The organism is Sphingobacterium zeae (genome assembly GCF_030818895.1).
GTDB classification, from domain to species: domain Bacteria; phylum Bacteroidota; class Bacteroidia; order Sphingobacteriales; family Sphingobacteriaceae; genus Sphingobacterium; species Sphingobacterium zeae.
In genome coordinates, this window is record NZ_JAUTBA010000001.1 from 865,074 (window position 1) to 922,744 (window position 57,671).

Genomic DNA, 57,671 nt, shown 5'->3' on the forward strand with positions numbered 1-57,671 from the left:
TGATTTTACAGCTAAACATCTTCTGTTCGCCAATGAAACCTTCCAATAAATCGCCGATGGCTACAGATCCGACACCAACTGGAGTTCCGGTGTAAATGAGGTCACCTTTGCGTAGGGTAATAAATTTGGAGGTGTAGACAATCAGATCTTCGTAGGAAAATATCATATCCTTGGTATTTCCCTGCTGAACTGTTTGCCCATTTTGCTGCAGGGAGAAATCAATCGAATTTACTTCCGCAAATTCTTCTTTAGGAATCAAGTTGCTGATGACTGCCGAATGGTCAAATGCTTTTGCCAATTCCCAGGGAAGGCTTTTTGCTTTTAATTCTTGCTGTACATCCCTGGCGGTAAAGTCAATCCCCAGGCCGACAGCATCGAAATAAGTTGATGCAAATTTTGGTGTCACATGTTTTCCTTCCTTACATATCCGAAGGACGACTTCGGTTTCAAACTGGATATTTTTTGAAAATTCAGGATAATAGAAATCTTTGTTATCCTTTAACACCGCAGTATCAGGTTTTAAAAATATAATGGGAGTTTCAGGGACTGGATTATTGAGTTCTTTAGCGTGGTCGATGTAATTGCGACCGATAGCAATTATTTTCATGATATAAATTTTTAAGGCGATGAAGCTTTTAGATTTCTTAGCGAGCACTTAAGCTCGACGTCCATCGCATATCTCTGTTAAGCGGTATTCCTTCTGTATAGCTCACTTCAACAAACTTAGTAAATGTCCAAACCTTATCCAAAAATGATGATAAACAACCTGTATTATCCACTAGGTCAAATGGCCTATTTGCATAGGGTTTAGTTAGGGTTAGCTTAGGGTTTAGTTAGGGTTTGTTTAGGTATAACCTAATTAAAACCTAACTTAAACCTATCTAAATTCTAATTTATTACTAAACTAAATCAAACATTGATGACTATTATTTGTTAGGCTGTAAAATAGATTATAGCATTACAATAAAAAGGTTTAAAAATGGCAATATTAGAAGATGGTCCGAATGGTGGTTTTCGTGGTAAAGTGGGCTCAGTCTATGGGTATAACCTCAATGGCAAATGGGTGATACGCGGTTCGCGTAGAAAAAGTTCCAAACCTCCAACTCACGCGCAATTGACACATCGTGAAAAAATGAAATTGGCCGGTAAGTTTTGTGGCTGGATAAAGCCTATTGTTAATTTTGGGTATCAATTTGAAGAATCTAAAAAATCGGGGCTTGGGAAATTTCAGCTTGCACAACAGCAGATTCTCAAAAACGCGATTGATTTGGATGTCGAAAATAGACCTGTTATTAATATGGAAAAAGTGCAGGTATTTGTCGGGGAGCTCATGTCACCCGAAGGTGTTGAGGCTCGATGGGAGGATGATCTGCTGAAATTACACTGGATACCAAATCCGAAATACAGGGATAGCACTTTTAAATTAAATTTGGCCTTGGTGAGTTTGGATAGGGAGGGGGATCTCAAAATGGCTATCGCGGATGCACGGCAGGGTGAATGTACGGTTGAGATCCCGAGATTTAAAATGGACAAATTTGATTATCATGTCTACATCGGTTTTTGGGATACCTATCGAGGTGTACTCTCCAATTCGACCTATTGCGGTGTCATTTAATAGGATTTTTCAGCCTACTTGTGTATCTTTAACACTATGGATAAAATTAAGGCAGTGTTATTTGACCTAGACGGAACGTTGATTGATTCGGAATATTTCTATTTCAAAAATTGGGCGCCGATATTAAAGGATGAATTTAATTTAGTGATCAGCTACGAAGATTGGATTCGTGATTTTGCAGGGCATACTTTAGCACATAATGTCAAACGATTGGTCGATGACTACGGCTACGATACGACGGAAGAATATATGTGGAAGCGTACACGTGCAGCTTATGCCGATTCCAACATGAGCGACATTGAATTGATGCCGGATGCCCGGGAAATCTTAACGTTTTTGAAAGAGAGCGGCATTCATATCGGACTTGTCACCTCCAGTTTCCGCAGTACGGTAGATACGGTTTTGGGTAAACATGGGCTTTTGGATTATTTTGAATTTTTCGTTACCCGTGAGTGCGTCGAATTTCCCAAGCCTAATCCTGAGCCTTACCGTTTGGCATTGACGAACTTAAACTTAGCAGCGGATAGTTGTGTGGCTATTGAGGATACGATAACTGGAAGTAAATCGGCTTTGGGCGCGGGTATGCGGTTGATTGCGGTGACCAAACAGGAGGTAGAACGTGCTAGACTAACAGCTGTGGATAACATTGTGGAAAACTTGTCTGAAGCAAAAGCGCTGTTATCACAATGGATTTAAGGATTTTCGGATAATTTAATCGTTTTAGCATTTGTATTTTTATTTGGATATACGTAATATTACCGAATTGTAAATGGAATTCTGATTATGAACCGAAGAACCGCGATAAAGCAATTTTTCATTGTAGCAGGTGGACTGACAATTTTGTCGTCCTGTCTGAATGATGGTGGTGCATCCATTGTATTGAATAAGCTGAAGATTTCGGCGGAGGATGAGCAGTTTTTGGGCAATCTCGCCGACGTATTGATTCCCAAATCGGATACACCGGGAGGAAAGGATCTGAATCTGCATCTTTTTGTCATCAAAATGGTGGACGATTGTGAGTCGCCAGAAAATCAGGCTAAATTTGTTGCAGGTTTCAACGCATTGAAGAAGCGGTTAAATTTAGCAAATGGTCCAGAGACTGCGGCCACATTGATGGCGTTAAAAGACCAAACCGACGAGAAGGCTTTTTTTGAAACTTTCAAATCACGTGCAATTCAGGGGTATATGAACTCAGAATATGTGATGAAGAATAAGGTGATCTATAAACTTATTCCGGGTCCGTATAATGGTGAGGTAAAAGTTAAGGCGTAAATAGCACATGGCAAATTTAAATATTGACAGTGAAAAAAACAGGACCTACGATGCTATTGTAATCGGTTCTGGAATTAGCGGGGGATGGTCTGCGAAAGAGTTGTGCGAGAAGGGGTTAAAAACATTGGTGTTGGAACGTGGACGTGATGTTCAGCATATTAAAGATTACCCAACCACCAATATGATGCCCTGGGAGTTTGAGCATCGGAACGAAATGCCTTTCAAAGTAAAGGAAGAAAATCCAGTCGTCAGCAAATGTTATGCATTTCATGAAGATTCAGCACATTTTTTTGTGAAGGACAAAGAGCACCCGTATATTCAGGAGAAACCTTTCGACTGGATCAGGGGATACCAGGTGGGCGGTAAATCGCTATTATGGGCGAGACAGACACAACGTTGGTCTGACTTTGATTTCGAAGGCCCTGCCAGAGATGGTTTTGCTGTAGATTGGCCGATACGTTACGCCGATTTAGCACCTTGGTACAGTTACGTCGAAAAATTTGCCGGTATTGCTGGAAACCACGATGGACTTCCAGAATTGCCAGATGGTGAGTTTCTGCCCGGGTACCCCTTAAATATTGTTGAAAAGTATTTTAAAGAAAGCGTTCAAAAGAGATTTCCGGAACGCAAGGTGATTTCAGCACGCTGTGCACATCTCTCTAAACCCAATCCCATTCACATCGAGCAGGGACGCGTACAGTGTCAAAATCGGGTACTTTGCCAGCGCGGATGCCCTTTTGGTGGATATTTCAGTTCGAATGCCACGACAATTCCTTGGGCCGCAAAGACCGGAAATATGACCTTACGACCATTTTCTGTAGTTCACTCCATCCTGTATGATGAACAAAAAGGAAAAGCCGTGGGCGTACGTGTGATTGATACCAATACAAAAGAAGAGATTGATTTTTATGCTAAGCTGATTTTTGTCAATGCGGCGGCAATCAATACAAATTTGATCTTATTGAATTCTAAGTCCAACCGCTTTCCAAATGGTTTGGGTAACGATAGTGGCGTTTTAGGCAAATACGTCGCCTTTCATAATTATAGTGCGCGTATCTATGCAGAATATGAAGGACTGTTGGATTTTAAAACCGAAGGGCGGAATCCCGCGGGTGGGGGATATATTCCACGTTTCAGGAACTTGCACAAACAGGAGACCGACTTTTTAAGGGGGTATGCTGCCGGATTCGGTGCATCGCGTGGTAAACAGTCCGATCGTTCAGGTTTAGGACTTGATCTGAAAAATAATTTGTTAAATCCCAAATTAGGTGTGTGGCAGGTGGGATCTCACATGATGGGTGAAACCATACCAAAAGAATCAGGGATGGTTTCATTAGACAGCAGTAAAAAAGATGACTGGGGTATTCCGCTATTAAAAATTGCTGTCGATTATGATGAGAACGATGAAAAAATGAAAAAAGACTACATCGCTGTCATGACGGAAATGTTTACAGATGCTGGCTTCACAAATATTCGTCCGGATACACACTGGCAGGCTCCAGGTTTGGATATTCATGAAATGGGCGGTGCACGTATGGGACACGATCCGAAGACTTCGGTATTGAACAAATGGAATCAAATGCATGCTGTGAAAAATGTATTTGTCACTGATGGTGCCAGTATGACGTCTACATCAACACAAAATCCTTCATTGACGTATATGGCATTTTCGGCACGGGCTGTCGATTATGCGATCAGCGAAATGAAAAAAGGAAATATCTAAAAGTGCGGTATTGGAGGAAGATTTTTTTTAAAAAATCTTCCTCCAATAAAAATAAAATGTTATCTTTCCAACTGGATAACATGTTACAACCAAGAAACAATAACCAAAAGAAAGACAAAAATTTATAGACAATTAAAAAACCAAAATTGGGTAACCAAAAAATTTTTAAAACAAAAGCAAAAGCGATTTAGCTTATTTATTGCGAATTCTGTGAGACAATAATTCCATAGACATTTAGACCTGATGCTATTTATTTTATCGTAAATGAACGCAAAAGGAATCTAATAGGCAATTTTTTAAGCAGCAGATTGCAAAAAAACATCAATTAAGGGAAACTAAATTAAACTAGACGTTCTAAGCTTCATTTTGCTAAAACGTTTTTATAAACCAAATCACTATTAATATGAGCAAAGTTGACGTAAAATCACTTGCGCAGCTTGGGAAAAAATCAAAACTATTTTTCTCATTAGCTGTCATTGCTGGTACTTTCCAACAAGCCAATGCCGCAGTCGCAACTTCATTCAAGTACGAGGGCAAATCCGTCGTGAAAGAGATGAGCCATTTGCAGCAACAAGTTAAAGGGAAAGTATTGGATGCTACCGGAAAGCCAATTTCGGGAGTGAACATCGCCGTTAAAGGTACTTCAAAGGGTACGCAATCCGATGCCTTGGGTAATTTTACACTAGATGCTAAATCGGGGGATGTACTGGTAGTTTCTTCCGTTGGTTACAAAGCCAAAGAAGTCACTGTTTCCGGTACAACAGTTTCCGTGCAATTGGACGATGATCAAAGTCAATTGGACGAAGTTGTCGTTGTAGGGTACGGTACCATGCGTAAATCGGATGTAACGGGGTCTATTGCGATGGTTAAAGGAGCCGACCTGATTAAAGATCAAAGTTTCAGTGCTTTAGATGCCTTGAGAGGCAAAGCTTCGGGGGTAAATATCTTTTCGAATTCAAGCCAACCTGGTGCTAATGCAAATAGAGTTGTTATTCGTGGTGTAGCAACGATCAATTCTTCTTCCAACCCATTATATGTAGTTGATGGAGTCGTGATGGAAGATTTCAATTTGTTGAATCCGAATGATATCGAAAACATAGAGGTTTTAAAAGATGCTTCTTCTGCGGCAATCTATGGTGCGCGTGGAGCAAATGGTGTTATCTTGGTAACCACAAAACGTGGAAACAAAGATGGATCTCGAACGATTAGTTACCAAGGATCAGCGGGTGTTAGCTCAGCTCAGCGCTACATGGATTTGCTCAATGCACAGGAGTGGGTGGATGCCTTTATGATTGGATTGGAAAATGAAAATAAATACCAAAGTGAAGTACTGAAGAGCAAGAATGATAAATGGACGCCCTGGTCTTTAAATAAAAAAGATTGGTTCAATGACCCAGATTACTTTGACTCAAACGGCAATCCATTGTATGATACCGATTGGCAACGTGAGGCAACCCGTACGGCTATTTCACATAATCACCAATTGAATGTACAACAAGGCGATGAAAAATCATCTGTTGGTGCATTTTTGAATTATACGGATCAGCAGGGAATCATGAACAATACCTGGAATAAGCGGATTAATGCAAAAATGGCTTATGATGCAAAACCGACAACATGGCTCTCTACAGCAATTAATTTAACCGTCAATCATACCTGGGGACGTTATACGCCGGAAGACGGCGGTGGACAGGAAGCGCGTCGTACCATGATCGAGATGATCCCTTGGTATCCTGTTTATGATAAAAATGGACTCTATACAAATTCTGCATCGTCTACGGTAGCCGAAAAATTAAGTTTTGAAGGAATGGCCAATCCGGTTTCCATTTTGGATTTGCAAAAACGCCTACGCTATAATACACAGATTTTTGGAAATGCGGCATTAACCTTTCATCTGGCCGATGGATTGGATTTGAAAACGCAATTGGGGATTGATCACCATAGAAAAGACTATAAAGGATACTCTTCAAAATTATTAAACAATATTTCCAGACCAAATGGTTGGGCGGAACGTTCGCATACCAATACGCTGTATTGGCAGGAAGAAACCTATCTGACCTATAATAAGCAATTTGATAAACATCGCATCAATGCAATGGCAGGTCTGTCGTGGCAAAAGAAGACCTATGACTACGATAAAATGCGGACGGAAGGATTCCCAGATGATTTCTATGAGTATAATCGAATGAACCTAGGTGTAACGCCAGCTACGCCTGAATCATTCTACAATGATTGGGCGATGAATTCGTATTTCTTGCGTGCAGCATACTCTTATGATAATCGCTACTCTGCAACAGTTACAAGTCGTTATGATGGTTCATCCAAATTTGGCAAGAACAATAAATACGCATTTTTTCCTTCATTAGGTTTGGCTTGGAATGTGTCCAATGAGGAATTTTTAAAGGATAATCAGACCATTAGCAACTTGAAGCTGCATACAAGTTACGGTTTAACAGGGAACTCTGAAATTGATCCTTATCGATCGTTATCAATCGTAGATGCTGGTACAATTTTATTAAATAATACACGGGCGCCTTGGTCTTATGTCAGCACGATTTCAAATGAAGATTTAAAGTGGGAGAAAACTGCACAGTTTGATGTTGGGGTGGAATTGGGTTTACTTCAAAATCGTCTAAATTTTGATGTTTCTTATTACCGTCGAAAAACAACAGACCTACTGTTGGAGACACCGATACCAAGAGCGACCGGTTTTAAATCCGTTATGAAGAATATTGGCTCTGTTCAAAATCAGGGGCTGGATATGATGATTACTGGTACGATTGTGACCAATGAGAATTTTGATTGGAAAGCATCGTTGAACGCCAACTACAACAAGAATAAGGTATTGAAATTGGGCGAAAACAATGCTGATATTTTAAAGAACGATTGGGTTGGTGGTGCAAATAGTGTGATCCGCGTTGGCGAAAACTTAAATAGTTTTTACGGTTACAGAAGATTGGGGGTATATACTCAAGCTGATGTGGATGCCGGAAATGCTACGCTAAATCAAATCGGGCGTGCAAAACGCACAACCGAGAAAGAAATTATCGGTAAAGGTCTGCCAGATTGGACCGGTAGCTTAATCAACAACTTGCGTTATAAAAGCTTCGACTTTACGTTAGACCTCCAATTTGTGAAGGGAGTGGACGTCATGCAACAATTTTTCCATTCAACATATGACCGTTTTGGTATTACGAACGGTCTGAAGGAAATTCTGACGGATGCCTATAACGGTTCCAATCCGGATACCAAACAACAGGCGATCTACCTGACTAATGGAGGGCATGCGGGACAGGACACCAATGTGGACGATGCTTGGGTTGCGGATGGTTCTTATGTGCGTGTAAATTTGATACAATTTGGCTATACGTTTAATTCGGACGTACTAAAGCGCATAGGCTTATCGAGACTGCGTATCTACGCGAATGCGAATAATCCATTCTTATTCACGTCAAAAGATTTTAAAGGTTACGACCCGGAAAGTACTTCTCAGTATGATCCAGAAATGACTTCTCAATTTACTGCACAAGGGAATGGAAAATTTGGACAAAACATGACCTTTTTCTCCTATCCTAGAGCGAAAACATTCTCTTTGGGTGTTAATGTTACATTTTAATGCATAGAATTTAAAAAGATGAAGACAAAATTAATCATGTTGTTATTGGCCGGACTGGCTCTTACAACATCCTGTAATAAATTTTTGGAAGAAAATCCTAGCTCTAACCTGTCATTAATTAGCTATTATGAAAATGAAGGACAGGCCGAAGCAACTGTAAACGCACTTTACCGTCGGGGTTCACCATTACGTTATTCTACAACAGGTTCCTATCTAGGTTCTACGGCTTCCATTAATACCATTTTAACCGGGTATTTTACGAATAGTTATGAAGGGCAAGAGCGTGTCACCTTGTTTGCGCGTGAGTTGACGCGACAACAAAATACGAGCGTAATATCACCCACGATGAATACCATTTGGGATGGAGCTTACGAAGCCATTAACATCGCTAATGCAGGTGTAAAGTATATCCCGCAGATAAACATGGTCAATGAGACCAAGAAAAATACCTTATTGGCGGAAGCCAAATTTTTTAGAGCCTATAACTACTTTTATCTTGTTAAAACATTTGGAGCAGTGCCCTTTTATACACTCCCGAATGAGACGTTGAACGATCCACTTTATCTAGAACGTACCGAGGCGACGAAGATCTATGAATTGATAGAGGCAGACCTGAAAAGTGCTGTGGAAGTGCTACCAGCTAAAAAATTTGCAGAGGGCCATCGCATTACAAAATATGCAGCCGCAATGCTTTTGGCCGATGTTTATTTACAACAAGGTAAATTTGCAGATGCGGCGACTATGGCTAAAATTGTGGTCAATTCGCCGCATAAGATGACCCAAAATACAGATTTTGCAGAAAATAGTGCCTACAACTTATTGCGTAAGACGGATGACCTAGATGAGGTGATTTATGCACAGGAATTTGATGACCTTGTTGCTAATAGCGGAGCAAGGACTGCAACAGCTTTTAGCTCGTCTGCAGTTTCGGTATTTACTACTTATTCGATATTTGAGCGTGTTTTTGGTCCTACGAAGCAGTTTTTGAATGTTTACGATAAAGATGATTTACGGATCAAACCTAACCAGTTCTTTCACTGGTCTTATACCAATCCGATTAATGGTAAAAAATGGACTTCGGAAGATGCTGGTATATGGTATTATGTCGATGAGCAAGCTCTGTTAACGACAGGAAGAGGGACAAAGGATTGGAATTTTTACCGTTATGCCGAAGCTCTATTAACTGCGGCCGAAAGTATTGCTAAATCAACAGGTGTAAGTGCTGAAGCAGCCGGATATTTAGCACAGGTCAAAGCACGTGCGAACACAGCTGGAAAATCCGTTGCTGCTTTCACGGCCGAGCTACAAGGATTGTCAGCAGAAAATTTTGTCAAAGAATGCTGGAAAGAACGTCTACGCGAATTACCGTTGGAATACAAAATGTGGGATGATATTGTACGTACAAAGATGTTCCCTGTAATCTCCACAACAGAAGCCGGAAAAGTAGATTTTGTTCCGCTAATCGGTGCGAAAAACGCATCTGGTGCGACATTTAAAGAATCCGATCTCTTATGGCCTATTTCACCTGATGAGATTCAACGCAACAATAAATTGACTCAAAATCCAGGGTATCAATAGATCTTTCAATAGTAGTCATGGCTATCAAAATGGATAGCCATGATTATCTAAACTGATTTATAGGTGAAAAATCCCGAATCAGCAAAGTTATTTTAGAAGCAGCGCTTTGTCTAATGCTGCTTCAAGCAAAAAACTCAGTGACTGTTCAGAGTTGGTCGGGTACCGGAGTCACATAAAAAAAAGCCGTTAAGAATTGATCTTAACGGCTTTTTTTTAAGCTATCGCCAATATTATATATCTACGACCACATCCATTTTAAAGTCATCATCTTTTAGATGAACAATCTCAGTTGCTTTTTCGTAGTTCGTTGATTTCTTGGAGAAGAAATCATGTTGTGTTGTCTCGGTATTCAATCCATTCAATACGATTGGATTAACCTGTTTTACTTCGAAGATCGGATCAAATCCAAGATTCATTAACGCTTTGTTGGCATTATAGCGAACATATTCTTTCACCTCGGCAGTTAAACCTACTTCGGTATAGATCTCTTCGGTATATTTCAATTCATTTTCATATAAATTGTAAAGAAGTGCCAAAAAACGTGCTTTGACCTGATCTTGATTTTTTAGTTTTTTGAATTGATCTTGAGCGATCAATCCTACGAATACACCATGTATGGATTCGTCAGCGATGATTTTTTTAATGATATCAGCTGATGCGACCATCTCCCCTTGTCCACATAACCATAACGGTAGGAAGAACCCGGAATAGAACAGGAAGGACTCCAATAATACAGAAGAAGCCATCGCCATATAGATTTCTTCTTCTGAAGCATCTTCTTTATCGATCGCACGATAATAACCATCGATTGTTTGCGCTTTGTATTGTAAGTATTTATTTTGCTGAACCCATTCGAAAATATCGTTGATTTCAGCGGTTGTAGAAACTGTTGTGAAAATAGTAGAATACGATTTTGCATGGATAGCTTCCATCATACACATATAGGACAATACCGCTTTATTCTGTAATGTGTCGATGTGATCGATGATCTTAGGCATACCCGTATGACTCTGAAGGGTATCCAATAAGGTTAAGCCACCCAATGCTTTTTTATACGCATCTTTCATTTCTGGACTGATGCGTTTCCAACTATCAATATCTTTCGATGGAATGTATTCAGTGTCGATCCAGAATTGACGGATATTTTGTTCCCAGAACATTAATACATAATCGTTCTCGGGGGTATTCCAGTTGACGGCTTTATATGTTTTACTCATTTTTAGTTTAAAGTATTAGGCGTTTAGTTTACCAAATCGCAAAATTAAGCTGAACAAGAGACACATTCGTCAATCGTTGATTTTCTTGTCCGTGTGTAATAAAGGGATTTTAACCCTAGTTTATGTGCATAGATATAATATCTCGATAAATCTCTCGTCGAATCTTTTGAATTGGTATGCAAAATAGTGGATACACCCTGATCGATATGACGTTGAATGACTGAAATCAGCTTTAATACCTTGAATTGATCCATATCATATGCCGATTTAAAATAGAAATAATTATCATTTGTCAAATATGGCATTGGATAGTAAGTTGTGCTGTCGCCATATTCACGTACTTCAATGATATCTACAATAGGCATAACCGATGCAGTAGCATTCATGATATAGGAAGTCGACTGATTTGGAGCAATAGCCAAGCGATAAGCATGGTAGATGCCATGTTCTTTGATTTGTGCTTTTAACGCCAACCAATCTTCCACCGTTGGAATATGTATTCCTTCGAATAACTCCGTTACCTTCGCTGTTTTTGGCATATAATCGCGGTTGACATAGTTGTTGAAATAGGTTCCATCAGCATAGGCTGATTTTTCAAATCCAACAAATGTTTTACCACGTTCCTTGGCAATTTCCATGGATGCTTCCAATGAATAATAGTTCATCATCATAAAGAACGTATTGGCAAAATCCAATGCTTCGTTAGATTCGTACATGATGAAGCTTTTCGCAAGATAACCGTGTAAGTTCATCGCACCTAGCCCTACGGAATGCAACTCGCGATTTGCTTTTGCAATCGAAGGGACCATATCAATATTGGTTACATCGGTAACGACAGTTAAAGCACGCATAGCCGTTTTTACGGTTTCTTTGATACGTTTGTTGTCCATTACAGTTGCAATATTCAATGAACCAAGATTACAGGAGATGCCATAACGGATGGTATCTTGTTTTCCATAGATCTCAATGTCGGATACTTGAGATACCTGCATGATCTCCGTACATAGGTTAGAGAATTTTACCTGACCGATTTCATTTAACGCATGGACACGGTTGGTATTCTCTTTAAAAAATATATACGGGTAACCGGATTCTTTTTGTGTCTGTGCAATCTTAACCAAGAGGTGACGGGCATTGATCTTTTTCTTTTTCACGTTTGGATTCGTGATCAATTCGTCATACATTTTGTCCATATCCATCTCGTCTAAGAATTGTCCATACTCTTGCATGACGGTATGTGGATAGATCAAATAGCAAGGCTCATCTTTTTCTGCCAATTCCATGAATTTATCAGGCACGATAATACCGATAGACAAAGATTTGATGCGTACCTTTTCATCGACATTGATCTTTTTACAATCCAAAAATTCTTCAATATCGGAGTGGAAAATATTAAGATATACGGCACCTGCACCCGGACGCTGTCCCAATTGATTGGCATAGGAGAACGTATCTTCCATGATTTTCATAATAGGAAGTACACCACCCGCACGACCTTCAACACCTTTAATTGCCTCGCCACGAGCACGAATTTTGGAGATATTGAACGATACGCCACCACCGATAGAAGATAACTTCATAGCAGAATCAACCGCGTAACCAATACCGTTTAAGTTGTCACCGATTTCATCCAAGAAACAAGATACCAACTCGCCCGAGCGTTTCTTTCCTGCATTTAAGAAGGTAGGCGTCGCTGGTTGGTATTCTTGATTGATCATGATTTCGGCGTATTCAATTGCTTTTTTTACACCTTCTTCTCTTGCCAAGAATAGGGAAACAGCAACAACACGGTCTTCATAGCGTTCTAGGAACTTCTCACCAGAATCGTCACGCAAAGCGTAGCTCTGGAAGAATTTGAAGGCCGCCATAAAAGATTCAAAACGGAATTTTTTAGCGTATACATAGTTGAATACTTCTTCCATTTCTTCAAATGTAAACCATTGGTAAAAGTCAATGTAATAGTTGTTCTCTACCAAATAGTCTATTTTTTCTTTCAATGTATAAAAGAACACCGTGTTCTTATTTACATATTCTAAGAAATAGGCACGAACTGCTTCCTTATCTTTATGTAAGCTGAATTCGTCATCATGCTTAATCATGATTTCATTATTAAGCAATATCCAGTTTTTTGCTACTTCGTTTGCTACCATCGCAAAAGTTCTTTAAGATGTCAATAAATTGATTAATGTCTTCCATTGTTCCGGACAGTTCAAATTTGAACGCCAGTGGAATGTCGAAATCTTGTGAAATGCGATCAGCTGCCAAGCCATAATTCGGCCCCCAATTGCGATTACCGCTGGAAGTAACAGAATAGATGTTTTTAGCTTCGCGTTTCATGAATTCTACTGTATTTTCGGGTACTTGCCCAAAATTTGTGGTGAAAGTGACCAAATGGCCAGCATCTTTTACCGCCAAATCGGGGGTTATTTTATGGATTTGCCAGCCTGTTATTTGAGCGACCTTGTCCATAAAACGCTGTACGTTGCCCGTTTTGGAATCATAATAAATGTGTATCATGTTGTTGTTTGTTTTAAATGATACGCTGAATTTATTAAAGTGCAATGGCAGCCAATTCTTCTGGTTTAAAGCCAATGATACGGTGTTGAATCTCTTCATTTTCCAACACAATTACAGTAGGTACTGTGCGGATTTTGAATCGTGCGGCCAAGTCTGGTTCATCAAAAGGATTAACCGTTTCATATTGGATACCTTTTTGATCCAAATAAGCCGATACTTGTGCGCAAGGGGCACAATCGTTTTTCTCAAATTTGATAATTCTTGCCATGTTACTTGTTTATTTTTTTTATTCCAATCTTTATAGAAAAACTCAGAACGAAGTTAATTGTATCAATTTGAATAGGGGATCCCGATCCTAAGGTTAGGCCGGGCGCTGAAAACAGACACTTATCAAATAGAAAGGTCCGTTTCTGATACGTAAAAAACTTCATTGAGTTGCTAATTCTTTTATTAGCTTAACAAATATCCTACATTTTCCTGCTATGCGGTAGGTCGACTTTTCCACATTTTGGGTAAAAGTTTAACAGAGCATGCGTTTGTAGCGGGTTGTTATGATCAAGTCGTTGATTTTGTGTGTTTTAAAAATGTGGATAACTTTAAATTGGTAATTTTTACCCCTTTTTTACAAATGATTTAAGTTTAATTTTAGTGTCATAAAAAAGCTACAGATCTTGCTTCGTAATGAATATTTTATTAGTTTATTTTGTCCTAATTTGAAAAATAAATTTATGAAGAAACTATTCTATGGTCTCTTGCTATTAACTTCACTACAAACGAAAGCGCAAGAAAACATTACCTTTCAAAAGCCCTCTACTGAAATTCTGACGTTAGCCGATTATGTACGCCCTCCTCAGCTGAAAATTTCAGGCGATAAAAATTGGATGCTTTTTACATTTCGCCCGACTTATAAAAGTCTGGCCGAATTGGGGCAGGAAGAAATGAAACTGGCGGGATTAAGGATTAATCCGAAAACATATATGGAGAGTTCAACGCTCTTTTACGATAAGATTACCTTAAAAAAAATAGATCAAAATGTTGAATATACTGACTTTTCCGGGATGCCAGAAAATGCGGCACTATCCAACTTTGCGTTTTCTCCGGACAATAAGTATTTGGCATTCAGCAATAGCAATGATAGCGGGACAGCTTTATTTGTTGTTGATCTCGCTACGCGGAACGTCAAACAGTTAACCAATTACAATTTGAATGGGACAATGACAGCACCTTTTCAATGGTTGAAAAATTCGTCAGGTTTAATGATCACCAGTCTGCCGCAGGATAGGCCTGCACTGTTGGATCCTTCCAAAGATTTGCCGAAAGGACCGGTTGTTTCAACAAGCGATGGAAAGGTTTCCCAGTTGAGAACGTATCAAGACTTGCTGAAGAGTCCATTGGACGAGGCAAACTTTGAAACATTGGCGCAGTCGAATCTGCAGCTTGTGGATCTTGACGGCAAAATTTCGCCTTTTAAAGACAAAGCCATTTATACAGGGATCAGCTTTTCCCCGAATGGCGAATATGTGATGGTATCGACGATCGCGAAGCCCTATTCGTATGTGGTTCCGCTATCATATTTTCCGCAAAAAGTACATATCTATGATCGTACTGGCAAAGAAATCACTCTTGTTAATGAGACTCCTTTGACGGAAGTCATGCCGAAAGGGTTTTCGTCGACACGCTCAGGAAAGCGGGCCTGGCATTGGCGGAGCGACCAACCCGCTACGTTAGCTTATGTGGAAGCAATGGACGGCGGGGATGCGAATAAGGAGGCGGAGTTTCGGGATGCCTTATATACCTTGTCATACCCTTTCAAGGGGACGGGAAAGCTTATTTTCAAAACCAAAGACCGTTATGCAGGTGTCGTATGGGGCAATGAGAAGTATGCTTTGATTCATTCGCAATGGTATGATACTAGAAATAGGAAAACTTTTGTGGTTAATCCTTCCACGGGAGAATCCAAACTGCTGCACGATCGGAACAGTCAGGACGTGTATAATGATCCTGGAGACGTGTATACGGAAAGAAATAGCTTAGGCACATACTCCATGTATATAGATAAGGATAAGGTTTTATTTGTGGGCAAGGGGTTTACGAAAGATGGCGAGTTCCCCTTTGTGGATGAGCTCAATTTACACTCTTTAAAGAAAAAGCGAATATACACTGCAGCAGCATCCGCACTACAAGAACGTATTATCCAAATAGTGAATCCCAAAACAGAGGATTTATTAATTTCGCTTCAATCAGCATCGATATACCCCAATTATTACATGAAAAATATGAAATCAGGGAAACAGTCGACACTAACAGCTCTTGAAAACCCGTTCAAATCCTTGGAAAAAGTTCATAAAGAGATTTTGAATTACAAGCGTAACGATGGGGTAGAGCTTTCGGGAACGCTTTATCTGCCTGCAGGTTATGATTTTAATAAAAAGGAAAAATTACCATTGCTCATGTGGGCTTACCCAAGGGAATACAAGGATAAGCATACGGCTGGACAGAGCACGGCCAACCCTAAGGAGTTTACATTCCCAAGTTATGGTTCTTTTATCTATTGGGTATCTAAAGGGTATGCTGTATTGGATAATGCTGCCTTCCCAATTGTTGGAGAAGGGACAAAAGAACCGAATGATACTTTTATTGAGCAACTTGTGGCCAATGCTGAGGCAGCAATCGATGCGGTAGACCAGCTGGGCTATATCGATCGAAAAAAAGTTGCGGTAGGCGGGCATTCCTATGGTGCATTTATGACAGCGCATTTGTTGTCCAATTCCAAATTGTTTGCAGCGGGAATAGCACGCTCCGGAGCATATAATCGAACCTTAACACCATTCGGTTTTCAAAGTGAACAGCGAAACTTCTGGGATGATCCCGCATTGTACATGACCATGTCTCCTTTTATAAGTGCCGACCGGATGAAAACACCACTGTTATTGATTCATGGTGGAGCAGATAATAATCCCGGGACATTTACTTTGCAGACCGAGCGCTATTTCCAGGCGCTAAAGAATTTGGGAGCTCCTGTGCGGATGGTAATTTTGCCGCGTGAAGCGCATGGGTATGTTGCCAAGGAAAATATCTTCCATCTACTGTGGGAGCAGGATCAATTTTTGCAAAAATACTTGAAAAATTAGCTGTCTAGCCGAAACTATTGGGATGTGCACAATACGGTGTTTTTATAAAAAAGGGACTACTATCAGTCCCTTTTTCTGTGCAATAAATTTTGATTGACTGTAAAGCATCGTAACTATTTGCTGGCTTTAACCGTAAAGGGTACCACATATGCTCCCCACGCCAACGAGACTGTTCCCTGTGGACTTGCATCGATCTTAAATTGTTCCTGTGAGGTGCTTGCTGTTGCATTACTGACGGAAATGTTTAAGGCGTCTTCTTTGGAATCATATTTCGTTCCCCACTGATTCCAAATTTTATTGAACATGATCGTTGTTTCATGTTCACCAGGGATACTGTAAAGACTATATTTTCCAGCTGCCAATTTCTTGCCTTCAACCAACACATCTTTATCGAATTCGATCGTGGTAGCTTCATTTGCTCCCGTTCGCCATACTTTTCCGATAGGGGCAACATCGACACCCAGTTGACGGCCTTTCAATGATGGACGGCTGTAATTGATGTCGATTGTGATACCATCGACCGTAGTCACCTTGGTGTTATCAGGAGGACTTGGCCGTTTACTTTTGTCTGTCTGCGCAAAGGTAAGCTGACCTATTAAGGTCAGAATTGCTAAAATTACTACTCTCATATGTGCTTATTTTTTTGATTAAACAATTAAATATAAGATTTTTATGTGATGAAAACTTTGCTTTTTATTTTTATACCAAATACTCGAATAACGTTTGGTCTTTATTGATCTCAATGACATCAAACTTATATTCTTTCATGCGTTCAATTAATGTTGTATAATCTTCGGGTTTGTTGAGCTCGATGCCGACCAGCGCGGGGCCCCTTTCTCGTTCTGTCTTTTTGATAAACTCAAATCGCGTAATGTCGTCTTTAGGTCCCAATACTTCGGATACGAAAAGTTTTAATGCGCCAGGTCTTTGTGGGAAACGAACGATGAAATAATGCTTGTAACCTTCGTAAAGTAAAGACAGTTCTTTGATTTCACTCATGCGGTCAATATCATTATTTCCACCGGATATGATACAGACGACTTTCTTTCCTTTAATTTCATCTTTGTGAAACTCAAGCGCTGCTACGGAGAGTGCTCCCGCAGGTTCGACGACAATTGCATCCTTATTATATAGTTCTAAGATACAGGTACAGATTTTTCCTTCGGGAATAGAGCGCGTATCATCCAGCAGTTGTTTAGCGATTTCGAATGTTGTGGCACCGATTTTTTTAACAGCTGCCCCATCAACGAATTTGTTAATATGTTCAAGTTCAATCGGTGCGCCATGGGTCAGGGCAGCTTGCATAGAAGGGGCACCTTCGGGTTCTACACCATAACATCTAATGGCTTTGTTTTTATTTTTAAGGTAATAGCTAGCACCTGCAGCCAGACCGCCACCACCAATAGGAATAAACATAGCGTCCATATCCGGTAGATCCTGCAAGGCTTCAACAGCAACGGTGCCCTGACCTTCTACAATTTTGAGGTCATCAAAAGGAGGAATAAAAGTCATGCCGTACTCTGCAGTATAAGCCAGCGCAGCCTTTTGGCAGTCGTCAAAGGTGTCGCCGGTTAAGATGATTTCTACATTGCCATTGCCCCACATTTCGGTTTGCGAGATTTTCTGGCGTGGTGTCGGGCCGGGCATAAATATTACTCCTTTGATATCGAGCTTATTACAGGAAAAAGCGACGCCTTGTGCATGATTACCTGCGCTTGCGCATACAACGCCAAGCTGCCGCTCTTCTTCTGTAAGTGAAATAATCTTATTATAGGCTCCCCGTAACTTGTACGAACGTACGACCTGTAAGTCTTCTCGTTTGAGGTAAACTTCGGCGCCATATTTTTCGGATAAATGCCTGTTATACTGTAAGGGGGTGCGATTGACCACAGACTTGATGCGTTCAAGCGTGGCCTCGGAATCGATATTTAAGGTTGAAAGATTCATTGTTAGAGGATTGCCCAGTTAAAGTAGGTAAGAAAATGCAGATACCCGCTGTTATACTAAAGATTCTACCACTACTGTATGTTTAAATATAGTTGATTTTTTTTGAAGAAAAAAGGCTGCATGAGCAGCCTTCCTTTTCTAGATTTTTTCTTGGACGAGGCTTTTTAGGTCATCATCGCAAATATTTTTCTTTTCGTCGGCCAGAACCAAAAAGCGTTGATAGCAATCTGCTAGATCGTCTTTTTCAAGGTGAAATCCTAAGCGCTCTAAATGATGTTTAAGTGCATGTCTTCCAGAACGGGCCGTTAAAATTGATGTCAGCTTCCAACAAACCAACATCTTCTGGTCTAATAATCTCATAGTTTTCGCGATGCTTTAAGAAGCCATCCTGGTGGATCCCTGAGCTATGTGCAAAAGCATTGCGACCTACGATAGCTTTATTTGGCTGCACAGGCATATTCATCATTTCACTTACCTTGCGGGATAAGTAGGTAAACATGCGGCTATCAATATTCGATGTTAAACTTCCAAATGCTTGCTTGTGTACCTTAAGGATCATAGCCACTTCTTCCAGCGATGTGTTACCAGCACGCTCACCGATACCGTTTATTGTACATTCTACCTGACGGGCACCATTTTGTATCGCAGCGACGGAATTTGCCGTTGCGAGTCCCAAGTCATTGTGGCAATGTGCAGAAATGATCGCTTGATCGATATTGCTTACATGTTCTTTTAGATACTTGATTTTTGATCCATATTGATCCGGTAAACAATAACCGTTTGTATCGGGGATATTAACGACAGTAGCTCCGGCAGCAATGACCGATTCCACCATTTTAGCTAGAAATTCTAAGTCTGCGCGACCGGCATCTTCTGCATAAAACTCGACATCCTCTACATAGGATTTAGCATGTTTTACAGCGGAAACAGCGCGTTCTAAAATTTCTTCCCGTGTACTATTGAATTTATATTTGATATGCATATCCGAAGAGCCTATACCCGTGTGGATGCGCGGGCGTTTGGCATATTTTAATGCTTCGGCAGCTACATCAATATCGTTTTTATTGGCACGGGTCAATGCACATATAATGACATCGTTCACGGCTTTGGACAATTCTACCACCGATTGAAAATCACCGGGGCTAGACACTGGGAAACCAGCTTCGATAATATCAACGCCCAGTTTTTCTAAGTCCTTTGCGATCTCAATTTTCTCTGGAGTAGTTAATTGGCATCCGGGTACCTGCTCGCCATCACGCAATGTGGTGTCGAAGATGTAAAGATGATTAGGATCGTGTAACATAATTTCTTAATTCAAAAGATTTATAAACTAAATATGTAAGAAGCAATGCATTTAAAGTGCCCGAGCAAAGGCTTGTGGCATCTGATTCCCAATACTCACTACTTCATTACTCATATCTCAATACTATTTAATAAACTCCAATACTTTTTGCCCCATTTCTTGGGTGCCTAAAATTTTTGAAGCTTCTGTGCTACTGTTTGCAATGTCACCGGTTCTCCAACCAGCTTTTAATGTTTCAGCTACAGCATTGGTAACCGTTTTAGCTTCCTCCTGTAGGCCAAAGCTAATATCAAGCATCAAGGCTGCAGATAATATTGACGCAAGTGGATTCGCTTTATTTTGACCAGCGATATCGTGCGCAGAGCCATGTATAGGTTCGAAGAAGCCTGTACCATCGCCTACTGAAGCGGAAGCCAACATACCCATGGATCCTGCAATTTGCGAAGCCTCGTCTGTTAGGATATCACCAAAAAGATTGGCGGTTAAAACAACATCAAACTTCTTTGGATTTTTGACCAATTGCATCGCGGCATTATCAATAAACATGTGCTCTGTTTCAACATCTGTATACTCTTTTGCAAGTTCTTGTACAACTTCCCTCCAAAGACGCGACGTTTCTAGGACATTAGCTTTATCAACAGAACATAATCTTTTATTACGTGTACGCGCTGCCTCGTAAGCTTTACGTGCGATACGTTCAACTTCGTAACGGTGGTAATTCATTAGATCTGAGGCAAAAGTGTTGTCCTCGTTTCGGTTTTTCTCGCCAAAATACACATCGCCTGTCAATTCACGGAAGAAAAGGATATCTGTCCCTTGAAGTATTTCTGGCTTTAAGCTTGAAGCATCCAATAATTCATCAAATAATAATATTGGGCGAAGATTAGCATACAGACCCAATTCTTTACGGATTTTTAGTAAGCCTTGTTCAGGTCTAACTTTAGCCGATGGATCATTATCATACTTGATATGGCCAATGGCTCCAAAAAGGATTGCATCGGAAGCTTTTGCTTTCGCTAATGTCTCGTCAGGTAGTGGATTACCTGTAGCTTCGATTGCGGTATGGCCCATGATTGCTTCATCGAAGCTGAACTCATGACCATAATTTTCACCGATTTTTTCTAGCACTTTTTTACCCCAAGTGGTTACTTCTTGGCCGATGCCATCTCCAGGTATGATTAAAATATTTTTTTTCATTGTTTTATAACTATTGAGCCGTTAGTCTCTAAATGCTAACCGCTAACATCTATTTTCTATTCTAGCTGGACGTTTTCCACATTTCTTATGTGGAAAACGCCTCTTTTTTGTGGATAACTTTGGTTATCGCTTTCACTTCTCCCTTTTCCAACACCATTTTATTATCAATGCAAGTTGGTAACTGAGCGTGGAAATGCCCTACGTAGATGAGGGTTTGGCCGCTTTTACTCAGATCATCGATGACGTCGTTGAAATACTGTGTCTGCTCTTTGTCCAGCCCCTGACATGGTTCGTCCAAAATCAGCAATTCAGGATGTTTCACGATCGTGCGGGCCAGTAGAGCCAAACGTTGTTGGCCCAGGGGTAATGATCCCAATGTTTTATGTTTAACCTCTTTGAGGTCAAAAAAATGAAGAATTTGCTCCAGCTTCTGCTGTTGTTCAAATCCTAATCGCTGATAGAGGCTCATGGAATTAAAGAATCCCGAAGCGATGGTCTGTCCAACGTTGGCATTCATATCGTAGTACCAATGTAATTCTGGCGATATGATCCCCAAATGTTCTTTGATGTCCCAGATACTTTCTCCAGATCCTCTTTTTTGACCGAAAAGATAGATGTCATTGGCATAGGCCTGGGGGTGATCACCATTGATTAAACTGAGCAAGGTTGATTTTCCAGAGCCATTATGACCTTGCAGTAACCACTTTTCACCAGCTTTTACCTCCCAGTCTATGTTTTTTAGAACTTGTTTCTCTCCATAAGAGATATTAATCTTGTTCATTTTTACCATGATCTGAGAAGAAACTTCTGGTGCTCGTTGCAGAAAATAAGGCAGTGCCTTTCGCGTCCGGCGTAACCCTCTGGACAGTTCCTCGCTACGTTGGCGAATAACGATCTTGCCCTCCTGAATTTCTGCGAAGCGATTGATGCAGCTGGGGTATTCTTCATCATTACTAATAAGCAACAACGTCACTCCTTTATTGGCCAGCTGATCAAAAATGCGATTGAGGTCTTGTCGAGATTGTACGTCTAAACCCGTATAAGGTTGATCAATGATAAGGACCTCAGGTTCGCGCCATAGCGCCTTGATCAATTGTAGTCTTTTATGCTCCCCACTGGAGAGTTCGATCAACTGTTGATCTTTGAAATTTTCAAAACCAAAAATTGTCAGATAGTTGCGTACGTCGTCAAAAGAGAGTTGTTCCTCCTGTGCAAAATGTTTCAGCTCTGCAAAAACAGTTAACGTATCGTTTTTTGCGAATTTGTTGTACCGCTGTTGATAATAAAAGTTGCGGTCGCCTTCCAGATTGGTAAACTGAAACCAATTGGAAACATAGTGAATTTTTGCTGAAAGGGGATTGTTGGAACCGAGCTTGAATTCGATTTCCCCTTCATATTTTAATTGACCGGAAATTGCTTTTGCAAGCGTTGTTTTTCCGGTACCACTCGGCCCCCCTAAAATCCATTGTTCACCCTTAAAGATTTGCCAATTTAAATCTTGCAATACGATATCTCTACCGTACTGAACAGTTAAATTGGCAATATGGACGACAGGATCTACCATTGTCTGTTTGCTTCAAATGCTTCGATTGAATCTTTTTGGTTTAGGATAAAGTCGATGTCATCATATCCATTGATCAAGCATGACTTTTTATATGGATTGATTTCAAATTCAAATTGATCGCCTGTTTCTGTCAACATGATCGTTTGTTTTTCAAGATCGACGATAATTTCGGTATCAGGATTTTGGTGTACCAATTCGAATATTTTTCCTAAAAACTCTTCTGTAACTTGAATGGGCAAAACCCCATTGTTTAGCGCATTTCCTTTGAAGATATCTGCAAAGAATGAACTGATAACAACGTCAAAACCATAGTCTTGAATAGCCCAGGCAGCGTGTTCGCGACTAGATCCACAGCCAAAGTTTTTACCCGCAACCAATATTTTTCCCGAATAGGTCGGGTTGTTCAATACGAAATCCGTTTTGGGCTGATTGTCTGTATCAAAGCGCCAATCACGGAATAAATTATCTCCAAATCCTTCGCGCGTTGTCGCTTTTAGAAAACGCGCTGGAATGATCTGATCGGTATCAATATTTTCAATAGGTAGTGGAACTACCCGTGAAGTTAAAGTTTCAAATTTTTTCATTTTTTCAAAGTCAAAATAAAAAACGGAGCTGAGTCTATTAGCCCTCCGTTTTTTATCTATTTTATTTTTTGTCGAACGTTAATTGTTCAAAACCTTTTCTCTTTGCTTTTCATACTCCTCTTTGGTAATGAGCTTGTCATCGTACATCTTTTTTAGCTCTTGTAATTTAGCTGATAATGATGTGTCTGTTGACTCTTTTTTTGCTCCGCTACCTAGAGGTATCAATTCATACGTATGTTGCTCTTTATATTTCATGGTCCATAGAAATGGAACAAGTACAAATATCCCCCCGATAATGGCACCGACGTCAGCTTTTTCATTTCTAGAAAAACTGGTAATAAAAGGCTCATAACCTTCTTTTTCTATTTTCAAATCAGTTGTGCTGCCAACGATTTTGGTGTCTTTATAAGAATACGGTGTTGTACCCGCATACTCTCCTTGAATATAAACTTTTGCTCCAACAGGATTGGATTGAATCAATGTTTTGCTCGCACAACTGGTAAAAAGTGTAGCCCCCGCTAAGATGATAGATGTGATTTTAGTAGTACTTTTCATTTTTAGATTAATATATTTTACGCTTTAATTTTTTTTAGATCAACTCTCTCACATCTGTTACTTTACCTGTTACTGCTGCAGCGGCTGCTGTCAGAGGGGATACCAGCATGGTACGTGCATTAGGCCCTTGACGTCCTTCGAAGTTTCTATTTGAAGTCGAAACGCAATATTTGCCGGCAGGTATTTTATCTTCGTTCATTCCTAAACATGCGGAGCATCCAGGTTCGCGTAGTTGGAATCCCGCTGCTTCAAATATTCTATCCAAGCCTTCTTCTTTGGCTTGTTTTTCTACTTGTTTTGAGCCTGGTACAATCCATACTTCAACGTCCTGTGCTTTCTGCTTACCCTGTACGAATGAAGCAACTTCACGTAAGTCTTCGATACGGGAATTGGTACAACTTCCGATGAAGACGTAATCAACACGGTTGCCTAATACTGTTGAATCGTCTTTAAAGCCCATGTAGTCTAATGCTTTTTGATACGATGGTCTTTCTGATTCTGGCTGAGCAGTAGTTGCTGGAATATGTTCTGCAATTCCCATTCCCATCCCGGGGTTGGTACCGTAAGTAATCATGGGAGCGATATCTGCCGCATCAAAAGTCAATACTTTATCGAAAATGGCATCGTCGTCGGAATATAATGTTTTCCAGTAGGCTAGCGCTTTATCCCATTCCTCTCCTTTCGGAGCGAACTCACGCCCCTCTACATAATCAAATGTAATCTGATCAGGTGCAATTAACCCTCCGCGAGCCCCCATTTCAATGCTCATATTACAGATGGTCATACGCGCTTCCATACTTAACGAACGGATTGCTGAACCCGCATATTCGATAAAGTAACCTGTACCACCGGCAGCAGATATTTTGGAGATGATATATAGGATGATATCTTTTGCTCCAACACCTTTTTGAAGGGTACCGTTGACTTCAATTTTCATTGTTTTTGGCTTCGACTGCAATAGACATTGGGTAGCGAAGACTTGTTCAACTTGAGAGGTTCCGATACCAAAAGCAATAGCTCCAAAAGCGCCATGTGTTGAGGTATGGCTATCGCCACAAACCATCGTTTTGCCCGGTAAAGTGATACCCAGCTCGGGACCAATAACATGTACGATACCTTGGTAGGGATGTCCCAAACCGTATAATTCAATACCAAATTCAGCACAATTTTTGGTGAGCATATCAACCTGATAGCGCGATAGTTCTTCTTTGATTGGTAAGTGCTGATTAAGTGTGGGTACATTGTGGTCGGCGGTAGCTACCGTTTGTTTTGGACGAAAAACTGGGATTCCTCTCTTACGTAGGCCATCAAAAGCTTGAGGTGAAGTAACTTCATGAATTAAATGGGTGTCGATATATATAATATCCGGGAACCCTTCCTCACGCTTGACGACGTGTGCATCCCAAATCTTTTCTACTAAAGTTTTTGACATTTTTTATTCTCTCTTATGTTATTTTTATATTAACCAAGGTGATATTGTAAATGTCTCAATATCACCTTGGTTTCAATATACTAAATTACGAAATTTTCATGATTCTGAAGCATGTATAATTCCGTATAAACTTTAAACAGTTTTGATCGCTTTCATTGCGGTCATCGCTTTACGCAATTTGCGCCCAACAATTTCCACGGGGTGGTCGCGTAAAATTTCATTGATAACAACTAATTGAGCATTGTCCACTGAACCATCCCGGCCTTCGTTAAAGTTTTTACCGACTAAATCAGTATCTACAGTTTTCATAAAGTCTGCCAACAACGGTTTACAAGCCTGATCGAATAGGTAACAACCGTATTCAGCTGTATCAGAGATGACGCGGTTCATTTCGAACAATTTCTTACGGGCGATTGTATTGGCGATCAATGGTGTTTCATGCAATGATTCATAGTATGCCGACTCAGGCTTTATACCCGCTTCAACCATCGTTTCGAAGGCCAATTCAACACCTGCACGGATGAAAGCAACCATTAGCGTATAGTTGTCGAAGTATTCTTGTTCGTTGATTTTAACATCACCAGCAGGTGTTTTTTCGAATGCCGTTTCACCCGTTTCAGCGCGCCATTTCAATAGGTTTGCATCACCATTAGCCCAATCTTCCATCATGGTCTTGCTAAAGTGACCTGACATGATATCATCTTGATGTTTTTGAAACAATGGACGCATAATATCTTTCAATTCCTCAGAGATTTCAAAAGCTTTCACTTTTGCTGGGTTGCTTAAACGATCCATCATGCCGCTTACACCACCGTGCTTTAAGGCTTCTGTGATCACTTCTACGCCATATTGTACCAATTTTGAGGCGTATCCTGCTTCAATTCCTTTTTCGATCATTTTATCGAAAGATAAGATCGAACCTGTTTGCAACAATCCGCAAAGAATCGTTTGCTCACCCATCAAATCTGATTTTACTTCAGCTACGAATGAAGATTTCAATACACCTGCTTTGTGACCACCTGTTCCTACACAATATGCTTTTGCTTCAGCCCAGCCTTTTCCTTGTGGGTCATTTTCAGGGTGAACAGCGATTAGGGTAGGTACACCAAAGCCACGAAGGTACTCTGCACGAACCTCAGATCCTGGACATTTTGGCGCAACCATAATGACAGTAATATCTTTACGGATCTGCATACCTTCTTCCACAATGTTGAAACCGTGTGAATACGATAATGTAGCGCCCTCTTTCATCAAAGGCATTACGGCGTTGATAACTGAAGTGTGTTGTTTATCTGGAGTCAAGTTGATGACTAAATCTGCAGTGGGGATCAATTCTTCGTAAGTTCCTACATTAAAATTGTTGTCCGTAGCATTTTTCCAAGAATCTCTTTTTTGTTCAATAGCTTCTTTACGTAATGCATAAGAAACGTCCAGTCCGCTATCTCTTAAGTTTAAACCTTGGTTCAAGCCTTGTGCTCCACATCCTACGATTACGATTTTTTTACCTTTTAAAGCATTTACGCCATCCGTGAATTCGGTGTTGTCCATGAATTCAGCGTGACTTAATTGTTCTAACTGCTCTCTAAGCGGTAAAGTGTTGAAATAATTTGCCATTGTTTTACTTTCTTTCTGTTATGGGTTGTTGATTATTTGTTTTAACTATTGTACTAATCTGCGTTGCGCCATTGCATAGCCGAAATGAACATTGTCGTGTCCAGATGTCAGGGCAATAACTTCTTCAATGGTTTCCATTGGATAACCATAGGTTGCTGTTGAAAAGGAAGTGATTTCTCCAAAGACACCATTGTCATAATCGGCGGCAATTTGCTCAATACTGCGGATGGCGATTTCTTTTAATTCATCGATCTCCGCTTGTTCAACAAAGCGGGTCGGTTTGGTGTCTTTTTTATAATCTTCGTTATACTTCACCCAAGCCGTATCGGCTTTAATTCCTGTACGCACATAGATTAAGGTCTGGGTACTGACAACGATATGCGCAAAATTCCAGATGATATTGTTGTTAAATCCTACAGGAATTTTGTTAAGCTGTTCTATAGAAAGGCCTTCAATTAATTCAATGAATTTTTGACGTGACTTTAAGATAAATTTAAATGTTGCTTGCATGATATTTTTAATGCTTACATTGTAAATACATCATCCCTTTTGTCGAGATATTCGTTTTCTACAATTTCTTCAGAAGGCTCTTGGGCTTCAAACTGAACCAATTTGGAGTGGAAGCCTGCACTATCCTTGATGATGGCAATACGAGCCCCACGTACAAATTCGATCAAGCCGTATTTTGTCAGCTCTTCGGTTAACTTATCAATCTCTTCGCGGTGACCGGCCGTTTCGAATACAATATAATCGTTGCGGATCACAACAACATTCGCACCGTATTGACGTAACAGCCGCTCGACGTAAACTTTTTCATTCACAACATCCGCAGGCACTTTATATAATGCCTGTTCTTGCCAGATCACTTCATCATTGGTGTTGTAATAGGCTTTGAGGATGTCAATTTGTTTTTCCAGCTGACGGCAAAGCTTACGCAGAACATCCTCCGCTTCCGTGATCACAATGGTAAAACGGTGTATCCCTTCCACTTCAGAAGGGGAAGTGTTCAAACTTTCGATATTGATTTTTCTTCTCGAAAAAATTGTTGAAATCCGACCGATAAGACCGATAGAATTCTCTGTATATAGGGTGATGGTATATTCTTGTTTTTCCATGTTAATTCTACTTTAAGCGTATCTCAGATACCGACGTTCCTTGCGCCACCATTGGGAATACATTATTTTCCTTACCGACCATCACTTCCAATAGATAAGCTCCGTCGTGATCAATCATTGTTTTCAGCGCATTGCGAAGATCTTTTCTTTCCGAAATCTTCTGACCGTCGATGTAATAGCCTTTCGCTACAGCAACAAAATCAGGACTCGTGATATTCACGAATGAATAGCGCCTGTCGTGGAACAATTGCTGCCATTGACGCACCATGCCCAGGAATTCATTGTTGAGGATCATAATTTTGACTTTTGCACCAAATTGCATGATCGTTCCCAACTCTTGGATGGTCATCTGTATACCACCGTCGCCAATGATGGCCACAACGGTTTTTTCTGGAGCGCCGTACCAAGCACCGATAGCTGCTGGAAGTCCAAAACCCATGGTTCCCAAACCTCCTGAGGTTACATTTGATTTGCTGTTATTAAATTTAGCATAGCGACAGGTTACCATTTGATGTTGACCAACGTCGGTTGTGATGATTGCATCACCTCCCGTCAATTCATTCAGCACATTGATGACTTCACCCATCGTCATGATATCTGTTTGCGGATGAAGTTCATCCTGGATCACTTCCTTGATTTCTTCTTTTTCAAGTTCGCGAAATTGCGCTAACCAAGCAGAATGGTCTGTTGCATTTATCAATTCCGTCAGCATCGGGAGAGATTCTTTACAGTCGCCCCATACAGGTACGGTTGTCTGTACATTTTTGTCAATCTCGGCTGGGTCTATGTCCAAATGGATTACTTTTGCCTGTTTAGCATATTTATCTAAACGACCAGTTACGCGGTCGTCGAATCGCATACCGATAGCAATTAACACATCGCATTCATTGGTCATCACGTTCGGCGCATAGTTACCGTGCATACCAAGCATGCCGACATGAAGTTTATGGTCTGTTGGGAGAGCGCTCAAACCCATAACAGTGCTTGCAGAAGGGATACCGGCTTTTTCGATAAATGTTTTAAATTCCTCCTCGGCTTTTCCTAAAATAATTCCTTGTCCCCAAAGAACAAATGGTTTCTTGGCATTGTTGATTAGGGCCGCCGCTTGTTCGACATATTCTTTTCGTACTTGTGGTGCAGGTCTGTAGCTGCGTACGTGGTTGCACTTTTCGTAACCATAATAATCAAACAATTGCAATTGCGCGTTTTTAGTGATATCGATCAGTACCGGCCCTGGACGGCCAGTGCTGGCAATATAAAATGCTTTTGCAAGTGCAGCTGGAATTTCAGTGGCGTCGGTAACTTGATAGTTCCACTTTGTAACCGGTGCCGTGATATTGATGACATCAGTTTCCTGAAATGCATCCGTTCCTAATAGTGAAGCGAAGACCTGACCTGTGACACAGACGATCGGGTTACTATCAATCATGGCGTCAGCCAATCCAGTAACTAAGTTTGTTGCTCCAGGACCACTTGTCGCAAAGACGACACCGGTACGACCTGAAGATCTTGCATAACCTTGCGCCGCGTGGATTCCACCTTGTTCATGGCGCACTAAAATATGCTTCAGACGATCCGTATAATCATAAAGGGCATCATAGATGGGCATAATTGCACCTCCGGGATAGCCAAATACGGTATCAACTCCTTCGCTCAATAAGGCTTCCAATACAGCTTTAGATCCCGAAATTTGTGTCGGAGTTTGTTGTGCTGCGGTCGCCTTATTTTCTGTTATTTCCAGTGTACTCATTACGTTGATTTTTTTTGTTGATTATTCAGTCTTTTTAGTATTTAGATATTCGGTCTGAGACCTTAGGCGTCGATTGTCTAGGTCTCTATTCGCTTAAGGTCTCTGTTTTTATTTTCTACTGATCCGTTACACAGCCTTCTGAGGCGTCGGCAACTGTTTTGGCATATTTGTATAAAACTCCTTTGCTAACTTTTAACGCTGGTTGTACCCAAGCTGTGCGGCGTTGTGCGATCTCCTCGTCCGAAAGGAGTACATTGATGCTGTTATTGACAGCGTCAATCTCGATGATATCATCATCATGTACAAGGCCGATCAGTCCACCTTTGTAAGATTCAGGTGTGATATGCCCGACGACAAAACCATGCGTTCCACCCGAGAAGCGACCATCAGTAATCAAAGCAACAGATTTACCCAAGCCCGCGCCGATAATCAATGAGGTCGGTTTGAGCATTTCAGGCATGCCTGGTGCCCCTACAGGACCTTCATTTTTGATCACGACAACATCTCCCGGTTTGATTCTACCCGATGCGATGCCCGCTACTAAATCATGCTCTCCATCGAATACGCGTGCAGGACCAGTGAATTTTTCACCTTCTTTACCGGAGATCTTGGCAACAGAACCTTTCTCTGCTAAGTTCCCGTAAAGAATTTGCAAGTGTCCTGTAGCTTTAATAGGATCGTTCAAGGGTTTTATAATCGGTTGATCATATGCCATGATTGATTTAACATCAGCCAAGTTTTCGGCAACGGTTTTTCCTGTTACAGTAATGCAGTCGCCATGGAGTAAGCCTTCGTCTAAGAGATACTTCATGACAGCAGGAGTTCCACCATATTGTTGGAGATCTTGCATCAAGTATTTACCGGATGGTTTAAAGTCGGCTAACACAGGCGTTTCATCGCTCATGCGTTGAAAGTCATCTTGGGTGATGTCTACGCCTATCGCTTTACCTATAGCAATAAAGTGAAGAACAGCATTCGTGCTTCCCCCCAAGATAACAATGGTACGTAAAGCATTTTCAAATGCCTTGCGTGTCATGATATCAGAAGGCTTGATATCTTTCTCAAGTAGGGTACGGATGTGTTTACCTGCCTCTAGGCATTCATTTTTCTTTTCGTCCGAGATCGCCGGATTGGAAGACGAGTAAGGTAAGCTCATGCCCAAGGCTTCAATTGCCGAAGCCATGGTATTTGCGGTATACATCCCCCCACAAGCACCTGCACCGGGGCAGGTATGTTTGATAATGCCTTCATAATCTTCATCGGAAAGATTTCCGCAGATGCGTTGTCCCAATGCTTCGAATGCAGATACAATGTTTAATTCTTCGCCTTTATAGTGGCCAGGAGCGATGGTACCGCCATATACCATTAAAGAAGGGCGATTTAAACGGGCCATTGCCATAATTGCACCAGGCATGTTTTTGTCACAGCCAGGAATAGAGATCAAGCCATCATAATATTGTCCACCGCAGATTGTTTCGATGCTATCAGCAATCACATCCCGGCTTACCAACGAATAACGCATCCCATCTGTACCATTGCTCATGCCGTCGCTGACGCCAATGGTTCCGAAGGTTAGGCCTACTAAATTATTGTTCCAAACGCCCTTTTTGACTATTTGTGCCAAATCATTTAAGTGCATATTACACGTATTACCATCATATCCCATGCTGGCAATACCGACCTGTGCTTTGTCCATGTCGGCATCTGTAAGACCGATACCGTAAAGCATGGCTTTTGCAGCAGGTTGCGTTTCGTCTTGTGTAAATGTACGGCTGTATTTGTTCATTGCATATTCGCCGTTAGATGATGACTTCATAATTTTCGTTCTCTAATACTAAATTTTTATAACGTCTTTGGATTGATGCCCCTATGCTATGTTCCCACGCTTCTTGATAGATGACATCATCGACTTGTTTGATTCCGATGATTTCTGCAGCAGTCCCACATAAAAAGGCGCTGTCTGCGGTGTAAATATCTTCAACAGTCAGTTGCTTTTCGATAACTTCGAAATTTAACTTTTTACAGATATTTTTCACCGTTTGGCGTGTAATGCCCGGGAAGATGCTCTTCGTGGGCGGTGTATAGATTTTGAAATCCTTTTCGATAAAGATGTTTTCACTGGATGCTTGGGCAACATAACCTTCGTGGTCGAGCATTAAAGCTTCGTCATACCCTCTTTCGATGGCTTCCGTTGTGGCAAGAATAGAGTTAACATATTGACCAGAGATTTTCGAGTCAATTTTAAACGATTTTGGATTAGGTCTTTTGATATCCGAAATACATACCCGCAATAAGTTTTGACCAAGATATGGACCCCATTCCCAGGCTGCAATCATGATTGTTGCTTCGGTTGATGAGGTTAAGTGCATATTTGAACCGGTCAATACCAATGGACGTATATAAGCTTCTCTCAGGTTATTGGTGGCCAAAAGGTCATAGCATATTTCGATCAGCTCTCTATTGCTCCAATGATACGGAATATTAACCCCTTCACATGATCTCTTCAAACGGTCGAAGTGCTTTTCAGCTTTAAAGATACGGGGGCCATTGTGGGTATTATATGCGCGTAATCCATCGAATACAGCATACCCATAATGCAGTGACTGTGCAAACGGATCCAACGCCGCTTCGGAAGCTTTTACAAAAGCTCCATTCAAATAGATCAATGTGTTTTTATCGTAGTATTTCATAACCCTAAATTTACCTCAGTATAATAGTTCCCTTCGTGGTGTTTTTGGTGGTAAATCATGTGATCTCAAGTTTCAATAAAAACTTTCGAATTTCATTTCCTCAAGGTAGCAGGAATTACAATAATTGGCAATAGGCAAACTGCTAATTTTGAATTTAGAATAAAATTTTATATTAAGTTATTGTAACGGTTTTTTTTGGTGAAAAAATAGGTTTATTCGGTTTTATATTTTGTTAGTCGTATACCGTATTTAAAATTGGTCTACTGTTCTGAAAAATTATTTTTTGTGACAACGGTCAATTTTCTTCTTAAAATGATGAAAACTTCAAAAAAACTTCAAAAAAAAAAGCTTCCGATATTTCTACCGGAAGCCTTTAAATTTTATAAAATCGATTTGATTTAATCTCCGATAATTCCTTCAGCAAGCACGGTAATGACATTGTCTTTTGCTTCGACAACACCACCTTTAATGAACACTTCCTGTTCACCTTTACCTTGTTGAATAATTACTTTTCCATCTTCCAAAGTAGAAACGATGGCAGCGTGATCTTTCAAAATTTGGAAAGAGCCTGCAGAGCCAGGTACAGTAACAGCTGTTACTTCGCCTTCGAATGCTAATTTGTCTGGAGTGATAATTGTTAACTTCATTATTCTTAGATATAATCTAGATTAAACTGCTTCTGCTAATAATTTTTTACCTTTTTCGATAGCATCATCAATGTTACCGACTAAGTTGAATGCAGCTTCAGGGTACTCATCTACTTCACCGTCAATGATCATATTGAAACCTTTGATGGTATCTTTGATGTCTACCAATACACCTTTTAAACCTGTAAATTGTTCTGCAACGTGGAAAGGTTGAGATAAGAAACGTTGTACACGACGTGCGCGGTGTACTGTTAATTTATCTTCTTCCGATAATTCGTCCATACCTAAAATGGCGATGATATCTTGTAATTCTTTATAACGTTGAAGAATTTCTTTTACACGTTGAGCGGTATTGTAATGTTCGTTACCTAAAACGGCTGGAGAAAGGATGCGTGATGTAGAATCTAATGGATCCACAGCAGGGTAGATACCTAACTCAGCAATTTTACGAGACAATACTGTGGTTGCATCCAAGTGGGCGAAAGTTGTCGCTGGAGCAGGGTCAGTTAAGTCATCGGCAGGTACATATACGGCTTGTACAGAAGTGATAGATCCGTTTTTAGTTGATGTAATACGCTCTTGCATTAAACCCATTTCCGTTGCCAACGTTGGTTGGTAACCTACGGCTGAAGGCATACGACCCAATAGGGCTGATACTTCAGAGCCCGCTTGTGTAAAACGGAAGATGTTATCAATGAAGAATAATACGTCACGGCCCTGACCTTCGCCATCACCGTCACGGAAGTATTCCGCTACTGTAAGGCCTGATAAAGCAACACGAGCACGTGCACCAGGAGGCTCGTTCATTTGACCGAATACGAACGTACATTTTGAATCTTTCATCAATTCGTGATCTACAGTGTCTAAAGGCCATTCCCCTTTTTCCATGCCTTCCATAAAATGTTCACCATATTTGATGATACCAGATTCTAACATCTCGCGCAACAAGTCATTACCTTCCCGAGTACGTTCACCTACACCGGCGAATACAGAAAGACCACCGTGACCTTTTGCGATATTGTTGATTAATTCTTGGATTAATACAGTTTTACCTACACCGGCACCACCGAATAAACCAATTTTACCACCTTTAGCATATGGCTCTAAAAGGTCAATAACTTTGATACCAGTAAAAAGTACTTCGGATTCAGTTGATAAATCTTCAAATTTAGGTGGTACGTTGTGAATAGGACGACCATTCTCCTTATTCAGATTTTGGATCCCGTCGATGGCATCACCAACGACATTGAATACACGACCTTTGATTTCTTCACCAACAGGCATTTTGATAGGAGCACCAGTATCGACAACTTCCATTCCGCGAACTAAACCTTCAGTTGCGTCCATGGCAATTGTACGTACACGATCCTGACCTAAGTGTTGTTGAACTTCTAATACAACACGTTGTCCATTTTCTTTTTGAATGTACAATGCATCGTAAATTTTAGGTAGATTTTCACTGTCGGCGAAGTTGACGTCAACAACTGGGCCGATAATCTGCGCTATTTTACCAATCTTGGGCATATTATAGGGACTAAATATTTATTAATCAATTTTATATAAGAGACATAAAAGGCCTCTTTTTTGGTCAGCAAAAATAAGGTTATTCGTATTTAAAAACAAATAGAATTTGTAATTAAATTATAAATTTATTAACGTAGGTCAAAATGTTATCTATTGTAATTCTGTCTGTTTCAATTTCGATCTATGCAAATATAGTTTTTCTTCATTAACGTACACCGCTAAATAAAATCGACCTGTCATCGAATGCTTCATGGATTCGCTACAGGTCGATCAAGATATATCTCCTAATTTTAGGAAAAGTAGTACTAGATTTTTTTGTTTAATTCGTCTTGTAGCTGACGCTTAAGCAGTTGTTCTTTTTCCATAGCCTTTTTGCGAAAAGTTGCAAATTCTTCCTGGGATTGCTCAGCTGTCTTTTGGAATTCCACTGTATCCACTTTCGCTTTTCGATAGGAAAATAGAAAGATAAATGTCGCTACTGCCAATATCCCAATGATCGTCCAAACAACGGTATTGTAAAAGGCTTTCGATGTATTGATTCCCAAGAAAGATAAACTCTCTGTCTTTTCCTTCTCTTGTGCCAGCTGATCGTTTAAGACCTGAATAGAATCTTGCAAATTTTTTGTATTCGAAGAATAATTGCTTGAAGATGATTTCAAGGAGCTGATTTCTTTGTGTAATTTTGCTACGGTATCAATCACATTCCTTTTGACAATGTCAAGATTGGTTTTACGCACCATCTTGAAATCATAGTTGTTTTTCGAAATATAGTTAAGGTGGTCAAATTGATTGGACAAACTTCCTTTTTTTAATCCATCGGGACTATACTTGAAGGCATTATCCTGTTGCGCTGCTTTAGTCGGGGGAGCCGAGGCAGGATTTTGTGCCTGTAGCGTAGTATATGATGAAATAAATAAAATAGTAAAGAATATAAATGCTAATCTCAATTTGCTCATGTTGTTTATAGTTATAAAATGCATCATTTAGCTTTTCCTAGATGTAAAGCTAGGATATACCTGTGATAAATATAAGGAATAATTGAAAAAACGAAAATTGAAAGTGAATATATTCCTATTGTTAGGTTAGATTTTCATGCTTTATCTTTAGGGTTCGATAGACCAGCTCGGTAAATAACGAAGAAAGGACATGATCTTTTCCTTATAAATAGCCGTATTCAATTTAAAAAAATAAGCTCCTTTCTTCGAATTTTCTTTATCCTTTTCTTGGAGTTTGATGATAAGATCTGAAGATAGCAGTTTTCGGCTGAAATTGCGCTTATCCAGCTCGATATTATACACGCCTTCATAGAGCGCAGCAATTTGGGGAATGGTAAATTTCTCGGGCAGTAATTCAAATAATATGGGATACAACGCTGCTTTCATGCGTAGGCGGTGCTGCGCTGACGTAATCATCTGATCGTGGTCGAAGATAAGCGCTGGGCGCTTTTGCAACGGAAACCATTTTGCTTCGTAATCATCACTCAGAATATGTTTGTATTGCTGCGTATCAATCAGGGCAAAGTAACAGATGCTGACAACGCGATCGTTAGGTTCGCGGGTAGGCTCCCCAAATACACTACATTGTTCCATATATACATTTTCAAGTCCTGTTAACTGTCTCAGCACGCGGCTTGCAGCTTCTTCTGGACTTTCATTGGATTGAACGAAACCTCCCATTAGACTCCATTTATTTCTTTCGGGTTCGAAATCGCGTTTAATTAAAAGCACTTCTAGGGATTCACCGTTAAATCCAAATATGATACAGTCTACAGCCAAAAGGATCCCTGAATCTTTTTTATAATATTCCATTGTCTATCGTTTTATCGTTTTATCTGACTTCATCCCACCAATTCCATGGGCAAAACTATGTAAAAAAGTAAATAGCTAAAAATAAGTACGATAATTGGCTGATATAATCCTTTAAACACTCTTATATGCCTATATCAGACTTGGGGTCAATCATAATTTGCTGCTATGAAGTTAGATCAATTTTTTAAATATGAAAATTTTCTTTCATATTTAAAAAATTAAATGTTTATTTGACACTAATTATTTTTTTCAATGCTAACTTTAGAGATGGAATATTGAAAAGTAAGGTGTTAAGAACAATTATAAGTTATAAACCAAATTCAGCAAAAATGAATAAATCGCATGTCATTGGGGTGGACTATGGAAGTGATTCGGTCCGTTCGGTATTGGTCGATGCTAACAATGGCGAGGAAATCGCGTCTTCGGTATTTTACTACCCGCGTTGGAAAAGAGGTGAGTATTGTGATGCTGCTTTAAGTCAGTTCAGGCAACATCCTTTGGATTACATCGAAGGATTGGAAGCAACCATAAAAGATTGCTTAAGTAAATCTGGTTTAAGCAATATCGGTGAAACCGTAAGAGCGATTTCCGTTGACACAACGGGGTCTACTCCAGTTGCAGTAAATGAAAAGGGGGTTCCGCTAGCTTTACTGGCAGAGTTTGAGCACAACCCCAATGCCATGTTCGTCTTATGGAAAGATCATACCGCCGTTCAGGAGGCCAAGGAGATTAACCTTTATAATCAAAATAGCTCAGTCGATTATCTGAAGTATGTGGGGGGCGTCTATTCTTCGGAATGGTTCTGGGCCAAATTGCTGCATGTTTTCAGGACTGATGAAAAGGTGCGTGCCGCCACATACAGCTGGGTGGAGCATTGCGATTACATTCCTTTTTTATTAACTGGAGGAACAGATGTAACTACTATGAAACGTGGTGTCTGTTCGGCTGGTCACAAATCGCTTTGGGCGGAAGAATTTGGAGGCTTGCCTCCTAATTCCTTTTTTTCGTCGTTAGACCCTTTGTTGGACGGTATAGTAGACCGACTGTTTTCCGAAACCTATACGGCCGACAAAGCTGCCGGTCAACTTTCGGAAGAATGGGCACAACGATTAGGGCTTACCACGTCGGTCGTTGTCGGTGTAGGTGCTTTTGACTGTCATATGGGTGCGGTTGGGGGGCAAATTGAACCCTATTATTTAAGTAAGGTGATGGGAACATCTACTTGCGACATGCTAGTCGCTCCAAAGGAGGAAGTACAGCATACTTTGGTGAAGGGGATCTGTGGTCAGGTTGATGGTTCGATTATTCCAGGAATGATTGGCATGGAGGCTGGACAGTCTGCATTTGGTGATGCTTACGCTTGGCTGAAGCAGGTGTTAATGTGGCCGACGAAGAATTTAATACAAGAGGTTGAAGGTATGTCTGATGACAACCGTGAGCAGTTAATCGCTACATTGGAAGAGAAGCTATTGTTTCGGTTAAGTGAGCAGGCTGCATTGCTTCCGGTAACAGAAGCGTCCGAATTAGCAATTGACTGGCTCAATGGTCGCCGTACACCCGATGCAGATCAATCCTTGAAAGGTGCAATTACGGGTTTACACCTCGGAACTGATGCTCCACGTATTTTCAGGGCGATTGTCGAAGCGACATGTTTCGGTGCAAAGGCGATTGTGGACCGTTTTGTCGCCCAGGGTATTCCTGTAAAAGGTTTGATTGGATTGGGCGGTGTCGCAAAAAAGTCACCTTTTATTATGCAAATGATGGCAAATGTAATGAATATGCCAATTCGTATCCACAAAAGTGAGCAGACCTGCGCTATCGGCGCAGCGATGTTTGCCGCCACGGCCGCGGGTTTATATGAGCGGGTCGAAGATGCGATGACAGCGATGGGACAAGGCTTTGAACAAACCTATATACCCGAGGAAAAATGGGTGCCAATGTATGCTAAACGCTACGAACGTTACCGTGCTTTGGGTGCTTTCGTAGAAGGAAAAGAATTGCATGCCCTTACTGTTTAACCATTCAAATTTAATCATGTATAATTCAATTAAAGAGGAAGCATATCATTGCAATATGCAATTGCCCCAATTGGGCTTAGTGCTTTTTACATTTGGAAATGTGAGCGTGGTGGATCGTCAGCATGGAGTATTTGCTATTAAACCTAGCGGTGTTCCCTATGAAGAACTTTCGCCGGAGCATATGGTAATTGTGGATTTTGACGGCCAAATCGTTGAAGGTGATCTCCGCCCATCGTCCGATACAAAGACGCATGCCCTGCTCTATAAACACTGGGAAGAGATTGGAGGTATTACCCATACACACTCAACCTATGCCACAGCATGGGCACAGGCGCAGCGGGATATTCCTATTTTTGGTACCACACACGCAGATCACCTGACAAAAGATATTCCATGTGCTCCACCGATGAGCGATGAAATGATCGCAGGAAACTATGAGCATGAAACAGGCTTTCAGATTATCAATCACTTCACTGAGAATAAGCTGGACTATAAAGAAGTGGAAATGATTCTCGTTGGCAACCATGCTCCATTTGCCTGGGGTAAAACTGGAACGAAATCAGTGTATAACAGCGCGGTGCTGGAACAGGTTGCTAAAATGGCCTGGTTGACAGAACAGATCAATCCGGAAGCCGCTCGATTAAAAGCTGCTTTGGTTAAAAAGCATTATGAACGGAAGCATGGTGCTAATTCCTATTATGGTCAATAATGTTTGAGTATTAAAAAATCTATAGTAAAACTACAATTTAACATGAATATCAATTTAAAAGAACTTGAGGTCTGGTTTGTCGTGGGTAGCCAAGACCTGTATGGAGAGGAGACTTTAAGACAAGTTGCTCTACATGCAGAAGAGATAGCTAATTACCTTGATACGCAAAAAGAGATTCCGGTAGGAGTAAAATATAAGCCGATCGTAAAAAATACGGATGAGATATATGCCACATTGGCTGCCGCCAATAGGGCAGAAAATTGTATCGGCGTCATCACATGGATGCATACATTTTCCCCAGCAAAAATGTGGATTAGAGGGTTAAAGGCGTTACAAAAACCATTGCTACATCTGCATACGCAGTACAACCAGGACATTCCATGGAGTAGTATCGATATGGATTTTATGAATCTCAATCAGAGTGCTCATGGAGATCGCGAGTTTGGACATATTGTCAGCCGTTTAAAGATAGCGCGTAAAGTCGTTACTGGCCATTGGCAAGATGTGGAGGTGCTTGAACGGATCAATGTTTGGGCTCGCGCGGCAGCTGGGTGGCATGACTGGCAGGGAGCAAAATTTGCACGATTTGGTGACAATATGCGTTATGTGGCGGTTACAGATGGCGATAAAGTGGAAGCGGAGTCGAGATTTGGCTTTTCGGTAAATACTTACGCAATCGGTGATTTAGTAGAGGTTATCAACGCTAGTACTGAAGCGGAAATTGAGGCATTGCTAGCGGAGTACGAATCTTCTTATGAGCTGGCCGAAAATGTAAAAGCTGGCGGAGCGTTTCATACGAACTTAATCGAGGCCGCTAAAATCGAAATTGGTTTAAGGAAGTTTTTGGAACAAGGAAACTTTAAAGGTTTCACGGATACTTTTGAGGATCTGCATGGTATGGTGCAACTTCCGGGCTTGGCAGTACAGCGATTAATGGCTGAGGGATATGGTTTTGCAGGTGAAGGAGATTGGAAGACTCCAGCTTTGGTGCGTGCATGTAAAGTGATGGGAGCAGGATTACCAGGAACCACTGCATTTATGGAAGACTATACTTATCATTTTGATCCACAGAATCCAATGGTACTTGGTTCACATATGTTAGAAGTAGACCCGGCATTAGCAACCGGAAAACCGCGTATCGAAGTGCATCCGCTAGGGATTGGTGGCAAGGCGGACCCTGCCCGTTTGGTGTTCAACGGTCAGAGCGGAAATGCACTGAATGCTTCATTGGTCGATATGGGAACGCGCTTTCGTTTGATCGTTAATAAAGTACAAGGTGTTTCCGTGGAAGAGCAATTACCAAAGCTTCCTGTCGCGCGCGTGTTATGGAAACCGCTTCCTGATATGAAAACGGGTTGCAGTGCCTGGATTGTAGCTGGAGGTGCTCACCATACCGCTTACAGTTTAAGCTTGACGCCTGAATATCTCGAAGATTTTGCGCGTATTGCCGGACTGGAATATGTTTTGATCGATGAGGACACCACGCTAGCAAAACTCGAAGATCAATTAAAATGGAATGAACTTTATTATTTACTCAGTAAATAATAACTTAAGCCATTTATGTTCTTCTCTCGTGAAGGCATAGGTGGCTTATTTAAAATAACCAATTTGGGAAATATGGAAAAATTTGCAACGGTAGATTACATCATCTTTGTAATTTACTTCTTTATAGTAGCTGGCTATGGCTACTGGATTTATCGTAAAAAGACCAATAGTTTGAGCAGTAGCAAGGACTACTTTTTGGCGGAAGGTTCACTTACCTGGTGGGCCATAGGTTCTTCATTGATTGCGTCAAATATCTCGGCTGAACAATTTATCGGGATGAGCGGTAACGGCTTTGAGGTTGGTATTGCTGTGGCGGCATATGAGCTTATTGCAGCGGTAGCGCTAATTATTGTGGCGGTTTGGTTTATACCGGTCTATTTGAAAAATAAGATTTTCACCATGCCCCAGTTTTTGAATAATCGATACAATGAAACGACAAGTCTTATCATGGCAATTTTCTGGTTGTTTTTATATGTTTTTGTCAACCTGACATCGATTTTGTATTTAGGGGCAATTGCCATTTCGAGTATGGCCGGTGGCGGAGATAGCTTTCATACGATAACAGTCGCTTTAGCTGTATTTGCGGTGATTATTACCCTAGGTGGAATGCGTGTTATCGGTTTTACGGATGTTATTCAGGTTGTTGTGTTGATTATTGGTGGTATAGCCACGACCTATGTAGCGTTGACTTTAGTCAGCGAACATTTTGGTTTAGGAAAAGATGCGTTAGCTGGATTTAATAAACTGATGGAAGACTCTCCGGAGCATTTCAACCTTTTTGTTGATAAACCAGGGCCAGGAGCCAGCCAGGAAGATATTAATAAATATCTGATGTTACCTGGAATAGGGATGTACCTTGCGGGAATCTGGATCGTCAATTTAAATTACTGGGGTTGCAATCAATATATCACGCAACGCGCTTTGGGTGCTGATTTGAAGACTGCGCGAACAGGAATTCTTTTTGCGGGATTTCTAAAATTGTTTATGCCGATTATCGTTATGCTTCCGGGAATAGCCGCTTACGTGCTATACAAAAATGGTGCGTTACAACACGAAATGGCTCCTGGAGGAGTGTTTCACGCCGATAATGCATATTCAGCGATATTGGGCTATCTGCCCAATGGAATGAAAGGGCTTGCGCTGGCGGCGCTTACAGCTGCTATCGTTGCCGGATTGGCCGGAAAGGCCAATAGTATCGCAACGATCTTTACATTGGATATCTTTAAAAAATATATTAATAAAGATGCGAGCGAAGCGAAAATGGTCTGGGTTGGAAAGATAACGATTGTGATCTCTATTCTACTTTCTGTTTTATTTACCTGGAATGATGCGCTGGGCATCGGCGGGGCCGGAGGATTTACATTCATTCAAAAATATACCGGCTTTATTAGTCCTGGGGTTTTTGCGATGTTTTTGTTGGGGATGTTTTGGAAAAGAACCACCGGAGCGGCGGCTATCACTGGACTGATCACTGGATTTGCGTTGTCTATATTCTTCAACGAGTTTGCAACGAAAGTTTTTGGACCAGAGACATGGATCTATACTGCGTATCTGAATAAAGCTGGTGTATATGAAATTCCGTTCCAGATCTGTATGGGATTAGCTTTTGTATTTACTATGATCGCTATGATTGCCGTTAGCTTATTTGGACCGAAGGTTAATCCAAAAGCTTTCGTCTTGGATCGATCGATGTTTAAAGTTGAACCATCCGTATTGGCTTTAATTGTTGTGACTTTATTATTGGTCACCGCTATTTATGTGCGTTTTTGGTAGCATTAATACTACTTGATTAAATAAATGATTATGAACCATTCCTAATTGAAATTAGGAAGCCTCCATCAAAACGATGGAACAAAACTTAATTGCAGATGAATAAGAAAATTATTATTGGCTTGTTGAGCTGTGCTTCATTAGCTTATGGCTGCCAATCTCCGTCAACTCAAAATAAGCCAGCATCGACATTGGCTGATTCTTCTTCCAACCAGGCTTTTGACAGCCAAATTGATGGTAAAGAGGTGAAACTATTCCAGCTTAAGAATGACAAACTTGCCATTACCTTGACAAATTATGGTGCACGCTTAGTGAGTTTAAATGTTCCGAATAAGGATGGTCAATTGACAGATGTGATTTTGGGTTATGATTCAGCTAATGAATACAAGGAAAACTATAATAATTTTTATGGCGCTATTGTAGGAAGGTATGGTAATCGGATTGGTAAAGCTTCGTTTAAGCTGAATGGAGAGGTGTATTCTTTAGAAAAGAATGACGGAGAAAATTCGCTTCATGGTGGTACAAATGGTGTGTATAATAAAGTGTGGGATGTCGTTAGTAGCACGGCAACATCCATTACATTGGCGTATACTTCACCCGATAAAGAAGCTGGTTATCCGGGGACGGTCAAGATGGAGGTAACTTACACCTTAGATGACAATGGGTTGGCTATAGATTATCAAGCAACAACGGATAAGGAAACCGTATTGAACCTTACCAACCACGCTTACTTTAATCTTAATGGGGCCGGTGATTCTTCGATTTTGGATCACGAACTTCAAATTGATGCAAAGGCGATTACAGAAGTTGACGACAGCTTGATTCCAACAGGAAAGAGTTTGCCGGTAGCGGGTACAGCATTCGATTTTAAGAAGCCGGCACCTATTGGTGCTCGGATTGAGGATGAAAATGCGCAGCTAAAGATCGGAAAGGGCTATGATCATAATTTTGAACTTGATAAGAAAGATGGTTTCCAAAAGGTTGCTCAGGTGTATACAAGCAAGACTGGTATTGCAATGGAAGTTTATACGACCGAACCCGGTTTGCAGTTTTACAGTGGCAATTTTATGAAAGATACAGACCCTAAGGGTAAAGCAGGAAAAGTCTATCCATTCCGTTCGGCGTTCTGTTTGGAGACACAACATTTTCCAGATGCACCAAATCACCCCAATTTTGCATCAACGGTGTTAAAACCTGGAGAGCAATATAGCTCCAAAACGACTTATAAATTTATCGTGAAAAAGTAAAGTCAATATAGGATGAAGCTAAGATTTACATTAGGCGTTGTATTCGCGCTGGTGAATGGGTTACTCCATGGGCAGAGTAGTGTCAAATTGCAAACTCCGCAGCAAGAGCAGATTATAAGTCGACATATATATGGTCATTTTGCTGAACATTTGGGCCGCTGTATTTATGATGGATTTTATGTCGGGGAGAAAAATGACTCAATTCCGCATGCTGATGGCGTCCGGAATGATGTTATCGAAGCCCTTAAGAATTTGAACATTCCCAATCTACGTTGGCCGGGTGGATGTTTTGCCGATACGTATCATTGGAAGGATGGAGTTGGCCCTAAAGCTCAACGTCCTGCTATGGTTAATAACTGGTGGGGTGGTGTGACAGAGGATAATTCATTCGGAACGCATGATTTTCTAAATATGTGTGAATTGCTTGGGGCAGAACCTTATCTCGCCGGTAATGTTGGTAGTGGTGAGGTGCAGGAGCTTGCTGATTGGGTTCAATATGTAAACTTTAAAGGAGAAAGCCCCATGTCAGACTGGAGACGTAAAAATGGACGGCAGGAACCTTGGAAGGTCAAGTTTTGGGGTGTGGGAAATGAAGCTTGGGGCTGTGGTGGAAATATGACTGCCGATTATTATACTGATATCTACCGCAAATACGCGACTTTCATGTCGGATTGGACGAATGGGAGTGGTCTATATCGAATTGCTTCTGGTGCCAATAGTGCAGATTACAATTGGACCGAAACACTCATGAAGAAAATTCCAAGTGGTTTGATGAAAGGTATGGGATTACATCACTATGCGGTCATCAACTGGGATAAGAAAGGCTCTGCAACGAAATATTCGGAAGAGGAGTATTTCAAGACCATGAAATCAGCTTGGTTTATGAATGAATTAGTGGAGAAGAATATGGCCATCATGGACAAATACGATCCAAAAGGACTTATAGATCTAATTGTAGACGAATGGGGGGGCTGGTATGAGGTCGAACCAGGGACGAACCCTGGCTTTCTCTACCAACAGAACACCATGCGTGATGCTATGATTGCTGGTATGACATTGAATATCTTTAATAATCATGCTCGCCGGGTTAAGATGGCCAATCTAGCGCAGGCAGTAAATGTATTACAAGCGGTTATTCTTACGGAAGGGAAGAATATGATTTTGACGCCTACGTACCATGTCATGGAAATGTATAAGGTACATCAGGACGCTAAGTTAATTCCTGTATCGCTGCAATCGACTGATTTTGAGTTTAATCAAGAGAAAATCCCTGCAGTTTCGGTTTCAGCCTCACAGGACAAACAAGGACGTACACATATTTCCCTTGTGAATATTGACCCAAAAAAGAAAAATAAGGTGCACGTGGATTTGGGCTCGTTGAAAGCCGGAAAAGTAACTGGTAGAATACTTACCGCTGAGCATCTGCGTGATTATAATTCGTTCGACAAACCGACAACGATTACACCTGCCGTGTACAATAAGGCGAAGGTTGTTAATGGTACCGTTGAAGTAGATATTCCTGCTTTTTCAGTAATCGTATTGGAATTAACCTAAGATAGTTTTAAAACTCATTAATTAAACATTAATGATCAAATAATTATATAGATGAAGAAAGTTGTATCGTTGATGGTAGCGCTAGCGGGGTTAGGCTTTTCTGCTGTGGCGCAGTCACCAATAGCATTAAATATTCAATTAGATAAGCCTTCGGGGAAAATATCGCCACATATGTGGGGGGTGTTTTTTGAAGACATTAACTTGGGCGCTGATGGGGGAATCTATGCTGAATTGGTGAAGAATAGATCCTTTGAATTTGATGAACCTTGGATGGGCTGGAAGAAGCTCGAAAATGGTGTTGAGGGTACTTATTTGCTGGTGAATGACAGTAAGCGGAAGGGAAATAAGCGTTATTTAAGATTAAATAATGCGGGCAATCTAAAATTAGGATTGCAAAATGAAGGCTTTAGGGGAATGGGGGTAAAAGCGGGAGGAGCATATGAGTTTTCTTTACAGTACCAAAGCACTGCGAAAGGAATGACGATCCACGTTGAACTGCTTGATCCTCAAAATAAGGTAATCGGGGCCGCTGAACTTCCGCTTGATCCCGTCGCATCGTGGTCGGAAGCTGCGGTCAAATTTCCTGTTAACCAAACAACAGACAAGGCTAAATTAAATGTTTGGTTTACAGGTGAGGGCACTTTAGACGTCGATATGTTGTCTTTGTTTCCCGTCGACACTTGGAAAGGGAGACGAAAGGGATTACGTAAAGACATGGTTCAAATGCTTGCAGATATGAAACCTGGTTTTATCCGGTTTCCGGGAGGTTGTATTGTGGAAGGTAGAGATTTGGCTAATCGATTTCAATGGAAAAAAACGGTTGGTCCAATTAGTGAACGAGAATTGATTATTAACCGTTGGAACACCGAATTTAAACATCGTCTAACGCCAGATTATTTCCAAACTTTTGGCTTAGGTTTTTTCGAATATTTTTTATTGGCAGAAGATATCGGCGCCACTGCAGTGCCTATTCTTAATTGTGGTATGGCTTGTCAGTATAATACAGGCGAAGTTGTACCATTAGATGAGTTAGATGAGTATGTTCAGGATGCCTTGGATCTGATTGAATTTGCCAACGGCTCCACTGCTACAAAATGGGGTCAATTGCGTGCAGAAATGGGGCATCCCGAATCATTTCATCTCAAAATGTTAGGCGTTGGAAATGAAAATTGGGGACCTCAATATATTGAACGTCTGGCCGTTTTTAAGAAGGCCTTAAACGAAAAGCATCCAGAGATCAAAATTATAGCGAGTTCAGGTACTGATCCAGAGGGAGACCGCTTTGATTTCTTAGATGATAAGTTGCGTGCCATGAATATTGATATCATCGATGAACATTATTATCGACCACCATCCTGGTTTCTTTCAAGTGCCAGCCGTTATGACAATTACAACCGGAACGGCGCAAAGATTTTTGCTGGCGAATACGCTTCACATACGACACGACCGAATGGCCCTGGAAAAAGTACGTGGGAGGCCGCACTTTCTGAAGCTGCATTCATGACTGGTCTTGAACGAAATGGTGATGTGGTTGAAATGGCATCTTATGCACCATTGTTTGGTCATGTAGATGGGTGGCAATGGTCTCCGGATCTAATTTGGGTTGATAATCTTCAGGTGTATGGTACACCTAGCTACCAGGTTCAAAAATTGTATGCAACCAACAGGGGCACAGCCATTATTCCGATTATGCGTGATGGTGAATCCGTTGCGGGTAAAGATAGTTTGTATGCATCTGCAGTTTATGACGAGTCTTCAAAGGAATTAATTGTGAAAGTTGTCAATTATAATAGTCAGCCGAAAAAAGTTAATCTTGATGTAGTTTCAAAGAAGAAGCTGACAGCCACGGCAGAGCTTGTTACGCTGGCTAATCCCGACCTGAATGTCAGCAATAGTTTGGAAGAACCATTAAATATTCGTCCAAAGGAAAGTACTGTTGTTTATAATGGGAAAAAACTTGTTCAAACTTTTGCACCATACTCCTTTACGCTGATTAGACTGTCTACGAAATAGGCAGCAAAACCATCTAATCAATCAATCGTCGATAGAGGTAAAGCAACCGAATCTGTCGATAAATAAAATATGGTGATATAAACATTACGGAAGCCATCAGTTTACTGATGGCTTCCTTGTTTTCCTTATGGATATAGCGATATAAAATTAAACCTTCGGAAAGAGATTATTTAACAATTTGCTGTTAACTTGGCCTGTTAACCGAAGAGGTTGCTGGTGAATTTAACTTTGATTCCCAACTGAAAGTTGGTGATCGTTTTAAATATCTCTTTGATGGTTGCTTTTTCGATATTTGTCAGGCTGTCCATCGGTACATAATTGTTTGGACTCAGTTTGGCTATTCTAATCTGATTTGCTTGATTTTTCAGTCGAATCGACATCAGATAATAATAGGATTGATGCAATTCTTCATATTGCTCTTGTGTGAATATTCCTAATTCTAATAGTTGTTTGAGCCTTCCACCGGTATTTTCTTCATAAATTCGGTTTTTAAGCGCGTATACGCGGACCAAGTCAACAATAGGCGTCATCGCTTTTTTTATATTGAATACTTCGGATGATCCTATAGTTTGAGTTTTTATCGCTTTAAAAAATGTTAACGGTGGCTCATATTGAAGAGCATTTTTTGCTATAAAGGTAAAAAAGCGATCATTTGGCCGCTGTAATTCAACATTAAGAAAATCTTTAAGCTGATTGATAATATCCTGATCGCCATACAAGCGTCTGCAGTCGAAAAAAGTTGAAAACTTAATCGCGTTCTCAGGGATACTTTCTTCAATCCATTTTTTGTAGTTGTTTTTCCAATGGGATAGCGAGTGTGTCCATTCGGGATTGCTGGCCATATATCCGCCCGTACAGTAGCTAAAACCTATTGTATTTAGATGATCTGACACCTTCGCTGCAAAATTTAAAAAATATTCCCGGACGAGTTCACGCTGTTCGTTTGCCTTATCTTCATAGATAATGGCATTATCCTGATCCGTCATTAATGTTTGCTCTTTTCTCCCTTCACTGCCAGTCACCATAAAGACAAATTTAGCTGGTGGTTCGCCCATTTCTCCGATGACTTTTTCGATGACTTTGAGTGCGATGCTATCTGCCACAGTCGTGATCACTTGATTGGCAATTTCGGCATTTACACCTCTACCAAGCAATTGGTGGATAATTTCTGGAACATTGTTCCACTTCTCACGCAATTCATCCAAAGTCTCTGCTAATTTTACCGATTGTATAAATACAAGTGGAGATTGGCCTTGTTCGCTCAACAAACGATTACGACTTAGGAAGCCAACATAGTTCCCGTCTTTTTCTACGAGCAAGTATCTAGATTTTGTACGGAACATTTTTAATACTGCTTCATAAAGATAAGATTGATCTGAAATGCTAACAATAGGGTTGTCCATGACTTCCATAATTTTGTGGTCGACCGGTACCTGTTGAGCAACTACCTTATCGCGCAAGGTCATATCGGTTACATAACCAATAATGCTGTTATCATCTTTTATGAACAGGCAGCTCACCTTTTGATTTGCCATAGTCTTCGCAACTTCATAGATGGGCGTTTGAGGGGAGCAAGCAACAATATCCTTGTAGATGATGTGTTCGATCTTTCTTGAATATAATTGATCTGCAGCAAAATAGCTTTCTTCAAAGGAAGCTGGAGATTTGACAAATATGAGAAAATTCTTCATCCAACATTCTTCTTCCAAACGAATTAGTGAAAAAATGAAAAAATTCTTCATTAGCATTACAAAGCTCGATAAAGTTTTTCCTAGGTAACCGATAGATAATTGTCCCTTTTTTTGCAATTACGGATTTTAATGCTTTTGTTCTATTTAAAAGCACGGATATTCCGCCAAAACAATAGGGTTTATGGTGAATTTCAATTAATCTTTTGTTGTCTAAATCGTCCAAGAAAAATGTTTCATACTCTCCTTCATAGATTAAGTCTACTCCATCCATGTCTGTAATGCTTTGTCGATAAACAAGCGTGTCTTTGGAGAAGCGGTACTCATTGAATATATCAACAATACTGAGCTGCAGGGATTCGGGCAGCGCCTGAAATGGAGGGGTAGATTTTAGTGTAGAAAGGATAACCTCGGAATTTTTCATTAGGAAAAAATTAAAAGATGTTATGAAATTCTATTTGTTGGTTAAGGATATCTTGATGAGTTAAATCCTTTCGTTTAATCATTTCAAAATAACATTTAGCTGTTATCTCAGCATCCTTTTCGGCATCGTGTAAATGTTCCGGTGGAGACAAGAATAGGGATTCATGTAACAGCGACAGCGGAAGATGTACCATATTTGGATTTCTAACATACCTTTTGCTATGTAAAAGTGTACAAAAATAAGCTATTTCACCAAATGGAAGCGCAAGGTTCGATCGATAGAATTCTGCGGATAATACTTGTAAATCAAAGGAAAGGAAATGTCCAACAAGCTGCGGTTTATATTTTTTGATGTCATGACTGAACTTGCGCAACACATCTTTTTTCTTCTCACCATATTGCCTTAAGAATGGGGGCGTTAACCCATGAATTTGCTCCGATGCCGGACTGATTGGAATGAGTGGTTCGTAGATATATTTATTGCTCCGTTTGATCTCATTTTGGGCTTCGTCAAAAATGATCCAGGCCAATTGCAGTACATGTGGCCAATTATCGCTTTCTGTGTACCTTTTATTCCATTTTTTCGGTAGGCCGGATGTTTCTGTATCTAGAAATAGCAAATATTTTTTCAATGAATTTGTGTTGAGTATGCTCTAAAATACTAAAATATTCTAGTTAATAATAGAGAAATCTGCATTTGTAAAGCATCTCCTTTGTAAAAAACGAGATACGAATTTTAATGTTTGAAATTTTATATGTAAAATTAACATTTATTAGTGAATTATAAATAACCAATTATGTGCAAAAGACTATTATGCGTGTTTCTTTGTGTCTTTTCAATACTTGCTGAACTTTATGCTGTAAATAAAAGTATTACCGTTCGTTACACGCTGGAAGGAATTGCAAATCAAGAACGATTTCAATATGCAGTTGACCTGTTACAAAAAGAATTGATGAATTCAAGTGTTACCGACGATCTCGATATTGAGGTAAGTACGGCAGTACAAAGAAAATCTTTACCGGACTCAATCAGGAGTAAATTGATTGAAAAAGAACATTTTGTTCTATTCCGAAAGAGCAAAACAGATCCGATCACCTTGATCGGTACGGATGAATCGGGGGTTTTGTATGGCTGTATGGCGTTGCTGGCAGATAGGCATTGGCTGAACGCTGGGCCATTCTTTTTAGCCGATGGGCCAAAAATGGTTATGCGCGGCACAAGCATTGGCCTTCAAAAAACTGCGTATTTGCCTGGGCATGATATTTACGAATATCCTTATACACCTGAATCTTTTCCATGGTTTTATGATAAAGAATTGTGGTTGAAGTATTTGGATATGATGGTTGAAAACAGGTATAATGCTTTGTATTTATGGAATGGGCACCCTTTTTCTTCATTGGTGAAATTAAAAGATTATTCTTATGCGCTTGAAGTAGATGAGACAACATTTGATAAAAACGAAGAGATCTATACTTTTTTGACCAAAGAAGCTAATAAAAGGGGGATTTGGATTATCCAGATGTTTTATAACATCATCCTGCCGAAGCCTTTTGCCGATCGTCATGGGTTAAAAACTCAAGAGCGCAATCGCGCTATTACACCGCTAATATCTGATTACACCCGCAAAAGTATTGCTGCTTTTGTGGCTAAGTATCCAAACGTCGGATTACTAATCACGTTGGGCGAGGCAATGGAGGGAGTCGGTCAAGATGATATTAACTGGTTTACCAATACCATCATTCCGGGAGTACAGGACGGATTACATGCATCAGGTACTCATGGCGAGCCACCTATTATTTTAAGAGCCCACGACACTGATGCACCAGCTGTTATGAAAGCTGCATTACCAATTTATAAAAACCTCTATACTATGGCTAAATATAATGGTGAGGCGCTGACAACCTATACGCCAAGGGGGAAGTGGGCCGAGTTACATCGCTCTTTAAGTGCCATTGGTACAGTCCATATTCAGAATGTTCATATTTTAGCCAACTTGGAACCATTTAGATATGGCTCACCTGATTTTATCCAGAGATCGGTCAAAGCTATGCATGAAGTTCATCATTCAAACGGTATTCATATTTACCCCCAGGCATCTTACTGGGACTGGCCATATGCAGCAGACAAGGTAAATAATAGATTGCTTCAGGTAGATCGCGACTGGATGTGGTACAAGGCATGGTCACGATATGCTTGGAATGAAAATCGAGATTTATCACAAGAGCAATCTTATTGGTCGAATGAACTTTCCCGATATTATGGTATTCCCGAGAAGGATGCACTGAATTTACTATTGGCTATCCAAGAAATTGGTGAGATATCGCCTAAAATACTTAGGCGATTTGGTATTACAGATGGTAATAGACAGACATCTTCACTCGGAATGCTGATGACGCAATTGATAAATCCTTATCGTTATGGTCTGTTCACTCTTCTTTATGAATCTGAAGCTCCGGAAGGAGAAATGATTATTGATTATGTCGAGAGAGATTACCACAAGGAAGGCCATGTTGGGGAGACACCTCTCCAAGTGTCGGAAGAAATTGTGAAACATGGAGATCGTGCAGCTGCGCTGATTAAGGAGTTAGGAAAACCAATGAAAAATGTTGCAGAATTTAATCGCTGGCTTACTGATATACGGATTCATCAATTGTTGGCCAATCATTATAGCTATAAGGTTAAGGCAGCTATTCAGCTGCTTCAATACAAGTATTCCCATGATCTTGGCGCGCTTCGGAAAGCGCTGCCCGATTTGGAGCAAAGTGTGACGGAATATCAAAAACTTACGCAGATCACAAATCAGGCCTATTTATATGCAAATAGCATGCAGACTAAACAACGTAAGATACCCATGCGCGGAGCTGATGCTTCGTTCATTCACTGGAAAGAGATGCTTCCTGTATTTGAAGCGGAGTTGAATAATTTTAAACATGCGATAGATTCTTTAGCTACAATTTCGGATGTCTATACACAGGCCAAAGCGGTATTAAAGTCAGAAGAGATTACTTTTTTGGATGATCAGCAACTTATTCCATTGAAAAAGGGCGCAAAATTGTATGCAGATCAGGAGTTAGTTGTTACCCATCTGGCCAACGAATTGGAAGGACTGCAAGCGGTACAGATTAATACCGAAAAGCAAAAGATTCAGGGAACACATCTTCGCTTTAAGAATAATAAAGCAGTGAAGATATTGATTGGTTATTTTAATAGTAATGACAAAGTTTTTGCGCCTAAACCTATACTGGAAATTGATGCAAGTGCAAATGATTTTGGTCAAGCAGAGGCAAGAATACGTAATGCTATACGAATACAATACATGCCGATGGTGGATATTCATACCTATTCCTTTTCTCCAGGGGTCAATGAGCTGAAGATTGCAAAAGGAGAAGTGCTTATTTTGGGTATAGTGGATCATGAGGAACTCTCTAATTCATATAATGCAGACGTGGACAATCAAGGAGATGATCTAGACGACTTGTTTGGCTATTATCGGGAAACCAAATTGTAAATACAACCATGTCCTTCAGGATAGTACAGGATAAACAACTTAAACGAAGTGGGTAATTTTACGAGAACACAATACATCTACTTCAACTTTTTTGATATTAAATAAGGAATGAAAATTATAAAATCTATTCTTGCGCTTTTTTTCTGTGCGCTATCGTGTGTAAAGGCACAGCAGAAATTAGAAGATAAAGTTCACAGCTATGTTCAAGAGTTTAACAAAAACGATAACGAAGCAGTAATCAATAATATTCCGAATAAGGATGCCTATGACTGGATGATGGCTAATATTCCTTTATTTGACTGTCCGGATAAGGAAATCGAGCAAACCTATTATTTTCGATGGTGGTCTTACCGAAAACATATCAAATCGAGTCCGGAAGGCATCTTGGTGACCGAATTTATTGAGCCAGTGAAGCATGCTGGAAAATACAATTCAATCAGTTGTGCGCTTGGACACCATTTGTATGAAGGAAGGTGGATTCGTGACAATGCATTTCTAAAAGAATACATCGACTTTTGGCTTTATCATGCAGACAAGAATCAATCGAAGCCAAGGTTTCATCAATTCAGTTCTTGGCTACCTGATGCCTTACTAGCTTATTGTAAAGTTAATCCTGATAATCAATATCTAAAAGACCGTCTATTGGATTTGGATTTGGATTTTGAAAAGTGGGAAAAAGAAAGAAAGACTAAAAATGGGCTCTTTTGGCAATTTGACGTTCAAGATGGTATGGAAGAGTCGGTGTCGGGAGGACGTAAGGTTCACAATATGCGTCCATCAATCAATAGCTATATGTATGGAAACGCTGTAGCGATTGCGACAATTGCCAAATTGGTGTCTAATCCAAAATTAGAGAAAAAATACAATTCCTATGCACAGACTTTACGCCAATTGATATTGGATTCGCTTTGGGACAAAGAAGATCAATTTTTTAAAACAAAGATGGAAAAAGGGGAGCTACACCCCACTCGGGAAGCAATCGGTTTTATCCCATGGTACTTTCATTTACCTCCGGATAGAACAGCTTATGGAAAAGCTTGGCTGCAGCTACCTGATACCGCAGGATTTAATGCACCTTGGGGAACAACAACAGCAGAGCGGCGTGAACCGACATTTCGAACCCGTGGAACTGGACATAGCTGTGAATGGGATGGTGCAATTTGGCCTTTTACAAGTTCACAGACCATCAGGGGGATGGCTAATTATTTAAGCGATTATAAAAGGAATAAAGCAGTTGATGTAAGCGATTTATACGAGCAAATTCATAAATATGCCAAATCCCATGTTATGAATGGTAAACCCTACATCGGTGAATATCAAGATGAGAAAACTGGAGAATGGTTGAAGGGAGATCATCCGAGAAGTAAGTTTTATAATCATTCTACATTTGCGGATGTCATTATTCAGGATCTAATTGGAATAAAACCACAGACTAATCCCATTCTTGAGATAAAACCGTTGATTTCGAAAGATCGATGGGACTACTTTTCACTCACCCAGTTAACGTATCACAATAAGAACATTGCTATTTACTGGGATGTCACTGGCGAGAAATATCATAAAGGCAAGGGACTGACCATCTATGTGGACGGTGTAAAGTCAATGCAACAAAAGGATTTAAAAAATTGTAAGATTAACTTAAAGTAATATGATCAGAAAGAGCTATCGTCATGGAATAATAACTGTATTACTCTGTTTATTCATGTTGGGTTTGCAGGCACAAACTTGGCTTAACGTCATGGATTTTGGTGGTCGGAAGGACAGCACCGGAAGTAATACATTGGCTATCAAAAAAGCTATTACAACAGCGTCCAATAGAGGCGGGGGGACGATTTATTTTCCAGCTGGAAAATACGTCACCGGGCCCATTCATCTTAAAAGTAATATTACGATTTATATCGATGCTGGAGCGGAGTTACATTTTAGCGATAATTTTGATGAGTATTTACCTATGGTTGAATCTCGTTGGGAAGGAACTGTTGTTACAAACTTTTCGCCATTATTTTACGGTAATAATCTAGAGAATATCAGTATCCAAGGACGTGGGCTCATTGACGGACATGGTAAAAAATGGTGGGGCTATTCGGAGGTTGAAGTTAAGAAGCAGACAGAAGATAGCAAATGGCAAAAAGAGTTTAAACGCCTCAATAAAGATGTTTTGGCTCCGGACCTTCCAGGATGGATTGAGAGAGGATTTTTACGCCCGCCTTTTATACAGTTCTTAAACTGTAAAAATGTACAGATCAGAGATATTAAAATTCAAAATTCGCCGTTTTGGACAATTAATCCACAATATTGTGATAACGTTACCGTAGAAGGCGTTACAATAGATAACCCTCCTTCGCCTAATACAGATGGTATCAATCCAGAATCTTGCTCCAATGTTCGCATCGCCAATTGCCACATTAGTGTAGGAGATGATTGCATTACCATAAAATCTGGAAAGGATCGTTCGGGAAGGAAAATCAATATCCCTGCAGAGAATTACACCATTACAAACTGTACGATGCTTCGCGGACATGGTGGGGTAGTTATTGGGAGTGAAATGTCAGGTGGTGTGAAAAATATTGTTATTTCCAATTGTATTTTCGACGGAACAGATCGTGGTATACGTTTAAAAACCGCAAGAGGTAGAGGTGGGATTGTAGAAAATATTCAAGTCTCCAATATTGTCATGCGTGATATTCGAGATCAGGCTATTGTACTCGATATGGAATATGCTAAAAGTGAACCGGGGCCTGTTAGTGAGCGTACGCCTAAATTCAGGAACATCTTTATCAACAATTTATCTGGTACAACAAATCGCATTGGTTATATGCGAGGCTTAGCAGAAATGCCAATTGAAAATGTCGTGTTTTCGGATATTAACATGCAGGGAAGCACAGGTTTTTCAGCTGTCAATGTAAATGGACTAACATTGACTAACGTGAATGTATCAATCAAACAAGGATCATTATTATCAGTTAACAACGGTAAGGAACTGAATATCTTAAATGTGAAAAATACCACGCCGGTAGTAGAAAAGTCGCTCATTGAGTTGGAAAACTGTGAATCAGTCAATGTGCAGGGCTGTTTTCCTACAGGAGGCACCTCGCTATTTTTGGACTTAATTGGAGCAGCTAATGAGTCAATTTATGTTCATGGCAATAATCTGGCCCGAGTAAAGCAAATTCTCCGTGGTACCTATAAAAGTGGTCAGTTCACATCAAATATAAATCCTTCGGAAACTAAATAATGCGTTTATACCTGTATATCTTATTATCGTTTTTATCGATATGTCTCTTGAACTCCACTTTTGCACAGTCGCGTGTATGGTTTGATCATCCTGCCAAACAATGGGAAGAGGCTTTACCTATTGGCAATGGTCGACTCGGAGCCATGGTTTATGGGGGAGTCGAGGAGGAAGAATTGCAGTTTAATGAGGAGACATTATGGACGGATGGACCACGAAATTATAATAAAAAAGGCGCATCAAAGTATCTTCAAAACATACGGGACTTGCTTGATCGGGGGCGACAGCAAGAAGCAGAGGCCTTGGCGATGCGAGAATTTATGGGACTCAAAAGTGAATCGGAAGATCCTAGTGCTTGGTTAGGAAAGATTGGACGAATTCGGGAGCAAGAACATGGTCCTTTTGCGTTTGCTTTTGATGATAGTAAATGGCCAAGTATAGCGGTGCCGCATTATGAAGGTTGGGAGAGTCAGGGGCTGGAAGGATTGGACGGGGCAGTTTGGTTTCGTTATGAATTCAATCTTTCAAAAAAAGAGCTGACAGAACTGTGGTCGTTGGATTTAAATAAAATCCGAACTAACGATTACACCTATATTAATGGTAAGCTTGTTGGACAGTCAAAGGGGGATGAAACGAGAAGACTTTATCAAATACCTAAAGGGCTACTGAAAGAAGGGAGAAATAGTATCGCCATTCAGGTGATCAATTTAGAAGGAAAAGGAGGGGTAGCTGGTTATAAGGATACAAAGCAGTCAATAGGATTAAAAAGTTCCACCGGAAAACTAATCTCGCTTAATGGAGAGTGGAAATACTATATTCAAGATCCAAACAGTCCCAAAATAGGCAGTTATCAAGCATCTTATCAGCCTTTTGGTACGTTAAATTTGCAATTCGATCACAAAGAGGCAAAGCGCTACAGCCGGATACTCGATATGGATAAAGGTGAAGTTCGTGTCAATTATGATGCTCATGGAATTCATTATAAAAGAACTTATTTTGCAAGTTATCCCAACAATTTTATCGGCTTAAGATTACAGGCAGATCAGAAGGGAAAAATCACTTTTAGATTAAGCTTGAATACCAAACATCAGCGTGCCAAACTTGATCACATGATGGACTCCTCCATCGGTATGGAGGTATGGGTCAAAAATGGTTCGATGCGAGGAACAGCCTTCGTAAAGCTCAAATTGAAAGGTGGTCGGGTATTTTATGAAGGTAATGATCTTGTTGTTAAACAAGCCGATGAGGTCCAGATTTATCTAACTGCATCAACCAATTTTAAATCGTATCGAGAACTGAACGATCAATATGCGACTATCGCATTGGATAGATCCAAAAATTTATGGAAGTCGGACTTTGATAAATTGTATCAAATCCATCAAAAAGATTACCAGAATTTGTACCATCGCTTTGCAATAGAACTTTACGATAGCAGCCAGCTCGATACTATTCCAACAGATAGAAGATTAAGAAGGGCAGTAATGCTGGATGACCCTGGACTGCTCGCGCTTTATGTGCAATACGCCCGATATCTCCAAATTGCAGCTTCTCGAACAGGTAGCCA

Annotated in this window: 44 protein-coding genes (2 of these 44 cut by a window edge); 18 read left to right on the forward strand and 26 right to left on the reverse strand. The window is 40.4% G+C overall.

Annotated features, from left to right (window positions below; genetic code table 11):
• Window positions 1–607, reverse strand: partial view of a fumarylacetoacetate hydrolase family protein gene (locus tag QE382_RS03660; protein WP_293883978.1) — the 5' portion only. 5 nt of this gene lie to the left of the window's left edge; the window shows 607 of its 612 coding nt (coding positions 1–607); the start codon lies at window positions 605–607; its stop codon lies off the left edge, out of view.
• 372 nt (window positions 608–979) lie between these two features.
• Between QE382_RS03660 and QE382_RS03665 the strand changes: the two genes are divergently transcribed.
• The 6 genes from QE382_RS03665 to QE382_RS03690 all read left to right on the forward strand — a co-directional run bounded on the left by QE382_RS03665 (window position 980) and on the right by QE382_RS03690 (window position 9,804).
• Window positions 980–1,615 (forward strand): DUF6266 family protein, encoded by a 636-nt coding sequence (locus QE382_RS03665; RefSeq protein ID WP_307184725.1) that lies wholly within the window; start codon window positions 980–982, stop codon window positions 1,613–1,615.
• A gap of 36 nt (window positions 1,616–1,651) precedes the next feature.
• On the forward strand, window positions 1,652–2,311 hold the full coding sequence (locus tag QE382_RS03670) for an HAD family hydrolase (RefSeq protein WP_293883975.1): 660 nt from the start codon (window positions 1,652–1,654) through the stop codon (window positions 2,309–2,311).
• 87 nt (window positions 2,312–2,398) lie between these two features.
• On the forward strand, window positions 2,399–2,887 hold the full coding sequence (locus tag QE382_RS03675; protein ID WP_307184726.1) for a gluconate 2-dehydrogenase subunit 3 family protein: 489 nt from the start codon (window positions 2,399–2,401) through the stop codon (window positions 2,885–2,887).
• Window positions 2,888–2,894: 7 nt separating this feature from the next.
• Window positions 2,895–4,610 (forward strand): GMC oxidoreductase, encoded by a 1,716-nt coding sequence (locus QE382_RS03680; protein ID WP_307184727.1) that lies wholly within the window; start codon window positions 2,895–2,897, stop codon window positions 4,608–4,610.
• A gap of 403 nt (window positions 4,611–5,013) precedes the next feature.
• Window positions 5,014–8,226 (forward strand): SusC/RagA family TonB-linked outer membrane protein, encoded by a 3,213-nt coding sequence (locus QE382_RS03685; RefSeq protein WP_307184728.1) that lies wholly within the window; start codon window positions 5,014–5,016, stop codon window positions 8,224–8,226.
• Window positions 8,227–8,244: 18 nt separating this feature from the next.
• Complete coding sequence (locus QE382_RS03690; RefSeq protein WP_307184729.1) at window positions 8,245–9,804, forward strand: RagB/SusD family nutrient uptake outer membrane protein; 1,560 nt, start codon at window positions 8,245–8,247, stop codon at window positions 9,802–9,804.
• A gap of 230 nt (window positions 9,805–10,034) precedes the next feature.
• Here the strand turns inward: QE382_RS03690 and nrdF are convergent, their stop codons facing one another.
• From nrdF to QE382_RS03710, 4 genes are read right to left on the reverse strand one after another with little or no spacing between them, the layout of a single operon-like run.
• Window positions 10,035–11,021, reverse strand: coding sequence for a class 1b ribonucleoside-diphosphate reductase subunit beta (gene nrdF, locus QE382_RS03695; protein ID WP_209578155.1), 987 nt, complete (start codon window positions 11,019–11,021; stop codon window positions 10,035–10,037).
• A 44-nt stretch (window positions 11,022–11,065) separates the two neighbouring features.
• A complete protein-coding gene (gene nrdE, locus QE382_RS03700) occupies window positions 11,066–13,171 on the reverse strand; it encodes a class 1b ribonucleoside-diphosphate reductase subunit alpha (protein WP_209578156.1) in 2,106 nt (701 codons plus the stop codon).
• Window positions 13,131–13,538, reverse strand: coding sequence for a class Ib ribonucleoside-diphosphate reductase assembly flavoprotein NrdI (gene nrdI / locus QE382_RS03705; RefSeq protein WP_307184730.1), 408 nt, complete (start codon window positions 13,536–13,538; stop codon window positions 13,131–13,133). Before nrdI ends, nrdE begins: the two co-directional genes overlap by 41 nt.
• A gap of 34 nt (window positions 13,539–13,572) precedes the next feature.
• Window positions 13,573–13,806: a thioredoxin family protein gene (locus tag QE382_RS03710; RefSeq protein ID WP_046673718.1), complete on the reverse strand. Its 234-nt coding sequence runs from the start codon at window positions 13,804–13,806 to the stop codon at window positions 13,573–13,575.
• A 460-nt stretch (window positions 13,807–14,266) separates the two neighbouring features.
• Between QE382_RS03710 and QE382_RS03715 the strand changes: the two genes are divergently transcribed.
• Window positions 14,267–16,669 carry a S9 family peptidase gene (locus QE382_RS03715; RefSeq protein WP_307184731.1) on the forward strand — a complete coding sequence of 801 codons (2,403 nt, stop codon included), beginning with the start codon at window positions 14,267–14,269 and terminating at the stop codon, window positions 16,667–16,669.
• A gap of 113 nt (window positions 16,670–16,782) precedes the next feature.
• Here QE382_RS03715 and QE382_RS03720 read toward each other — a convergent pair whose 3' ends face one another.
• From QE382_RS03720 to QE382_RS03805, 18 genes are all read right to left on the reverse strand, one after another.
• Entirely contained in the window at window positions 16,783–17,298 is a 516-nt protein-coding gene (locus QE382_RS03720) for a DUF2911 domain-containing protein (RefSeq protein WP_307184732.1), read from the reverse strand.
• Window positions 17,299–17,368: 70 nt separating this feature from the next.
• Window positions 17,369–18,616, reverse strand: a complete 1,248-nt coding sequence (ilvA, locus tag QE382_RS03725; protein ID WP_307184733.1) for a threonine ammonia-lyase IlvA — start codon at window positions 18,614–18,616, stop codon at window positions 17,369–17,371.
• 277 nt (window positions 18,617–18,893) lie between these two features.
• Window positions 18,894–19,919 carry a 2-isopropylmalate synthase gene (locus QE382_RS03730; RefSeq protein ID WP_307184734.1) on the reverse strand — a complete coding sequence of 342 codons (1,026 nt, stop codon included), beginning with the start codon at window positions 19,917–19,919 and terminating at the stop codon, window positions 18,894–18,896.
• A 123-nt stretch (window positions 19,920–20,042) separates the two neighbouring features.
• Entirely contained in the window at window positions 20,043–21,116 is a 1,074-nt protein-coding gene (gene leuB / locus QE382_RS03735) for a 3-isopropylmalate dehydrogenase (RefSeq protein WP_307184735.1), read from the reverse strand.
• Between the two features lie 85 nt (window positions 21,117–21,201).
• A complete protein-coding gene (locus QE382_RS03740) occupies window positions 21,202–22,680 on the reverse strand; it encodes an ATP-binding cassette domain-containing protein (protein ID WP_307184736.1) in 1,479 nt (492 codons plus the stop codon).
• Complete coding sequence (gene leuD / locus QE382_RS03745) at window positions 22,674–23,264, reverse strand: 3-isopropylmalate dehydratase small subunit (RefSeq protein ID WP_307184737.1); 591 nt, start codon at window positions 23,262–23,264, stop codon at window positions 22,674–22,676. The genes QE382_RS03740 and leuD overlap by 7 nt, the downstream gene beginning before the upstream one ends.
• Before the next feature lie 78 nt (window positions 23,265–23,342).
• Window positions 23,343–23,819: a PEGA domain-containing protein gene (locus tag QE382_RS03750; RefSeq protein ID WP_293883949.1), complete on the reverse strand. Its 477-nt coding sequence runs from the start codon at window positions 23,817–23,819 to the stop codon at window positions 23,343–23,345.
• 34 nt (window positions 23,820–23,853) lie between these two features.
• Window positions 23,854–25,251 (reverse strand): 3-isopropylmalate dehydratase large subunit, encoded by a 1,398-nt coding sequence (gene leuC, locus QE382_RS03755; RefSeq protein WP_307184738.1) that lies wholly within the window; start codon window positions 25,249–25,251, stop codon window positions 23,854–23,856.
• Window positions 25,252–25,383: 132 nt separating this feature from the next.
• The gene (ilvC, locus tag QE382_RS03760; RefSeq protein WP_209578167.1) at window positions 25,384–26,865 is read right to left on the reverse strand and encodes a ketol-acid reductoisomerase; all 1,482 of its coding nucleotides are present in this window, start codon (window positions 26,863–26,865) and stop codon (window positions 25,384–25,386) included.
• A gap of 45 nt (window positions 26,866–26,910) precedes the next feature.
• Window positions 26,911–27,375 (reverse strand): DinB family protein, encoded by a 465-nt coding sequence (locus tag QE382_RS03765; RefSeq protein WP_307184739.1) that lies wholly within the window; start codon window positions 27,373–27,375, stop codon window positions 26,911–26,913.
• A 14-nt stretch (window positions 27,376–27,389) separates the two neighbouring features.
• A complete protein-coding gene (gene ilvN / locus QE382_RS03770) occupies window positions 27,390–27,980 on the reverse strand; it encodes an acetolactate synthase small subunit (RefSeq protein ID WP_293957006.1) in 591 nt (196 codons plus the stop codon).
• A gap of 7 nt (window positions 27,981–27,987) precedes the next feature.
• Window positions 27,988–29,730: a biosynthetic-type acetolactate synthase large subunit gene (gene ilvB / locus QE382_RS03775; RefSeq protein WP_293883944.1), complete on the reverse strand. Its 1,743-nt coding sequence runs from the start codon at window positions 29,728–29,730 to the stop codon at window positions 27,988–27,990.
• A 115-nt stretch (window positions 29,731–29,845) separates the two neighbouring features.
• Window positions 29,846–31,546: a dihydroxy-acid dehydratase gene (gene ilvD, locus QE382_RS03780; RefSeq protein WP_307184740.1), complete on the reverse strand. Its 1,701-nt coding sequence runs from the start codon at window positions 31,544–31,546 to the stop codon at window positions 29,846–29,848.
• Window positions 31,530–32,420 carry a branched-chain amino acid transaminase gene (locus tag QE382_RS03785; RefSeq protein WP_307184741.1) on the reverse strand — a complete coding sequence of 297 codons (891 nt, stop codon included), beginning with the start codon at window positions 32,418–32,420 and terminating at the stop codon, window positions 31,530–31,532. Before QE382_RS03785 ends, ilvD begins: the two co-directional genes overlap by 17 nt.
• Before the next feature lie 398 nt (window positions 32,421–32,818).
• Complete coding sequence (gene atpC, locus QE382_RS03790) at window positions 32,819–33,067, reverse strand: ATP synthase F1 subunit epsilon (RefSeq protein ID WP_209578172.1); 249 nt, start codon at window positions 33,065–33,067, stop codon at window positions 32,819–32,821.
• Between the two features lie 21 nt (window positions 33,068–33,088).
• The gene (gene atpD / locus QE382_RS03795) at window positions 33,089–34,591 is read right to left on the reverse strand and encodes a F0F1 ATP synthase subunit beta (protein WP_046673738.1); all 1,503 of its coding nucleotides are present in this window, start codon (window positions 34,589–34,591) and stop codon (window positions 33,089–33,091) included.
• Window positions 34,592–34,896: 305 nt separating this feature from the next.
• Window positions 34,897–35,547, reverse strand: coding sequence for a hypothetical protein (locus QE382_RS03800; RefSeq protein ID WP_307184742.1), 651 nt, complete (start codon window positions 35,545–35,547; stop codon window positions 34,897–34,899).
• A 147-nt stretch (window positions 35,548–35,694) separates the two neighbouring features.
• Window positions 35,695–36,399: an NUDIX hydrolase gene (locus tag QE382_RS03805; protein WP_307184743.1), complete on the reverse strand. Its 705-nt coding sequence runs from the start codon at window positions 36,397–36,399 to the stop codon at window positions 35,695–35,697.
• 329 nt (window positions 36,400–36,728) lie between these two features.
• Here QE382_RS03805 and QE382_RS03810 point away from each other — a divergent pair, with 329 nt between their 5' ends.
• From QE382_RS03810 to QE382_RS03840, 7 genes are all read left to right on the forward strand, one after another.
• Window positions 36,729–38,417 carry a ribulokinase gene (locus tag QE382_RS03810; protein ID WP_307184744.1) on the forward strand — a complete coding sequence of 563 codons (1,689 nt, stop codon included), beginning with the start codon at window positions 36,729–36,731 and terminating at the stop codon, window positions 38,415–38,417.
• Window positions 38,418–38,433: 16 nt separating this feature from the next.
• The gene (locus QE382_RS03815) at window positions 38,434–39,126 is read left to right on the forward strand and encodes an L-ribulose-5-phosphate 4-epimerase (protein ID WP_307184745.1); all 693 of its coding nucleotides are present in this window, start codon (window positions 38,434–38,436) and stop codon (window positions 39,124–39,126) included.
• 42 nt (window positions 39,127–39,168) lie between these two features.
• On the forward strand, window positions 39,169–40,671 hold the full coding sequence (araA, locus tag QE382_RS03820; RefSeq protein ID WP_307184746.1) for an L-arabinose isomerase: 1,503 nt from the start codon (window positions 39,169–39,171) through the stop codon (window positions 40,669–40,671).
• A 72-nt stretch (window positions 40,672–40,743) separates the two neighbouring features.
• On the forward strand, window positions 40,744–42,444 hold the full coding sequence (locus QE382_RS03825) for a sodium:solute symporter family transporter (protein WP_293956994.1): 1,701 nt from the start codon (window positions 40,744–40,746) through the stop codon (window positions 42,442–42,444).
• A 95-nt stretch (window positions 42,445–42,539) separates the two neighbouring features.
• Entirely contained in the window at window positions 42,540–43,688 is a 1,149-nt protein-coding gene (locus QE382_RS03830) for an aldose epimerase family protein (protein ID WP_307184747.1), read from the forward strand.
• A 12-nt stretch (window positions 43,689–43,700) separates the two neighbouring features.
• Window positions 43,701–45,242: an alpha-N-arabinofuranosidase gene (locus QE382_RS03835; protein ID WP_307184748.1), complete on the forward strand. Its 1,542-nt coding sequence runs from the start codon at window positions 43,701–43,703 to the stop codon at window positions 45,240–45,242.
• A 51-nt stretch (window positions 45,243–45,293) separates the two neighbouring features.
• Window positions 45,294–47,255, forward strand: a complete 1,962-nt coding sequence (locus QE382_RS03840; protein ID WP_307184749.1) for an alpha-L-arabinofuranosidase family protein — start codon at window positions 45,294–45,296, stop codon at window positions 47,253–47,255.
• A 197-nt stretch (window positions 47,256–47,452) separates the two neighbouring features.
• Here the strand turns inward: QE382_RS03840 and QE382_RS03845 are convergent, their stop codons facing one another.
• Genes QE382_RS03845 through QE382_RS03855 form a run of 3 tightly spaced genes read right to left on the reverse strand, consistent with a single transcriptional unit; the run spans window position 47,453 to window position 49,998 of the window.
• Window positions 47,453–48,946, reverse strand: a complete 1,494-nt coding sequence (locus tag QE382_RS03845; protein ID WP_307184750.1) for a DUF294 nucleotidyltransferase-like domain-containing protein — start codon at window positions 48,944–48,946, stop codon at window positions 47,453–47,455.
• Entirely contained in the window at window positions 48,903–49,367 is a 465-nt protein-coding gene (locus tag QE382_RS03850) for a cyclic nucleotide-binding domain-containing protein (protein WP_307184751.1), read from the reverse strand. Before QE382_RS03850 ends, QE382_RS03845 begins: the two co-directional genes overlap by 44 nt.
• Before the next feature lie 10 nt (window positions 49,368–49,377).
• Window positions 49,378–49,998, reverse strand: coding sequence for a 3'-5' exonuclease (locus QE382_RS03855; protein ID WP_307184752.1), 621 nt, complete (start codon window positions 49,996–49,998; stop codon window positions 49,378–49,380).
• A gap of 165 nt (window positions 49,999–50,163) precedes the next feature.
• On the opposite strand from QE382_RS03855, the gene QE382_RS03860 reads away from it, so the two are divergent.
• From QE382_RS03860 to QE382_RS03875, 4 genes are all read left to right on the forward strand, one after another.
• A complete protein-coding gene (locus QE382_RS03860; protein ID WP_307184753.1) occupies window positions 50,164–52,875 on the forward strand; it encodes an alpha-d-galacturonidase in 2,712 nt (903 codons plus the stop codon).
• Window positions 52,876–52,983: 108 nt separating this feature from the next.
• The gene (locus QE382_RS03865) at window positions 52,984–54,522 is read left to right on the forward strand and encodes an MGH1-like glycoside hydrolase domain-containing protein (protein WP_307184754.1); all 1,539 of its coding nucleotides are present in this window, start codon (window positions 52,984–52,986) and stop codon (window positions 54,520–54,522) included.
• A 1-nt stretch (window position 54,523) separates the two neighbouring features.
• Window positions 54,524–56,110, forward strand: a complete 1,587-nt coding sequence (locus QE382_RS03870) for a glycoside hydrolase family 28 protein (RefSeq protein WP_307184755.1) — start codon at window positions 54,524–54,526, stop codon at window positions 56,108–56,110.
• 47 nt (window positions 56,111–56,157) lie between these two features.
• Window positions 56,158–57,671, forward strand: partial view of a glycoside hydrolase family 95 protein gene (locus QE382_RS03875; RefSeq protein WP_307184756.1) — the 5' portion only. Its footprint extends 1,237 nt past the window's final position; only the first 1,514 of its 2,751 coding nucleotides appear in the window; its start codon is at window positions 56,158–56,160; its stop codon lies beyond the right edge, outside the window.

Bases quoted from the DNA above. Each gene is read 5' to 3' on its own strand.
- QE382_RS03840 (WP_307184749.1), top strand. From the start codon at position 45,294: ATGAAGAAAGTTGTATCGTTGATGGTAGCGCTAGCGGGGTTAGGCTTT.
- QE382_RS03850 (WP_307184751.1), bottom strand. From the start codon at position 49,367: ATGAAAAATTCCGAGGTTATCCTTTCTACACTAAAATCTACCCCTCCA.
- leuB (WP_307184735.1), bottom strand. From the start codon at position 21,116: ATGAAAAAAAATATTTTAATCATACCTGGAGATGGCATCGGCCAAGAA.
- nrdE (WP_209578156.1), bottom strand. From the start codon at position 13,171: ATGGTAGCAAACGAAGTAGCAAAAAACTGGATATTGCTTAATAATGAA.
- QE382_RS03825 (WP_293956994.1), top strand. From the start codon at position 40,744: ATGGAAAAATTTGCAACGGTAGATTACATCATCTTTGTAATTTACTTC.
- QE382_RS03710 (WP_046673718.1), bottom strand. From the start codon at position 13,806: ATGGCAAGAATTATCAAATTTGAGAAAAACGATTGTGCCCCTTGCGCA.
- QE382_RS03830 (WP_307184747.1), top strand. From the start codon at position 42,540: ATGAATAAGAAAATTATTATTGGCTTGTTGAGCTGTGCTTCATTAGCT.
- QE382_RS03675 (WP_307184726.1), top strand. From the start codon at position 2,399: ATGAACCGAAGAACCGCGATAAAGCAATTTTTCATTGTAGCAGGTGGA.
- QE382_RS03800 (WP_307184742.1), bottom strand. From the start codon at position 35,547: ATGAGCAAATTGAGATTAGCATTTATATTCTTTACTATTTTATTTATT.
- ilvC (WP_209578167.1), bottom strand. From the start codon at position 26,865: ATGGCAAATTATTTCAACACTTTACCGCTTAGAGAGCAGTTAGAACAA.
- QE382_RS03765 (WP_307184739.1), bottom strand. From the start codon at position 27,375: ATGCAAGCAACATTTAAATTTATCTTAAAGTCACGTCAAAAATTCATT.
- QE382_RS03720 (WP_307184732.1), bottom strand. From the start codon at position 17,298: ATGAGAGTAGTAATTTTAGCAATTCTGACCTTAATAGGTCAGCTTACC.
- nrdF (WP_209578155.1), bottom strand. From the start codon at position 11,021: ATGAGTAAAACATATAAAGCCGTCAACTGGAATACCCCCGAGAACGAT.
- QE382_RS03730 (WP_307184734.1), bottom strand. From the start codon at position 19,919: ATGTTACACGATCCTAATCATCTTTACATCTTCGACACCACATTGCGT.
- QE382_RS03665 (WP_307184725.1), top strand. From the start codon at position 980: ATGGCAATATTAGAAGATGGTCCGAATGGTGGTTTTCGTGGTAAAGTG.
- QE382_RS03685 (WP_307184728.1), top strand. From the start codon at position 5,014: ATGAGCAAAGTTGACGTAAAATCACTTGCGCAGCTTGGGAAAAAATCA.
- QE382_RS03750 (WP_293883949.1), bottom strand. From the start codon at position 23,819: ATGAAAAGTACTACTAAAATCACATCTATCATCTTAGCGGGGGCTACA.
- QE382_RS03715 (WP_307184731.1), top strand. From the start codon at position 14,267: ATGAAGAAACTATTCTATGGTCTCTTGCTATTAACTTCACTACAAACG.
- QE382_RS03740 (WP_307184736.1), bottom strand. From the start codon at position 22,680: ATGGTAGATCCTGTCGTCCATATTGCCAATTTAACTGTTCAGTACGGT.
- ilvD (WP_307184740.1), bottom strand. From the start codon at position 31,546: ATGAAGTCATCATCTAACGGCGAATATGCAATGAACAAATACAGCCGT.
- ilvA (WP_307184733.1), bottom strand. From the start codon at position 18,616: ATGAATCTTTCAACCTTAAATATCGATTCCGAGGCCACGCTTGAACGC.
- QE382_RS03815 (WP_307184745.1), top strand. From the start codon at position 38,434: ATGTATAATTCAATTAAAGAGGAAGCATATCATTGCAATATGCAATTG.
- atpD (WP_046673738.1), bottom strand. From the start codon at position 34,591: ATGCCCAAGATTGGTAAAATAGCGCAGATTATCGGCCCAGTTGTTGAC.
- QE382_RS03810 (WP_307184744.1), top strand. From the start codon at position 36,729: ATGAATAAATCGCATGTCATTGGGGTGGACTATGGAAGTGATTCGGTC.
- QE382_RS03865 (WP_307184754.1), top strand. From the start codon at position 52,984: ATGAAAATTATAAAATCTATTCTTGCGCTTTTTTTCTGTGCGCTATCG.
- QE382_RS03670 (WP_293883975.1), top strand. From the start codon at position 1,652: ATGGATAAAATTAAGGCAGTGTTATTTGACCTAGACGGAACGTTGATT.
- araA (WP_307184746.1), top strand. From the start codon at position 39,169: ATGAATATCAATTTAAAAGAACTTGAGGTCTGGTTTGTCGTGGGTAGC.
- ilvB (WP_293883944.1), bottom strand. From the start codon at position 29,730: ATGAGTACACTGGAAATAACAGAAAATAAGGCGACCGCAGCACAACAA.
- QE382_RS03835 (WP_307184748.1), top strand. From the start codon at position 43,701: ATGAAGCTAAGATTTACATTAGGCGTTGTATTCGCGCTGGTGAATGGG.
- leuD (WP_307184737.1), bottom strand. From the start codon at position 23,264: ATGAAAAAATTTGAAACTTTAACTTCACGGGTAGTTCCACTACCTATT.
- QE382_RS03690 (WP_307184729.1), top strand. From the start codon at position 8,245: ATGAAGACAAAATTAATCATGTTGTTATTGGCCGGACTGGCTCTTACA.
- QE382_RS03860 (WP_307184753.1), top strand. From the start codon at position 50,164: ATGTGCAAAAGACTATTATGCGTGTTTCTTTGTGTCTTTTCAATACTT.
- atpC (WP_209578172.1), bottom strand. From the start codon at position 33,067: ATGAAGTTAACAATTATCACTCCAGACAAATTAGCATTCGAAGGCGAA.
- QE382_RS03805 (WP_307184743.1), bottom strand. From the start codon at position 36,399: ATGGAATATTATAAAAAAGATTCAGGGATCCTTTTGGCTGTAGACTGT.
- ilvN (WP_293957006.1), bottom strand. From the start codon at position 27,980: ATGGAAAAACAAGAATATACCATCACCCTATATACAGAGAATTCTATC.
- leuC (WP_307184738.1), bottom strand. From the start codon at position 25,251: ATGTCAAAAACTTTAGTAGAAAAGATTTGGGATGCACACGTCGTCAAG.
- QE382_RS03870 (WP_307184755.1), top strand. From the start codon at position 54,524: ATGATCAGAAAGAGCTATCGTCATGGAATAATAACTGTATTACTCTGT.
- QE382_RS03845 (WP_307184750.1), bottom strand. From the start codon at position 48,946: ATGAAGAATTTTCTCATATTTGTCAAATCTCCAGCTTCCTTTGAAGAA.
- QE382_RS03680 (WP_307184727.1), top strand. From the start codon at position 2,895: ATGGCAAATTTAAATATTGACAGTGAAAAAAACAGGACCTACGATGCT.
- nrdI (WP_307184730.1), bottom strand. From the start codon at position 13,538: ATGATACACATTTATTATGATTCCAAAACGGGCAACGTACAGCGTTTT.
- QE382_RS03785 (WP_307184741.1), bottom strand. From the start codon at position 32,420: ATGAAATACTACGATAAAAACACATTGATCTATTTGAATGGAGCTTTT.